The organism is Halomonas dongshanensis, assembly GCF_024790395.1.
GTDB classification, from domain to species: domain Bacteria; phylum Pseudomonadota; class Gammaproteobacteria; order Pseudomonadales; family Halomonadaceae; genus Vreelandella; species Vreelandella dongshanensis.
The window spans coordinates 169171-226841 of the sequence record NZ_JAJISC010000007.1; the positions used below are offsets into that span (position 1 = coordinate 169171).

The following is a 57671-nucleotide window of genomic DNA, read 5'->3' on the forward strand; positions in this document are numbered from 1 at the left end:
CAATGAATCCCAAGTAGATGCTAATGATATTCATGATATCGTCAACAAGAGTTCAGGTCATCCACGTTTCGATAAGCTGACATCCAACTTACTGACCATTGAGAAGGCACACCTACTCATGCTGCGATATCAGGGCGTGATTAATTCAGATCAATTCAGAGACCTTAAAGAAGCAGTTGTGGCATTGGAGTACAACCCTGACTTGTTAGAGGAGCATCATTCGGGGCGCGGAGATTATTTTGACTATGAGCATTACATGATCGATCATTGTGGTCGAAACACTGGTGGGCTTATCCAGGCAGCTCGTTCCCGAAACGACATCAATGCAACCCATTTGCTCTTGTCGGTTAAGGCTGTGATTAGCGCGATAGTGAAGCGCGCAATCACACTCGTAGGGACTTTGACCTGCCGAGCTGGTGAGACTCTGGAAGTTCCGTTGCCTATCTATAGCCAGTACCAAACAGCAATGCCTGGGACCGCTGGCCATTACATGACTGCACAGGGGGAGATCCTGCTAGATTCTCTAGATCCACTGATCGCTCTGCGTGACGAGCTCAAAATATCTCCTCTCGGGGCCTGTGCCGGCGCTGGGACAAGCTTCAATACTGACTCCCATTTAACTGCCAGTTTGCTCGGCTTCAAAGTCGGCCCAACCAACTCCCTCAGCGCAATTACTGATAAAAACCCAGCACTTAGGTGTTCCAGTCTGATGACTATCCTAAGCGGAGACATAAACCGAATCGCGAGCGACCTGCAACTGTGGTCAATGAGAGAAATCGCCTTTATAACACTTCCTAATGGTATGTATGGTGGATCATCGAACATGCCACAGAAGCGTAATCCCTATCTGCTGGAATGGCTCAGACTACACCACGATCTAAACGTAGGGTATTTAGCTGGAGCTTTCTCATCACTGACCCATATCCCGACTGGAAACTCCTACCAGGCAAGCCGCACAGCTATTGAGACCGTAACTGAGATAGCAGATAAGCTGCTCGATATGTTGGATGTTCTGACATACGCGATCAAAGGCCTCTCTATCGACATCAGCAAAACGGTAAGAGCCGTCAAACACGGAAATGCTTGCGCAACTCTCGTAGCAGAGAATTTAGTACAGCAAGGAAAATCTTCCTTCCGTGACGCTCACACAGCAGTTGGGAGTGCCCTATTCTCAGGTGGTGGCCACAAAGATTTTTTGGCGACGGGAGCAGCGAATTTGCTTTCCGAGTTTGAGAGTGATGCTAATGGCGCTCAAGCCTATAAGCGACTAACTGGTGGGGGAGGCCCCGCGACTGACAACACGCAAGTTGCAATCACTTCATTGAATGAGCGTTTGCGAGCTGTAACTCGACATCAACTCGTGTTAAGGGAGCGAGAGTTAAGCAACAAACTTGATCTCGACAATCGGTTTAGGAGAACAAACTGATGCCAAGGGTAACATTGCTTTGCTCCGACGGCCCTCACCACCTGTACCTTGCGGTGGAGTTGAAAAAAGCCTTCGGTGAGTTGCGAGTTATTGTTGAACCTGGTCGCGCTCAGGTTTTAAGGCTTCGAATGGTAGGCAACTATCGGGGCTACCTATGGGCTCGATATCACGATATACGTCGGTGTGTTCAGGGTTACTCTAAATATCGTCAAAGATATTTTGCACGTGGAGATGCCATTCAGGACTGGAAATTTTTCCGTGCACTTGAGGGCGTAAAGTATCTAGAAACCCCATGGATCAATGATTCCTGTGTCATCAGTACACTTCGAGAAGAAGTTTCAGATATCTATATAGTGATGGGCACCAAGATTATTAATTCTAAGGTGCTAGACGAGATACCATCTACCAGGATCATCAACGTGCATGGTGGCCATCTTCCTGAATACAAGGGAAACCATTGTTTCTTTTTTGCACTTAATAATGGGGACTACGAAAAACTCAGCACTACGATTCATCGTGTCTCTTCTAGTCTGGATGCTGGTGAGATAATCAGCCATCACTCCGTGAAATTCGAGTATGGCGATAACTCGGAAACGCTCTACTCGCGAGCAGAGAAACAAGCGATTGATTCGCTTGTCACACGCTTACGGCTGAACCCGGATATCTCCAATTGGGAGAACTCCCCTCAACCAGATAAGGGGTGCGTATACCGAATGCGCGACAGAGGCCCACTAGTAGAGCTCAGACATCATCTTTCAGTACGTCGCAATAATAGTGGTATCACTACATCGCATGATCAGAAAGGAAAGCGAACGAGATGAGCGATAGTTTGATTATTCAGTTGTTTCAAATCTCATTATTTGCCGCCCCGCTTGTCATTTCGCCTGGCCCCAACAATTTGTTAGTCACAACAAACTGCGCCCAATTTGGCTACCGGAGAACTTTACCATCATTAACCGGTATATCGCTGGGAGTTTTTGTACTATTTATGGCTGTCGCTCTAGGCCTGGGGGGAGTCTTAAGCCGTTACCCTGCCCTTCATACTATCCTGAAAGTCATAGGATCGGCATATATTTTGTACCTCGCTTTCAAACTTTACACCTCAAATTCATCAGGCACAACGGGGGACGAAAAGGCTCAACCTATAACGCTTAGTCAGGCTGCTTTATTACAAGTGTTAAATCCAAAGATCTGGCTGCTAGCTGCGACTGCAACATCCACTTTTCTCCCGCTTACAGGCAAGGTTTTCACAGACGCTATACTGCTTTCCATCACGCTAGCACTAATATTTTTTCCGTGTAACTCTGTATGGGCGATGGGAGGATTAATGATGCGGCAATTGCTGCATGGCCGGACATTCTTCCGTATTATGGGGTTTTTAACTGCATCCTCCGTGATTTTTCTACTTATATAACCGCTCCTACATATTAGATTTAAGGTCCGTGATGTTTTCATTTGATCATCTGGACCCTACAGCTAGAATTTATTTTTATCTATACGCTTACGAAGAGCTGCCGGGGGGTAGCCATAATACAGCTTGAAGGCGCTAGTAAACTGGCTATGCTGAGCATAACCAAGCTCTAGGGCAATCATCGCCACTTTTTCATCAGTCTTCTGAAGTAAACCATGTGCTTTACTCATCCGAAGTTGGGTCAAGTAGGCATGGGGTGATTGCCCGAAGGTGTTCTTGAACTTCCGTAGAAAGTGGAAGCGACTCAGATTAACGAGCCCAGCGAGATCATCTAGTAGGATACGTTCCCCAAGATTCTCATCCAAATAGTCACGAATGAGACCGGCTTGTCGAACTGACAGACGCCCCTGCTGATTTAGGCACTCGAGATCTTCTTCTGCGAAATGGTAGAATGTGTTTTGCAGTATCCAGCACATCAGGCTATCAATCCCGAGAGATATCGATTGATCAGTCCAATCTGCCTGGGCAAGGCTACGAGCAGCAGAGCTGATTACAGGAACCGATTCCTGGAAAACCTCTCGAAAATGACAACGTTCAGGTGCTTGGCGCATTGATTGAAGAAAATTGCTGTTAAAGCATCTAGGATCGAAGTAAATATGAAGAAAATTTAGTCGATTGGTAATCCTCCATACCGACTTTCCCTCACCTCTAGGAAACAGACAAATTGCATCTTTAAACCCCCTGCTCACAACTCTTTTGCCACGAATCTGACTACAGTTCTCTCCCTCTGACAGATAGATGCTCAACACATTTTCTGATGTGATGTTATATTCCGTCAGTGTGTTGTATCCGGTCCATTCCGAAAGCACAATGCCAGACGGCAACCGCAATGAACGGACAGCTTTAGCGCCAGCAGTTTCGAGTGACTTCTGGACTGTTATCGGATTTGAATATCTCATTTGTAACTGGACCTCATAAAGACTGCCGCTAAGTGCGGGGCATGATTTTTTTATGGGCTATAGTGACATCTCAGCATTATTAGCCTTTTGACGCCGTATTGTCGACCCTGAATTTAAGCGATAAGCGCAGCACCTGCGGTATCCAAAGCTCCTGAGTATTCTTCCAGGAACACCTGTGCTGGTGTCCGATAGCCGAGCCGTTTTCGAGGGCGGTCATTGAGTTTCTTGACCACCTGGCGAAGCTCGGCATCGGTGACCTGGCAGAAGTCCGTCCCCTTGGGGAAGTACTGCCGGATCAGGCCGTTGGTGTTCTCGTTGCTCCCTCGCTGGCCTGAGCAGTAGGGATCACAAAAGTAGATCGCGGCGGATACCGCCTTAGCCACGCCTTGGTGCTCGCGAACTCCGAGCCGTTGTCCAGCGTGATGGTCTGGACCGCACCCCGGCGAGGCTTCAGCAGACGGATCATGGCCGCTTTGGTCAGCTCCGCAGAGATCCTGGGCAGCCGGGCTGCCAGCAGGTAGCCGCTACGCCGATCGACCAGACCAGACTGCTTGTGCCCCTGGACCACGGTGCCCCTCCCAGTGCTCGATGAAGAGCCTGTCCTCGACCCCAGTCGAGCGATGCTTGATGCCCACAAGGTTGGGATTTTGCCGAGCCCTGCGCTCTTGGCCTGGGCATGGTGCTTGCTGCGCCGCTTGGGTTAGCGAAGATGCTGCCAGAGATCACCACCGCAGGTCTTGTCATCCCAGATCAAGGAGTAAGTCCACTGGTGACTGACACTGACACCGACCAGAGGCGCCATGAAGCCGCTGGTCATGCTGCTGTGGAACCCTAGCTCTCTGCCAATCTGGCGCTGGCTTAAGCCCAGGTCATGACGGGCATAAATCTGGTATCGTTGGGTCTAGGTCAACTGCCGGTATTCTATGCGCTGATAATTTGGCCGGTAAAGCAGTAAAGGTACCGGCACGGGCCCACCTGCCTCTATCGAGCAATCCAAAGCGCTGCATTATTCAATGAATTCAGGCTTCCCAGTGTTAAGCACAAATGCCTGTCATTTAATCTATGTTCGTAACCATTTGAGTCATGTGCCACTAAGACACAGTAAAAAATATACGGGCATGAAACTAGGTAGACCACATTTCTTAACGCTCTCTTAAATCAAGTCATTGAAGCGTCATCATAATAATTTCTTTAGTGGCCTTTTGGCATTCGTAATGCTCTATCTCATTACGAGCATTCATTCGCGTTTCTTGAATGGTCTAGGTAACGATTGAAAGTTCACTTAACGATTGATCACGGCACTAACGACCCGCATCACTTAAGGAGAACGGACATGAAGACGGATTCTTTGAAAAAACTCGGCATTCTCGGCGTCTCTTTTGGCCTAATGGCTAGCCCACTGGCATTCGCTGAAGTACAAAGCGACGAAACTCAAGAGCCAGTACCGCAGGAAGAGGCGATGGACGATGAACAAGGTACCTTCAACTCTGCCGACAGTGAAGAAGAGATCGGTACTGAGTATGAAGAGGAAGAGCAGGAAGATCAGGACTTCACCTTCGAAGAGGAGGAGGAAGAAGAGGAGTGGGATACCACCGAAGGCGGTGACGACGCCGCACCCACCCACTAACGATAGAGCATTACGCTAAGGGCAAGGATTGCCCAGTTTGCTCAAGGATGAGCAAAAAACGCCTCGCAGATAGCGAGGCGTTTTTGCGTATGGGGCAGCGCCCCCTACGAGTTAGCAGTATGAATAGGGCTGTGTCATCAAAGCAGCATTGCCGCGCCCCAGCCAAACGCAACCAGCGGTATGTTGTAGTGCAAAAAAGTGGGCACCACGCTATCCCAGATATGATCGTGCTGGCCATCGACGTTGAGACCCGATGTTGGTCCAAGGGTGGAGTCTGAGGCGGGCGAGCCTGCATCACCCAGCGCTGCTGCCGTGCCTACGAGTACCACCGTGGCCAAAGGCGAAAAGCCGAACTGGACAGCGAGGGGAACGAAGATCGCCGCAATGATGGGGATGGTCGAAAACGACGAGCCAATCCCAAGAGTGATGAACAACCCCACCAGCAGCATGGAGAGCGCTGCCAGGCCTTTGTTATCGCCAAAGAGATCAAAGGCGCCGGTCACCAGCGAATCGATGGCGCCGGTGGTTTTCATCACTTCGGCAAAACCGGAGGCTGAAATCATGATGAAGCCAATCAGCGCCATCATACGCATGCCGCTGGTGAAGAGGTCATCGGCTTCGCGCCATTTGAAGATCCCGCCCATGGAGAGCAGGCCGATACCCACAAGCCCGCCGAGAATCATCGAGCCGGTATAGAGCTGCAATCCAAGGGCTGCGACGATCGCCACACCGGACATTATCAATCCTAGACGGTGCGGCTCGACAGGCGTATGCGTGGGTTCGCTACCTTGTCCGGCAAGCTCCATGGGTGCGTAGTGACGCTTGCGGCGATAGCTAAATAGCAGCGCTACCAAAAGGCCAAGCGCCATCCCTCCCACGGGAATCGCCATGCCCAGCGGCAGCATGGCGCGGTCGATGGCCAGCCCCAAAGGCGCACCGGCGCTGTTGAGGTTGGCCAGAAGAATGTCGTTTAAGAAGATGGCGCCAAAGCCCACAGGCAGCAGCATGTAGGGAGCGGTCAAACCGAAGGTGAGCGCACAGGCGACGGCGCGGCGGTCGAGCGCTAGCTTGTTCATCACCACCAGCAGCGGTGGGATGAGCACGGGAATGAACGCAATGTGCACCGGAATGGCGTTTTGCGATGAGATCGCCACGGCCAGAATGGCCATTAGCAACAGCATTTTGACGCGCCCACGGTGCTTGTCGGTCGCCTCACGCCCGAGTAGCGCGATCAAACGGTTGGCAAGAATGTCCGGCAACCCCGAGCGGGAGATGGCCACGGCGAAAGCACCCAGCGTCGCGTAGGCCAAGGCCACCTGCGCGCCTCCTCCCACGCCGTCGTTGAAGGCCGACAGGGTATCACTAAGCGAAAGGCCGCCAGCGAGCCCTCCCACGATGGCACCCAGTACCAGCGCGAAGACCACCGACACCCGGGCAAGCGAAAGCGCCACCATCACCAGTACGGCAAGTATCACTGCGTTCATGCAACATCCTAGAGCGTATTAAAGGGCGGGAAACGAAGGGTCGAGATTCTACCAGATCGCTTAATACGCAGCAGGCGCATTTGGCCCTTTCGACACCTATCGCCCTTCTTCTGTCGCCTTATCACTCCAGCTAATTTACAGCTGCAACTTTAGTCGCCTCGATATTGCTGCTTTGCAACATCGCACCTAGGCTTGGTTCTCATTGTTCACCCCCTTTGCTCGCGCTGCCCTGGAGACGTCATGAGCACACTGGCTATCGTCGTATCCCTACTACTGCTGATGTACTTGGCCTATCGCGGCATCACGGTGCTACTGCTAGCGCCTCTGATGGCGGCGCTAGCAGTCATTTTGTCGGGCGATATCGCCTATCTCCTACCGATCTACACCGATACGTTCATGCAGGCGTTGGGCGGTTACGTCATCCAGTTCTTTCCGCTATTCCTATTTGGGGCGCTGTTTGGGCAATTAATGGCGGACTCGGGCGCAGCTCAGGCTATCGCGCAGGGGATCGTGACGCGCATCGGGCGGCGGCACGTGGTGCTTACGGTCGTCATGGCCTGCGCCTTGCTCACCTATGGCGGCGTGTCGCTGTTCGTCGTGGCCTTTGCCATCTACCCCATTGGGCGCGAACTCTTTCGTCAGGCCGACATTCCCAAGCGCTTGATTCCTGCCGCCATCGCTCTAGGTGCCTTTACCTTCACCATGACGGCGCTGCCAGGCACGCCCGCCATTCAAAACGCCATTCCCATCCCCTATTTCGAAACCAACAGCTTCGCCGCGCCTGGGCTTGGCATCATCGCCGGACTGATCATGCTGGGGCTGGGCAGCGTCTACTTGCAAACGCGGGTCAATAAAGCGGCAGCCAACGGTGAAGGCTACGGTCATCACACCGAGCGCGAAGCGCCCCTGGATGACAGCGAAGCGTCTTCTAACATGTCGTTAGCACTGGCGCTGATTCCCCTCGTGATGGTGATCGGACTCAATGCCCTGTTCACCTACGGCGTCTTTCCAGCGCTTGATCTTGGCTATATCGACGCCGCCTTCGATAACGTCTCTTCAAGCGGCCAGACTGGACTCTGGTCGATTCTGATCGCGTTACTCAGCGCTTCAGCCTGGCTCATGGTCACACGCTGGCGCCATTGGTTGGATCTCAAAGCAACCGTGAATAAAGGGATCTTCGGATCGCTGCTGCCGATCTTCAACACCGCCTCCGAGGTGGGCTATGGCGCGGTAATCGCAGGGCTTGCCGGTTTTGCCCTCATTCGCGATGCGGTACTCAACGTGTCGCCAGACAACCCGCTGATTTCCGAGGCATTGGCCATGAGCGTGCTGGCAGGTATTACCGGCTCCTCCTCCGGCGGGCTCTCCATTGCGCTGGATACGCTGGGCGCCGAGTACCTGGCCATGGCCGAAGCCGCTGGCATTTCGCCCGAACTGATGCATCGCGTGGCAACGCTTGCCGCCGGAGGCATGGACACCCTGCCCCACTCCGGCGCGGTCATTACCCTGCTGGCGATTTGCGGCCTAACGCACCGCCAGTCTTACGCCAACGTTGCCATGGTCACCATCGTGCTACCAATCGTTGCCTTGATCAGCGTCATTACGCTGGGAACGCTCTTTGGTAGCTTCTGATCGCGTATACTCTCGGATCACTGCCTACGAGCAGTATGCTACCTACGTAAGGAATCCCAGCCTTGCTGGAACAAACCCTAGTACAAACGCTGATTCTGCTCGGTGCAACGGTCTTCGTCGTGCTGCTGTTTCAGCGTTTTCGCATTCCCCCGAGCCTGGCCTATTTGCTGGTCGGCGTGATGCTGGGTTCGCATACGGCCGGGCCCGTGCTCGAACAGACCCACATCAGCATGATCGCCGAATTCGGCATCGTCTTTCTGCTTTTCACCATTGGTCTGAGCTTCTCGCTGCCGCAAATCTACGCGCTACGCCATACCATCTTGGGTCTGGGTAGCGCCCAGGTCGCTCTTACCACCCTCGTGCTTGCCCTCTTTGCTTGGTGGGTGGGGCTTTCAGGCGCGGCCGCTTTCGTAGTGGGCGCGGTGTTCACCCAATCGTCTACCACGGTGATTACCAAACAGCTGATGGAGCAGGGCGAAAACCAGACCCGTCATGGGCGCTTGGCGACCACGCTTTCGGTGTTTCAAGACATCACCGCCGTACCGTTCGTAGTGGTGATTCCCGTGCTCGGGGCCGCAGCTGCGGCACAGGTGGCCGGCGCGCTTGGCGTTGCCCTGCTCAAAGCGCTGGCAGCCCTTGCACTGGTACTCATTGCTGGGCGTTACGCCCTTAGGCCGCTCTTTCACCTCGTGGCCCAACGCCGCTCGGCGGAGCTTTTTACCCTAACGGTGCTGTTCGTATCGCTGGTGGCCGCCTGGGTCACCGACGCCCTGGGGCTATCGATGGCCTTTGGCGCCTTCCTGGCGGGCATGGTGCTAGGTGAAACCGAATTTCGTCATCAGATCGAGACGACCATTCGCCCTTTCCGCGATGTCCTGCTCGGGCTTTTTTTCGTCAGCATCGGCATGCTGGTGGAGCCAGACGCACTCCTGCTGATTTGGCCTCAAGCGCTCATGGGCGCGGCGCTGTTACTGGGCGTCAAAACGCTGATCGTGATGATCGTGGTGCGCCTTTCTGGGATCGATGCGCCTACCGCTTTTCGCACCGGACTGCTCTTGGCCGTCGGCGGCGAGTTCGGTTTTGCCCTGCTGGCCATCGGTCTCGAGCACACCATTATCGCCTCCGAACCCGCCCAGGTCGTTCTGGCATCGGTGTTGGTCTCCATCGTGGTCGCGCCTTTCTTGATTCGCTACAACCAACCTTTGGCCGCTTGGCTATTTAAACCCGGAAGTCGTCAGGAGATCGACGACGCACCACCGCCTGCCTCCGAACGCTATGCCCAGCACGTGATCATTTGCGGCTATGGGCGAACCGGACAGGTCATCAGCCATTTTCTGGAGAGCGAGTCGCTTAAGTACGTGGCGCTCGATCTCGACGCAACCATCGTCAAGGAGGCGCGGCTGGCCGGGCATCCGGTGTTCTATGGCGACGCTTCTGACCCCGTGGTGTTGGAGAGTGTGGGCCTGGCCAAGGCGCGACTGTTGATCATCGGCCACGATGATCGCACCGCCGCACTACGTACCCTCGTCCACGTGCGCCAGCTAGGGCTTTCGCTGCCCATCGTCGTGCGTACCCACGATGAGGCAGGCACCGATGAGCTGCGAGCGGCAGGTGCGACCGAGGTGATCCCCGAAACGCTGGAGAGCGGCATGGTCATGGCCATGCACTCGTTATTGGCACTCGAGGTCCCCATGTGGCGCGTCACCCGACGGTTGCAAGAGCAGCGCGTTCGTCGCTACCCGCTGCTCAAGGAGCTGTTCAAGGGTAGCCTCGAACGTTTCGATGGCGAAGGCGACGAGCAGAGCGAACGGCTGCACTCGTTGCGCATTGACGCTGGCCACGCAAGCGTTGGCAAGCCGCTTGGGGAGCTTAAGCTACTCGCCGAGGAGGTTACTATCACCGCGCTGGTGCGCGAAGGCGAGCGCTACCGCGACCCTGACCCATCGATGCGGCTTCACCCCGGCGACGTCTTGGTGCTTCTAGGCACTAACGAGCACCTGGAACGCGCCGAGCGGCGCTTACTCGATTAGCGCTAAGCGCTCTGGCTCGATTAACCCCAAACGCGCTGGCTAACGATATGGGTGCAAAATGCGCTACCATCGACGATTGCATTTTGCACTGTGTGATTTTCTTCTTACTTTCGCGAACCGGTGATGGCTGCCAATGAGTGAATACGACCCACGGCTCGACGCCGATCAATCCCGTTTATGCGGCGATGCGCTGCCACCCGTCGAGCAGCACGTACGCCAATACGAGACGGTTCGTAACGCCCATGAAACGGAGCTGATCGAAGACTACGTCGAGCTGATCGGTGATCTTATCGAACATCGCGGCGAAGCGCGTGCCGCCGACCTTGCCAATCGCATGGGGGTGAGCCAAGCGACGGTTTCCAAGATGATTCGTCGTCTCAACGAACTGGGCTTGGTCAATAGCCGTCCTTACCGCTCCCTGTTTCTGACCCAAGCGGGCCAGGATATGGCGCAAACTTCCCGCGCGCGTCACGATGTCGTGCTGCACTTCCTACGCGCCCTTGGCGTGCCCGACACCACTGCCCGTATCGATGCCGAAGGCATGGAGCATCACGTCAGCGACGAGACGCTCACTATCATGCAGCGCTTTACAGAACGCCAGAGCGCCAACAACTAACCCCCTACAGCGCACGATAAGCCGATAACCGATTCACCTGTGTCACGTCACCGTTCCAGATCATTTCGAGATGGGCCGTCTGTACCGCCTCAGTGACGTGGCGTGGCGTCATCAGCGCCCAGCAGTGGGCCTCTTGCCTGCGCACCGAGTGATAGCGAAGCCCAGGCAGCTGACGGTACGCCGCTTCGCCCCACTGGCGCGACATGCGATAGTCATCCGGCGCATAAATCGGATGCGTGAGCGGCAGCACAGTAGCATCGCCACAGCCCCCTTCATCGAAGTCGAACTTTAGCGCGCGAAACACGAAGCGATCGTAGTGCAGCCCTTCTACGCGGCGCCAGTAGTGCTGTTGGTGATGTTTGACCTCGGCTATCGCGGTTTCCAGCGTATCGGCAAGATAGAGCACACCGAACTCGCCACGGCTAAACCGCGATCCGCTGGGATTGACGTGAGTGAAGGGCCCCGCCGCGTAGGAGCAGCCGCGAATACCGAACGGGATCTCCTTGGGCGGCAAGAGCGCAAGATTGCCCGCCTCGTTTTGCAACCTTGGGTTGGTCAAGGCCTGAAGCGCATGGAGTGCCGCGAACTCTTCGGCATCGGCAACATCGTCAAAAAGCGCAATGGGGGGGAACTTGCTGTTGATCAAACGATGACCCACTTGACGGGCAGCGGGAAGACGCGGCAAGGCGGCAACGTCGTCAGCGCTTGCGGCTACCACTGCCCACCTCGCAGGCTATCGATGCGCTTGAAGGTTTCATATAGCGCGGCGAACTCACCGCTACCCATGATGGCCAGTGGCGTACGACCGTTGAAGAACGGCGTGTGGTTGGGCATGTTGACGAAGCCATAGAGGTTCTCGGGGTTTTCGAACAGCAGCCGCAGCGTCGCATGGATATTGAGCACGTAGCTGATGCGCGCAAGCTGGTCGGCATCGAGCTTGATCGCGCTAAGATCATTACGCCGCGCCCGCGCGTAGGTACTGTGCGATACGCGCAGGATCGCCTCGCCCTGCTCTCCCGTTGCCTGCCATTTATCAAGAATGCGCACGGCCGCTTTTAGACCTGTCGCGGCCGCCGCCTTGTTATCGGCGCTATGCTTATCGACACCGTGCTTATCGATACCATGCGCTACATCAAGCATCGCTGCCTCCACTGAGTGATGAATCTACAAACACAAAATAAATAAATATGTATTTACAGACACACTAGCACAGTAAGCGTTCCGCGTCGTGGCGTTTTTCTATGCGCTCTTCTCCTGCGCTTTCATACCGATGTGTCTTTTGCCGCCCTAGCTCACTCCGCAGAGGCTTGCCCTTCTTCCGCTAAGCGCTCCAGGGCATCGAGTGCTTCAATGCTGGCATCGAGTTCGCGAGTCGCCTCATCAAGCTTGGCTTCACGCTCGCGAATCTCTTCGTCATCTTGCTCGGCAAGCGCTTCATCGAGATCGGCCTGGCGCTCTTCTACCTCTGCCCGATGCTCATCGACCTCCTCTTGGGCTTCGCGCAGAAGCCCTTCATCGGTGCAGTTTTCCTCGATTGCCGCTAAGGCCCGTTCCAACCCGCGCACGCGATGGGTATTGTGATGCTCGCGGGCGTACTCGAGCTGTGACTGTACATCGTCGCGCTTGATCGCGCAGAGCCTACCTCCAGCCTCCTCCTCGCCAATAGCGAGCGAGGAAAACGTCAAAGCGCCCATTACGCTGAGCGCACTCACAGCAACGATACGTTGCTTCTTCATAAACCACCTCCTGGAATCGTCACGCGCCTACGGCGTGCTTTCAAGATCGCACTGAGTATCGACCGCCTAGCATCATGACAAAATAGCAGCGTGACGAAAGCGTGATATGCATATCTAAAAACATAATTTAGGAATAAAAAAATATCTTTTATCATAAAAAAGAATAAGGAATATATTCCATATATGCCAGGGAGAGCCGTCTCAATGAATTTACAACAGCTGCGCATCGTACGTGAGACCGTACGCCGCCACTTCAATCTGACCGAGGCCTCTAACGCCCTGTTCACCTCACAGTCAGGCGCCAGCAAACACATTCGCGATCTTGAGGACGAATTAGGAGTCGAGCTTTTCGAGCGTCGGGGCAAGCGCATTCTGGGGCTCACCGTGGCTGGCCAAGGGCTGATCGACTTCATCGAACGTATTCTCTTGGACGTCGAAAACCTCAAACGCTCGGCGCATCAGTTGACCCATGAGGATCAAGGGAGCCTCGGTATTGCCACAACGCATACCCAGGCGCGCTATGCACTGCCGCCGATCATCGCTCGGTTCAAGCAGGCCTTTCCCAAGGTGCACCTGGAGCTACACCAGTGCGGCCCGGACGAGATCGTCTCGCTATTGAAAGCAGGCAAGGTGGATATCGGCATCGCCACCGAAGCGCTGCACGAAGAGAATCAGCTATTTGCCTGCTTTCCGTTCTACCACTGGTATCACGGCGTCATCGTTCCCGACCATCACCCTTTGAACGACGCTGCCCCGTTGACGCTCGAGCGTATCGCCGAATATCCCATCGTCACCTATCACGATGGTTTTACCGGACGAACGCGTATCGACCAGGCCTTCGCCGCCGCCGAGCTCTATCCGGACATCGTGCTGACGGCGCTGGATGCCGACGTGATCAAGACTTATGTCGAGCTCGAGATGGGCGTAGGCGTCATCGCCTCGATGGCCTACCACGAGCAGCGCGACCGTGGCCTCACCCTGCTAGATGCAAGCGCACTGTTCCCGCGTAACACCACCTACCTCGCGCTGCGCCGCGGCCACTTCTTACGCGGTTATGCCTATCAGTTCTTGAAGCTCTGCCGCGAGAACCTGGACGAAGAGACCGTGCAGCGGGTACTGGCAGGGCGCCAAGGCGATTTCGCTGGGCTATAGAGACGGCGCGCTTAAGCTAAAAAAGTAATAAGCAATCCATTTTATATTCGTTATTGATTCTAAAGGCATTGCGTAGGCTATCCCTCATAACGTCATTGACTTACTCGCGACACAAGGGAACCGCCATGAATCTCACCGCACCGCCCACGCTCTGGTCACTTTCCAAACTCACCGCGTCGATTCTGATCGGCGGCGCGCTTCTAGGCGCCACCCTCGGCGTCAGCTCGCACGCTCAAGCACAGCCTGAGCGCGTCGAGCTGCTCAACGTCTCCTACGACCCAACCCGCGAGTTCTACCGCGCCTACAACCAGCTCTTCGCCGAGCACTGGCGCGAAGGGCACGACCAGGAAGTGACCGTACGCCAGTCGCATGGCGGCTCGGGCTCCCAGGGACGCTCGGTGATCGACGGCATCGATGCCGACGTGGTCACCCTGGCGCTGGCCTACGATATCGATGCGCTTCACGACCGGGGCAATCTGATTCCCGACGATTGGCAGACGCGGCTGCCGCACAATAGCTCCCCTTATACATCGACCATCGTGCTGCTAGTGCGCAACGGTAACCCTAAGAACATTCAGGGCTGGGACGACTTGATTCGCGACGACGTCGAGGTAATCACGCCCAACCCCAAGACCTCCGGCGGCGCGCGCTGGAACTTCCTAGCGCTCTGGGGCTATGGCTTGGAGCAGTTCGACGGCGACGAGGAGCAGACCTTCGATTTCGTCCGCCAGGTCTTCGAGAACGTCCCGGTGCTCGACTCCGGCGCGCGCGGAGCCACCAACACCTTCGTTCAGCGCCGCCTGGGCGACGTCTTGCTTGCCTGGGAGAACGAAGCGATCCTCTCGGTGGAGCAGCTGGGTCAGGGCGATTTCGAGATCGTAGTGCCCGAGCAGAGCATTCTGGCCGAGCCGCCCGTGGCCGTGGTCGATGCCAACGTCGAGCGTAAGGGCACCCGCGATGTCGCCGAAGGCTATCTCGAGTATCTCTACTCCGATGAGGCCCAAGCATTGGCCGCGCAGCACTACTATCGCCCCATCGACGAGGCGGTGCTGGCCGAGTATGCCGATACCTTCCCGTCGCTTGAGCTGTTCACTATCGACGAGGTCTTTGGCGGCTGGCGTGAGGCGCAGGCGCGCTTCTTCAACGACGGCGGCGTTTTCGATGAAATTCTGGAAGCGATCAACGCCCCCTGATTTGCCCTGATAGTCGCCTCGTTCCATCTCTCGCCGGGGCGCGCTCCTCGGCGAGAGATAACGCCAGTCGAAGGAATATCGTCATGTCGATCACGCTTGCCCGTCGTCGCGTCATACCGGGCTTCGGTCTGACCATGGGGTTCACCCTGCTCTACATGGGGCTGATCTTTCTGGTGCCGGTCGGCGCCTTTTTGCTCTACACCACGACCATGAGCTGGGACACCTTCTGGCACGCCGTGACCCAGCGCCAGGTCGTGGCCTCCTACAAGCTCTCCTTTGGGGGCTCGCTCATCGCCGCCACGATCAACCTGTTCTTCGGTGCGCTGCTGGCCTGGGTATTGGTGCGCTACCGTTTTCCCGGCAAGCGCTTGATCGATGCGCTGGTCGATCTGCCCTTCGCTCTGCCCACGGCGGTGGCGGGGATCGCGCTGGTCACCCTTTACGCCAGCACCGGTTGGGTCGGGCAGTACCTCGAACTCTTTGGCGTGCGCGTCGCCTACACCCAGCTCGGCGTGGTCGTGGCGCTGACCTATATCGGTCTGCCTTTCGTCGTGCGCACCGTACAGCCGGTGCTAGAGGATCTGGAAGCCGAGTGGGAGGAGGCCTCGGCAAGCCTCGGAGCCGACCGTTTCACGACCATTCGTCGGGTCATCTTTCCCGCGCTTTTTCCGGCGCTGCTGACCGGCTACGCCCTGGCGTTCGCGCGCGCGCTGGGCGAGTACGGTTCGGTGGTCTTCATCTCGGGCAATCTGCCCTTTCGCACCGAAATCACGCCGCTATTGATCGTCGCCAAAGCCGAGCAGTACGACTACCACGGCGCCGCCGCCATCGGCACGGTGATGCTCGTCGTCGCCTTCGCGATGCTGCTGGTCATCAACGGCCTGCAGTGGTGGACCAGCCGTCGTCACGGTTAATTAGCAAGGGAGCTTAGAGTGAACACATCCAATCAAGCGGCGAGCGAGGTGGATCGAGCCGATACGCCTACGGCCAGTGATAACGACGCGCTGGCCAAACGCTGGCGTCGCGCCACCGAGGAGCCCGCCTGGCTCAAGGTAACGCTGATCACCGTTGCCCTCGCCTTCGTTGCGCTGTTTCTGGTGCTACCGCTCTCCGTCGTGCTCTTTGGGGCCTTCGAGCGCGGCATCGCGACCTGGCTCGAGGCCATTCGCGACCCCGATGCGCTATCGGCCATTCGTCTGACGCTTTTGATCGTCGCCATCGTGGTACCGCTCAATACCCTGTTCGGCATCGCCGCGGCCTGGGCCATCGCCAAGTTCGAGTTTCGCGGCAAGCCGATTCTGATCTCGCTGATCGACATGCCGTTTGCCATTTCGCCGGTGGTGGTGGGGCTGATCTTCGTCATCCTGTTCGGCTCCCAGGGTTGGCTCGGGCCTTGGCTCGCCGCCCATGATCTGCGCATCATCTTCGCCGTTCCCGGCATCGTCATCGTCATCGCTTTTGGCACCCTACCGTTCATTGCCCGCGAGCTGATTCCCTTGATGCAGCAGCAGGGCAAAGAGGAAGAGGAAGCCTCTCTTACCCTTGGCGCCAGCGGCTTCAAGACCTTCTGGCACGTCACCCTGCCCAACATCAAGTGGGGGCTGATCTACGGCATCATTTTGTGTAACGCCCGGGCGATGGGGGAGTTCGGCGCCGTTGCCGTGGTGTCCGGGCGCATTCGGGGCGAAACCAACACCGTGCCGCTGCATATCGAGGTGCTCTACAACGAGTACATGTTCACCGCCGCCTTCGCCGTTTCGTCACTGCTAACTGGGCTTGCGCTGGTCACCATCGCAATCAAAAGCGTCGTCGAGTGGCAAGACGAGCGTCGCCAGCGCCGCGCCGCCGCCTGAGCCTAACGTTTAACGCTTTATCACAGGGATTTTCGCATGAGCATCGAAATCGACCGCGTCAATAAACGCTTTCGCGACTTCGTCGCGGTGGACGACGTCAGCCTGACCTTTCGCGAAGGTGAGCTGACCGCCCTGCTCGGCCCTTCGGGGTCGGGCAAGACCACGCTACTGCGCATCATCGCCGGGCTCGAGCAGCCCGATACCGGGCGCATTCGCTTTCACGGTGAAGATACCACCGACCTACACGTGAGTAAGCGTGGCGTCGGCTTCGTCTTTCAGCACTACGCGCTGTTCAAGCACATGACGGTGTTTCAAAACGTCGCCTATGGATTGACCGTACGCCCGCGCGCTACGCGCCCTACTAAAGATGAGATCAAGCAGAAGGTCATGCGCCTTCTGGAGCTCGTTCAGCTCGACTGGACCGCCCACCGCTACCCGCATCAACTCTCCGGCGGCCAGCGCCAGCGAATCGCGCTGGCCCGAGCGCTGGCGGTCGAGCCCAAGGTGCTGCTGCTCGACGAGCCCTTCGGCGCGCTGGATGCCAAGGTGCGCGCCGAGCTCAGGCGCTGGCTGCGCCGCCTGCACGACGATATCCACGTCACCAGCGTGTTCGTCACCCACGATCAGGAGGAAGCGCTCGAAGTCTCCGACCGGGTCGTGGTGATGAACAAGGGTCGCGTCGAGCAAGATGGCTCACCCGAGGAGGTCTACGACCACCCGGCTAACCCATTCGTCTACCGCTTCTTGGGTAACGTCAATCTCTTCGAGGCACGAGTGCATCAGGGTAGCGCCCATATCGGCGGCATCGCCCTGCCCGCACCGGAGTACGCCGACCAGCGCAACGAGCACGGGCACGCCTACGTGCGCCCTCACGAGATCGAGGTGTTCGCGCGCCAAGAGCACGCCGACGCATTGCCCGCCAAGGTGGAGCTGGTATCGGTGGTCGGTCCCGCCGTGCGTTTGGAACTGCACACCGATGCCAGCGACGCATTGGTTCACGCCGAGCTCCCCAAGCATCGCTACCGCGCCCTGGGTCTTTCTCAGGGCAGCGACGCCTGGATTCGCCCGCTACATAGCCGGGTGTTTCTACCCGATGAGCGCGTGCTCAATGGCTAAGCGCCTGCTTGGCAGTTGGCAGCGCCTCATCGCTCGGGCGTGTAGCGCATCGCACGCGCCAAACGGTGCCTCTGCCTTTGGCCCCCGCGATATCGTCGATTGGCTGGATGCGCCTTGAGCCTTGTGGGCTGCTACACTGCTCGGCGTCTTCGCCCGAGGAGTCACCATGACGCGCACCCACCACCCCGCCCCCACTTTCCAGCTGCGCCTGGCCCTTGCCCGCGACGTGGTCATCGGGCCTGGAAAAGCAGCACTGCTCGATGCAGTCGAGCGTACGGGGTCGATCTCCGCTGCCGGGCGCACGCTCAATATGAGCTACAAAAAAGCCTGGCAGCTCATCGACACCATGAACCGCCACTTTTCCGCGCCGCTGGTTGTGACGCAGGCGGGTGGCCATGAGCGTGGCGGCGCGCAGTTGACCGAACTAGGTCGGCAGGTATTGGCTCACTATCGCGCGCTCGAACGCAAACTTTCACCGAGCGTGTCGGCCGAGGCCCAGGCGCTGATCGACCTATTGGGCAGACCCGCTGATGCTTCCCCGCTTGATTCTACTTAAGCGACTAGATATGCTCCGCTATATCCAAACGGACACAACGGAAGCTGCGCTATGAACCTACGCTCTACTGCTCTGCCTTTCTTCACTGCTCTGGTCACAGGGCTGAGCTTGCCCCTTTCGTCCTTGGCACTCGCTAGCGAACAGATCCACGTGGCCGCTGCGGCCTCGCTTACCGATGCCTTCAACGCCGCCATCGACGCCTATGAGCGTGATCACGACGTCGAGATCGTGCCGGTCTACGCCTCTTCCTCCACGCTGGCGCGCCAGATCGTTAACGGAAGCCCAGCGGCACTGTTCATTTCCGCCAACGTCGAGTGGATGGATTGGCTCGAGCAGCAAGGCGTGGACGTGGAGGAGCGCAGCGATCTACTGCAAAACCGTCTGGCGCTGGTATCGGCAAGCGATGCTTTACCCGACACCTTCACGCCCGGCGAGGGCGAACCGATCGTCTCGCTTTTAGGCGACGACGAACGTCTTTCGGTAGGCGACCCTGACCACGTGCCGGCAGGCATTTACACTCAGCAAGCACTGGAAGCACTTGGCGAGTGGAACGAACTGGCGCCACGGCTTGCCCGCGGCAACGACGTACGCGCCGCCCTCACGCTGGTCGAGCGCGGCGAAACGCCCGCCGGCGTGGTCTATCAAACCGACGCTTTCGCAAGCGACGCGGTGCGCGTGCTGGGTCTCTTCCCAACCGATAGCCATGAACCTATCACCTATCCCGCCGCCCTGATCGGTCACGACAACGAAGCCGCCGACGCGCTGCGCCAGTGGCTGGGTAGCGATGAAGCGCTGGCAATTTTTGCCGAGTACGGCTTCGATACCGACGTTGAAACCCCGTGACGCTCTCGCCCGCCGAGTGGGAAGCCATTCGGCTGAGTCTTTTGATCGGCTTTGCGGCGGTGGCGTGGATTCTGCCGCCGGGCATCGCGGTGGCGTGGTGGCTCGCGCGGTACGACTTCAAAGGCAAGGCCATCGTCGATGGGTTGATTCACTTACCGCTAGTGCTACCGCCGGTGGTGGTCGGCTATCTGCTGCTGATCGCGCTAGGCCGACAAGGCGTGATCGGCAGCTGGCTCTATAGCGTCTTTGGCGTCTCGCTGCCGTTCACCTGGCAAGGGGCGGCGGTGGCCAGCGGCGTAATGGCGTTTCCACTTTTAGTGCGCGCGCTGCGGCTTTCGCTCGAAGCGGTCGACCCCAAGCTCGAGGCGGCAGCCAGCACCCTGGGGGCCGGGCGACTGCGCGTATTCGCTACCATCACCCTACCGCTTGCCATTCCAGGGCTTTTGACCGGTACGGTATTGGCCTTTGCCCGCGCGCTCTCCGAATTCGGTGCCACCATCACCTTTGCCTCCAACATTCCGGGCGAGACGCGAACGCTACCGCTGGCGCTCTATACCCTGATTCAGTCTGCGGGCCAGGAAGGCGCTGCGGCACGGCTGTGCCTAATTTCCATCGTGATCGCGCTGATGTCACTCATCGCCTCCGAGTGGCTAGCCCGGCGCACACGATTACGTTTGCAGGAACGCGATGGCTGATACCCCTTCTAGCAGACTGTGCCTGGACGTCGACCAGCGCCTAGGCCAGTTTCATCTTCAAGCAGCGCTCGATCTCCCTGGTCATGGCGTGACCGGCATCTTTGGCACCTCGGGCAGCGGCAAGACGAGCGTCTTACGCGTTATCGCCGGGCTCGAACGCCCCTCGCGCGGGCGCTTTACGCTGGGTGACAAGACCCTACTCGATACCCAACGCCGCCGCTTCGTACCGCCTCATCGGCGCCGCATTGGCGTGGTGTTCCAGGAAGCAAGACTCTTCCCGCATTACAGCGTGCGCCGTAACCTCACCTATGGCATACCCCATGGAGTAAAAGCTCAAGCGATATCGCATTTCGATGATACCGTCGAACTCTTGGGAATTAGCGCGCTGCTCGACAGAATGCCGGGCACTCTTTCCGGCGGTGAAGCGCGACGCGTGGCCATCGGCCGAGCGCTGTTAAGCGACCCTCAGCTCCTGCTGATGGACGAACCCCTCACTGGGCTCGATGGCGCGCGCAAGGCCGAGCTTTTGCAGTACATTTTGCGCCTGACCCAGCAAGTCGAGATCCCGGTCATCTACGTAAGCCACGACCCGGACGAGATCACGACCATTGCCGACCATCTGGTACTCATGCGCGCGGGCCGGGTGGAGGCCAGCGACCGCTTACCGGCGCTACTGCAGCGCTTCGATCTTACCCAAGCGCTTTCCGGCTTCGATGCCACCTCGATTCTCGAAGGTTGCGTCAGCGCCTGTGATCCTGACTATCACCTGATCCGCGTGGCGCTCGATCAAGATCATCATCTCACCCTACCCGGCGTTCTCCACGAAGGTAGCCGCGTACGCCTGCGTATCCGCGCACGCGACATCGCCATTGCGCTCACGCCGCTTAAGGGCACCAGCTACCGCAACCAGCTACCGGCTACGATCGATGCCATCACGACCCTGCCAGAGAGCCCCCATACCGTCGAGCTTCGTCTACGCCTTGGAGCGCATCGCCTACGCTCGCGGCTAACCAAACAAGCCTTCGATGAGCTGGCACTCGCCGAGGGCCAGGAGATCGTCGCGCTAATTCGCAGCGTCGCGGTGAATGCGTTGTGAGATTACGAACACCATGAAAAAGCCATGGCGTTTAAGCTGCTTTACACCTTTCGTATGTCGAATAAGCTTTACGACTTTAACCATTAAGCGCGTCAACCCGATGTTGTTAGCCTTGAGGCCCACCCGCCTTAGTCACCATCAGGAGACGCACCATGACGCTAACCGCTGCCCCTTCGGGAAAATTTCTCTGGTTTTTACCTACCCACGGCGATGGCCGCTACCTGGGCACCGCGAAAGGGGGTCGAAAGGTCGACTTCGGCTACCTGCGCCAAGTCGCCCAGGCGGCCGATCAACTAGGCTTTTATGGCGTCCTTTTGCCCACGGGGCGCAGTTGTGAAGACTCCTGGGTCATCGCCTCGGCGCTAGCGCCTGCTACCGAGAAGCTGCGCTTTCTCGTCGCGGTGCGACCAGGGCTACAGACGCCGACGGTTGCAGCGCGGATGACGGCAACGCTTGATCGCATATCCAATGGACGGCTTTTGATCAATGTGGTCACTGGGGGCGACCCGGTAGAAAACAGGGGCGATGGTGTTTTTCTGCCACACGATCAGCGCTACGAAGTCACACGCGAATTTCTCACCATTTACCGCGATCTGCTGGCGGGGAAAAACGTCAGCTATGCGGGCAAGCACCTGCGCGTAGAGGATAGTGAATTGATCTATCGCGCCGCTCAAACTCCGCACCCGCCGCTCTACTTTGGCGGCTCTTCGGTCGCGGGCATTCAGGTGGCTGCCGAGACGGTAGATAAATACCTCACCTGGGGCGAACCGCCCGCTCAAGTGGCAGATAAACTCGCCACCGTAAAGGAAGCGGCCAAGCGCGAAGGACGGACGCTGAGCTTTGGCATTCGCCTGCATGTCATCGTACGCGACACCGATGCCGAAGCCTGGGCAGCGGCAGATAAACTCATCGAACACTTGGACGACGACACCATTGCCGCTGCCCAGTCAACGCTTGCCCGTATGGATTCAGAGGGCCAGCGGCGCATGGCGGCGCTCCACGGTGGGCGTCGCGACCGCCTCGAAATCAGTCCTAATCTGTGGGCGGGCGTGGGGTTGGTGCGCGGCGGGGCCGGTACGGCATTGGTAGGGAGCCCAGAAACGGTGGCGGCGCGTATCCGCGAGTACATGGCGATCGGCATCGACACTTTCATTTTCTCAGGCTACCCCCACCTTGAAGAGGCCTACCATTTCGGCGAGAAGGTACTGCCGCTTTTGCCCAAAGACCACACCGCAGCTCATATCGATACGGCCAGCACACCTCAGTATGGTGAAATCATCGCCAATAATGCCATACCACGCTAATAAAACAGCCCGAGCCCGCCTTGTAGGGTAAACAACCCTCGTTAAGGAGTCGCACATAATATCTTGCCCTATCAACGGCGAAATAACATAACAGCTTGTACCTGCAAGGCGTGGCCTATTTAAAAGTCGGCGAGTGGAGACAAAACAAGGGGTGCAACTAGCGAAAAACAATATTTAAGCACTTTAATTGAGCATCCCTTTCGGACACGCGCGTAAAAAATGTTTCTTAAAGTTATATAGCATTCTAAAAAAATAGCAGGAATAACAATTATAAAAACTCATGTATTGCTCTGAGACGTGATAACACGCATCATTCATGAAACCGTGGTTTCAGGAAATCGTCATGTCGTTCGCCTCGAAAGAGCGCTCCTTTCTTGCCCGTGTTCGCCACGCACTGCCCTCCTTGCACCCTGCCGAGCGGCGGCTGGGGGAGTTCGTCTGCGATTTTCCCGGTGAGCTTGCAAGCTACAATGCTCAAGAGTTGGCGCGCTTTGCCAAGGTATCCAAGGCGACGGTGTCGCGCTTCGTTCGGCGCCTAGGGTATGACAACTATGAAGCCGCGCGTAGGCATGCCCGTGAAGAACAAACCACCGGGTCGCGCCTGTTCCTTCCCGCTCACCCTCAGGCTCCCTCCGAATCGTGGCTTGCCCAGGGGTTGGCCTTTAGCAAAGACAACCTGGATAGAAGCTTTGCAGCCATCACGCAAACCGATATCGATGCCGTCGCCAACGCTTGGCTTGCGGCGCGAAGAATCTGGGTGATGGGCTATCGCGCCAGCCGCCCGCTGGCCGATTATTTGCGCTGGCAGTTGCTTCAGGTTTCGAATGAGATCGCCGTGATTCCCGGTGCGGGCGAAACCCTGGGCGAGCACCTGATCAACATTCGGCCTGAAGACAGTGTGATCGTTCTGGGACTACGCCGCCGAGTCGCAACCACAGAACAGCTGCTGAGCAGCGTCAAGGAGTGCGGCGCCTCGCTGGTGTATATCACCGACGAGGGCACGGCTGCCCATCCTCACGCAACGTGGCACTTTCGCTGCCATACCCATTCGTCCGGGCCGCTGTTCAACCACACCGCCGTCATGACGCTCTGTCATCTTCTCATCATGCGCACCATCGAACTGGCCGGCGACAACTCGAAACACCGGCTGAGCCAGATCGAAACCCTGAACGATCACTTCGAAGAGCTCTAGCCGATTCATTGCGACCCGCGCTCGCCTCTATAGTCTTCGCAGAGCCCCGCCTATGTACCGGGCGCACACTTCCAGTTCACGTCCTTCATAAAACGCACCTTCAGGGTGCGCTTTTTCTTTTATCCTGCCACCGCCCTCCTCGTCATTTTCTGATCAGCCTACTGTTTTTCATATGAAATTTAAATTTCATATGACTTGCGGCATGAAATATGAATCTGCTTTTTAAACACTGCATAGGGATGCGCGGTGAAACAGACGCCCAAGTGGCATCCCCCATCACCCCATCGATAACAGGAAGCTCTCATGATCAAGCGCACTCTTCTCGTATCCGCTCTTTCCGCCGCCGTTGTCGGCAGTTTCGCCCAGGCCGATACGCTCTCGCTCAAAGTGCTCGGCCAACCCTCGGGCTCGGGTTTGATCGCCCAAAACAAGGAGCGGCCCTTCTTTGAAAACCTTGCCGAGCAAAGTGGCCTGAATGCCACCGTTCAGTACACACCGGTCGACGTGGCGGGGATCCCCGACACGGATGGGCTACGCGTTTTGAACTCGGGACTCTTCGATATCGTGTCGCTGCGCGGCCCACAGGTCAGCCGCGACGAGCCCTCGATACTCGGCATGGATCTGATCGGCCTGAACACCAGTTTCGAGACGGGTCGCGACAACGTCATGGCCTTTTATGATTATGTCGATTCGCGCCTGCAGGAGCGCTTCAACGCCAAGCTGCTGGGCGTGTGGCCCGCCGGACCGCAAGTCATCTTCTGCAACGAGGAGATCACCGGCCTGGACGACCTGCGAGGCCTTCGGGTACGCGTCGGTGATCAGAGTGCGGCCAACTTCATTGACCAACTGGGCGCCACCGGCATTTCGATGCCCTTCGGCGACGTTCAGCAAGCGCTTTCTCGCGGCGTCGTGGACTGCGGCATCACCGGGCCTGCGTCGGCCAACTCGGGCGGCTGGCCAGAAGCCACGACCACCGTGCTGCCCATCGCCCTGCAACTGGCGATCAATGGCTACGCCATCAACCTGAACACCTGGAACCGGTTGGACGCCACCCAGCAGTCTCAGCTGGAAACCGCGATTGCCGATCTGAGCGACGAGATATGGAGCTACTCGGAAGCCCTTTACGAAGATGCCATGCGCTGTAACGCCGGTGAATCCCCCTGCGAGTTCGGTAATCGCTATGCGCTGACGGAAGTGGCCGTCTCCGATGAAGACCTGGCCGAGGTCACCGCCGCCGTCGAGGAAGTGTCACTGCCGCTGTGGGCGACACAATGCAATAACGTGGCCGCCGACTGCGAAACCACCTGGCGTGAAACGGTCGGTGTGCAGCTGGGCCTGTAACCCCCTCCGGGAGACTCGTATGACTTTTTGTGCTCGCGTGATGGGCATCGTTTTCGGCACGCTCATGCTCCTGCTGGCCGTGCTGATCACCATCGAGACCCTGATTCGCAAATTCTTTTCGCTGTCGTTTGGTGGCATCGACGAGTTGGGCGGGTACGCCATCGCCGTGGCGGCGCCTCTGGCGTTCGGCGTCGCCATGATCGAACAGTCGCATATTCGTATCAATTTGCTGCACATGCGCCTGCCCACCGCCGTCAAGGCGGTCCTCAATGCACTGGCGGCCCTCTCGCTGGGGCTGCTGGCTGCGTTTTTGCTCTATTTCACCGCGCATACCGTGCTTGAGACACACGATTACCGCTCCATCGCGCAAACGCCGTGGGCCACACCGCTGATCTACCCTCAGGCCGTCTGGTTGGTGGCCATGAGCATCTTTGCCGTAAGCGCGGCCGTTCTCTCCTTGAAAGCGCTGTTATTGCTGATAAAGCGGGACTGGCCAGCGCTGAACCAGCGCTTTGGCCCCGCTTCAGCCAGCGAAGAGCTCGAGGCGGAGCTTTTCGATCTCAAACAGCGTGAAGAGGGAGCACAGCCATGAGCATTCCCGTTATCGTCGGCGCGTTCATGGTCATGCTCGCCCTGATGCTGCTGAGCCTGCCGGTTGCCGTTTCGATTTTGCTCGTGGGCGTGGCGGGCGGGTACCTGATGTACGGCGCCCCGTTGGTGAACATGATGGGCGGCGTCGTCTGGAGCAGTTTGAACAGCCCCTCGATGCTCGCCATTCCGCTGTTCATGCTGCTGGGGGAGCTGCTTTTGAGAGGCGGCATCGCGGATCGCATGTACGCCGCGCTGGCGGTGTGGTTCAACCGCCTGCCGGGCGGTTTGCTGCACACCAACATCGCCACGTGCACGCTCTTTTCCGCCACGTCCGGCTCTTCCGTGGCCACCGCGGCGACCGTGGGCACCATCGCTCTCCCCGCTCTCCAGCAGTATCGCTATCCCATTCGCCCCTCGCTTGGCTCGCTGGCCGCAGGCGGTACGCTGGGGATTCTCATTCCGCCCAGCATCAACCTGCTGGTCTACGGCCAGTTGGCCAATACCTCGGTCAGCCAACTCTTCGCGGCGGGGTTGATCCCCGGCATCGCTTTGGCGCTGCTGTTTTCGCTTTACCTGTGGCTCGCCCACGGCAAGGCAGGCAACGCTTCGCTGGTCGAGGTCAGTGTTTCACTCCAAGAGAAGCTGTCGCTTTCGAAGCACCTGATTCCCCCCCTGGTGATCTTTGGGGTGGTGATGGGCAGCATCTATGGCGGCCTGGCCACGCCGACCGAATCCGCCGCTATCGGCGTGGTCATCGCCCTTGGGTTCATCGCGTTCGGCGGCAAGCTGACGCTGGATCTACTGATCCACTGCTCGCTCCAGGCGGCCAAAACATCGGGCATGGTGATCATCGTCTTGATGTGCGCCCTGCTGCTGAACGTCACTATCTCGATGCTGGGCGTGACCCAGGCACTCACCCAGTGGGTCGCCTCGTTCGGCCTGACGGCCGTGACGCTGCTGCTGGTGCTCTTCGTCTTCTACGTGATTCTGGGGACTTTCATGGATGCCATGTCCATGCTGGTGCTGACCGTGCCCATTACCGCACCCATGGTCATGGCGGTGGGCATCGCCCCGATCTGGTTCGGGATATTCATCGTATTGATGTGTGAAATCGCGCTCATTACGCCGCCGGTGGGCATGAATCTGTTCGTGGTACAGGGCGTACGCAAGGATGGCGGCAGCTTCAACGATGTCATCGTGGGCTCGATTCCCTTCGTGGGCATCATGGTGCTCTTCACCCTTGCCACCATGATGTGGCCGGGCATCGTCATGTGGCTCCCCGACCTGCTGGCGGGGCGTTGAAACCATGACCACCGATCATTTGGGGGGGGCATCACCAGGCGCGACTCAGCGTATTCTGGTCATCAACCCCAATACCAATACGCAGGTCACCCGGGAAATTGGCCGCCTCGTGGAACAGCACGCCCTGAACGGCTTACACATTGACGTGACCAACCCCCGGACGGGCCCGCTCGCCATCGAGAACGCGACCGACAAAGCCGCCGCGACCCGGGAGGTAATGGCGCTGATCAAAGCGCGGCAGAGCGTTGACTACGCCGGCTGCATCATGGCCTGCTTCGATGACCTGGCCGTTCGAGAGGCACGCGAGCTGACACGGCGCCCGGTGGTGAGTTTGGCCGAAGCGGGCATGCGCGCAGCGGGGGGGCATGGCCTGCCTTTCACCGTCATTACCACCTTCGACGGCGCCGTGGAGACCATACATTCACTGAGCCGTGACTATGGTATCGATGCGCACTGCCGTATCGTGGCCACGGGTATCGGGGTATCGGAAACTGCCGCCCGAACGCCTCGCGCCGAAAAGCGCTTGCACGACGCCATCGTCGCTTCACTCGAACAGGGCGCCAGAGCCATCGTGCTGGGCTCAGGCGCTTTCGTAGGGCAAGCGGCTCCACTGAGTAAACGCTATGGGGTCGAGATAACCGATGGAATCAGTGACGCCATCCATTATGTGTGTAGCCCGCTCCTCGCCAAGTTTTCCAAGTAATCGACTAGTTCTGCTTATAATGGACGCCCGCCCGCCAAGCTAACCCGTCGCATATCACGAACTTGGTTTTCATCGAACGCCGAACGGTAGTGGGCGGTAGCGCGGTTATCCCACAGCACCACATCACCGACTTCCCAGCGGTGCTCATAGCGGTGTTGGGGGGTGAAAAGGTGCGCACGCAGCTCCTCGATCAGCGCCCTGCCCGAGGCGTAATCAAGCTCGGGAATTTCCACTTCGGTTGCCTCGCCAAGGAACAGCAGACGTTTCCCCGATTCGGGATGGGTCGTCACCAGCGGATGGGGATGCGCTTCGCCCTTGGGCGGGTTGTTGGGCTCGCGATAGAGCGGACGCGAGGCATCGCGATTGACGAAGGGGTTATAGGTAATCAGGGATAGCGATTCGATTGCCCGCTGGGTATCCGGAGAAAGATTTTCCCAGCCGAGATTGAGGTTGTACCAGTGCGTATCGCCACCGCTGGTGGGAATTTGGCGTGCATAGAGCGCTGATGCTTTGGATGGCCGGGGCGTCCAGTGATGATCGACGTGCGCGGATAGCTCGCCGTTACCCGTATAGCCTCCTTTGACGTTGGATACCTTGACGATATCGGGGGTAAAGCCCTGATCGTTGGTCGCCAGCACGGGGATATGGCCAGGTGGCCGGAACACATCACCGAAGTAGGTTATGGCATCGAAGAGCTGCGCATCGCTCAGGCGCTGCCCTTTGAAGATGAGTACATGATGCGCTTGCCACGCCTGAGTGAGCTTGTGAAAGTGCGCAGCCGAGAGCGGGCGGGAAAGATCGATTCCTTCGACGACCGCGCCCAACGCGCTTCCGGTTGGAGTAATCGTCAGCGGCTTGGGCAACGTCGAGGAAGGCGTAAGCGGTGGCGTGATGGCTGCAGTGGCTGTCGTGGTCATGGGTCGTGCTCCTATGGTGTATGGACTGTGGTGTATGGACTGTGGTGTATGGACTGTGGTGTATGGACTGTGGTGTATGGACTGTGGTGTGTGGACTATGGGGCTTAACGATCGTCGGTGGACGTCGAATCATTGAGATGGAAGGTATCGAGCAAGGCTTGGCGATAGGCCACGAACCGGCTATCGCTTCGCTGGCGCGGTCGTGGCAGATCGATATCGACGATTTGGACGGGAGACACCTCCTCGCCGCCCAGGATCACGATGCGATCAGCCAGATAAACCGCCTCCTCGATGTCGTGCGTCACCATCACCATGGTGATGGCCTGTTCGCGCCAGATACGTTCGAGCTCTTGCTGCATGCGAATTTTCTTCATCGCATCGAGCGCACCCAGCGGTTCGTCGAGCAGTAGGATGTCAGGGGAGATGGCAAGCCCACGGGCAATGCCTACCCGCTGCGCCATACCCCCCGAGAGTTGGCGAGGGTAAGCGTCGTAAAACGCCGTTAGCCCTACGATGTCGAGATAGTGGCGGGCTTTTTTGAGCGCCTGCGACTTACTTTCCCCGTTGAGTTCGAGCCCCATGGCGACGTTGGCCTCGACGCTAAGCCAGGGCAGCAGGCGAGGCTCTTGAAAGACCATGGCGCGCTCTGGGCCTACGCCGTGAATCGCCCGACCATTCAGCGTTATCGATCCGCTATCTGCCTGTTCAAGGCCCGCTAGAATCCGCAGGAGCGTGGTCTTACCCGAACCACTAGCGCCAATGATGGCAACGAACTCCCCCGGGGCGATCCCGAGATCGATGCCCTTCAGCACATCGAGTCGGCTATGTTGCAAAGCAAACGACTTACTCACCTGCTCAAGGTGTAAACCACGGGCGATGGCCGTCATCACTCACCTCCTAAACGATCTTGGCTCGAAGCGCCGTCGTTGAAGGCGTTCGTGGCAATGTCGCTCACCGTTAACGAGGCTGAGAGCGCGCCTTCACGGCTCAGTACGTCGAGCCAGTACTGAATATCGTGCTCGCTGAGCAGGGCATGTTCGCGCGTGCCATATCCGGCCCAATACGTGGCCAACTGCGGGTTTTCGTTACGCTGGGTTAAAAGCTCGGCAATGAGTTCACGCGCCTCGTTAGGATGTTCACGCGCCCAGTCGGCTGCACGACCCGACTGCGTAACCAGCGTGCGCACCGCGTCGGGGTGTCGTTCGACGAAGTCGCGCTCCATGGAGTAGGGGCTCAAGGTGATGTCGCCTAGCAGCGTGTAGTCATCGAACAGCGAGCGTACGCCGCCCTCCTCCTCCAACTGACCGGCAAACACGGTTTGCCAAGCCCCTACGGCGGCAACGTCGACCTGACCAGAGCGCAAGGTTTGTGCAAGCTGTGGTCCAGGAACGGCGACAAGGCGCACCGCATTGGCCGGAATGTCGTGCTGACGCAGATACTCGCGCACCACGTAGTCCAGATGACCGCCCAGGGTATTGACGGCAATCGTCTTGCCGACCAAATCCGCAGGCTCGCGCAGAGCGCTTTCATCGACGACGTAGAAGTGGCTTCTCACTGCGTCGTTGATGCCGCTCGCCGCCATGACGCTGACGATGTCGGCGCCGTTGGCAATGGCATTGATAGTGGCCGAGGTCGCCGCCCCTGCGATATCGATCGAGCCAGACGCCATGGCGAAGAGACTTTCCGGACCACCCTGGCTAAAGCCTTGCGAAGCTAGCGTGACGCCCTGCTCTTCGAGCCAGCCTTTGGCGGCGGCTATTTCGGTCGAGGAAATTTGTCCTCGGCTGCTCAAATAGCGCACGGTGACAGACTCCGATACGGCCTCATCAGCCAAGAGATAACTGGTAAAAAGGGTTGGGCTTGCCAGTAACCAGGCACTGGCCAATAGCACGGATGGTTTCATTCGTGGCTCTCGTCGTTGGGTATAAAAGGGGGAGTTTATGAATCGAGCGGTCAAGCGCCGCGCTTGCCTTCCCAGCGGCATAGCCTGCGCTGCAGCGCGACAAGCAGGTAGTTGGCGAGTAAGCCAAGCGCTGCCAGCAGGAATATGGCGGCGAACATTAGCGGCGTTTGAAAGTTGTACTGTGCATTCATCACCTGAAAGCCAATGCCTTGATTGGCACCGATCATTTCGGCGGCGACGAGCAGTAACAGCGTCGAGGTGGCACTCAGGCGAAGGCCAACGAAGATGGAGGGGATGGCGCTAGGCACCACGACACGGCGAAACACCTCCAGCCGTGAGGCTCCGAACACCCGCGCCATTTCGATCAGCTTGGCATCGGCTTGTCGAACCCCGGCAATGGTGTTCATCAAAAGCGGAAAGACCGACGCCCAGAAGATGACGAAGACCTTGGAAGCCTCGCCCAGCCCCAATAGCAAAATGAATACCGGATAGACCGCTAGCGCAGAGGTCTGGCGAAAGAGCTGCAAGATAGGATCGAGCGCCTGTTCGATGGCGCGAAAACTGCCCATGGCAAGTCCCAGCGGAATGGCGATCACGATCGATGCACCAAAGGCGATACCCGCACGCTGTAGGCTAATGCTGATATCACCGGCCAGGGCACCATGCCAAAGCGCGTGGTAAAGCGCCAAGGCAATACGGTCGAGCGGCGGAATCACCGCGGGGTTGAGCCAACCCAGTGAGCTTGCCAACTGCCACAGGCCGAAGAAGGCGATCAAAGCCACATACCGGCTGGAGTAGAGATTGATGCCCCGGCGCAGAGCCAATCTAGAGGGCGAAAAGACAAGGCTACCTGCGCTTGGCGCGTGGGTAGCCACGGAGGAAGATGCTTTTTTCATCGTCGCGGCCTCGGTGCAAGCAACAGCGTTGCGTTTATGAGACCTACACCCTAACCAACGACGATGTGCAGACTAACCATCGATTAATGCTAACGATATCGAGAAGGATATATTCGAAATACTGTATTCGAAGCATTGTTTTCGAAGTACTGGATACGACGTACTAGATACGAAGCACTGCTTGGCGGCAGCATACCGCCAAGCAGGAAAGGACAGCGCTCGACAGCCGCTTAGAACGCTTTGGGGAACATCATCTGCGGCAGGAAGAGGAACACGCTAGGCAGCAGAATCAGCGCGATGATCACGGCCAAAATCAAACCGATCAGCGGCAGCACCGCCATGAAGGCACGCGGCATCGACACCTCGCCAATTTGCGTGGCGATGAGCAGACAAATACCGTAAGGCGGCGTGATCAGCCCAAGCGTCAGCGAGAGGATGACTACCAGCCCCATGTGAATCTGGTTGATATCGGCCGCTAAGCACAGCCCCTGGATGATCGGCAGGAAGATGATCACCGCGGTAACCGGGCTCAAAACCGTTCCAATGACCAGCATGAAGCCCATCACCATCAGCATGATGCCGATCCGCGACTCGGTGACCGAGAGAATGAAGTTGGCGACCTCCTGAGCGATGCCCAAATAAGAGATCAACCAGCCCATGATACCGGCCGAGGCCACGGCAAACATCGGCAGCGAAAACGCCACGACCGAATCACTCAAAATGTTGGGGATACGGCGAAAGCGAATGGCGCGATAGAAGACGAAGGCAAGTAGCGCCCCGATCAGCACCGCCACGGCGGCGGCTTCTGTGGCGGTAAAGACGCCAAGGGTAATGCCACCGAGAATGATGATGGGAAGCAGCATCGGCGGCGCGGCCACCACGGCCGTTCGGCCCATCTGACCAAAGGAGAACTTCCCCGTGGCCTTGATGCCGTGGCGCTTGGCGACGTAGTAGACGTAGCCCATCTGCATGAGCCCGACGAGCACACCCGGCAGCACGCCGCCCATGAAGAGCGCGCCAACGGAGACGTTACCGAAAGCGCCATAGATGACCATCAAAATCGACGGTGGAATGATACCGCCAAGCACCGAGGAAGCCGCCGTAAGCGCTACGGCGAAAGGGGCTGGGTAGCCCGACTTCTTCATCGCCGGAATCAGCACCGCCCCGACGCTTGCGGTATCCGCCGCCGCCGAGCCTGAAAGGCTTGCGAACATCATCGAGACCATAACGTTGATATGGCCAAGCCCGCCGCGAATGTGCCCCACCGTGCTATCGGCAAAGCGCAAGAGCCGGTCGGTGATGCCCCCATCGTTCATCAACCGTCCGAGCAGCAGGAAAAAAGGCACCGCCAATAGCGGAAAGGAGTTGATGCTGGCGAACATCTGATTGACTACCGAAGTCAGCGGCAGTCCCAGCTGCATGATGGTAATGATCGACGCCAGCCCGATGGCGAAGGCGATCGGTACGCTCATGGCGATGAGCAACAAGAAGCTTCCGATCAGAGTAATCAAGGGGTTCATGAATCGCTGGCCTCGTTCGTGCTCGCCGTGCGTTGACCACGCAGCAGTGACTTGATGTCGTCGCGGATGACTTCGATGGAGAATAGGAGCATCGCAACGCCTGCAACCGGCATGGCCGCAAAAACGTACGCCATGGGCGTGCCAAGCGCTACCGACCGCCGGTGCCAGCCCATGTCGACCAGCACGTTGCCATGTACGATCAAAACGTAAATCACCGGCAAGCAGGCAATGCCACCAAACAGGCGCAGCGCCCGCTGAGTGACGGCGAAGCGCGAGGGGAAGACGTCGACGACGTAGTGCCGCCGCCGTCTTACCGCCACGGCAGCACCCAGGAACACCGCCCAAATGAAGCAGGCCATGGCAATCTCGTCGGTCCAGGAGACCGAGATCTTGAGGAAACTACGGGCCACCACCTGATAGAGCACCGTCAAAATGAAGACGGCGAAGAGGCTACCGGCGATGATCGTCAGTAGCCTTTCGAGCACATCGTTGAGCAATCGCATGCGTTCGTCCTTTTACCCCACGCCGCCCTGAGGGGCGGCGCGTAGCATCATCGGCTTAAAGGTCGCGAATCAGCTGGAGCAGATCGGTCAAACCGCGCTCCTCGGCGAACTCGTCGTGTAGCGGCAGAGCACGGTCGATGAAGGCCTGCTTATCGACCTCGCTTACGGTAACGCCCAGGTCTTCAAACTGCTGGATGAACTCGGCATCGTACTCTTCGCCCTTCTCGGTGCCGTACTCACCAGCGTGCTGCGCGGCCTGTAAGATGATTGCCTGATCCTCTTCCGAGAAGCGGTTGAAGCGATTCTCGCTGATAGAGATATGGCTCATCATGATCTGGTGTTCGGTTTTGGCGTGATACGGCGCCACTTCGTAGAGACGGCTGGAGAAGTAGCCGCTGATGGTGCTTTCGAAAGCGCCGACGACACCGGTCTGCATGCCGGTGTAGATTTCGGTCCAGGGCAGCGAGGTCGTCAGTGCGCCATAGGCCTGCCACATATCCGCATCCAAACGCGAGCCGGTGACGCGCATCTTGACGCCCTCAAGATCGGAAGGCTCGGTGACCGGGCCTTCGTTGCTGCTCAGGTTGCGGGTACCGCCGCCGGTCAGGCTCAGAAGCTTGAGGCCCACACCGGCGTCGGTAACGGCATTGTCGAAGTAGTCGAATACCGGTGAATCAGACGCTGTCGCCGCGCGAAACGCATCCATGTCTTCGAACAGGTAGTTCAAGCTGAATATCTCGAACGCCGGTACATAGGGAGAGGCGTTCATCACCCCACCAATGATCATGTCGGTGGTACCGATGCGGATCTCATCGATCATGGTTTGGTCATTGCCGAGTTGGCCGCCCGGAAAGATCTGCACGGTAATGCGGTTATCGGTAGCCTCTTCGACCTCGGCCTTGAAGGCCTCGGCGGCATCGACCCAGGGGTGCGGCGCACTGACCACGGTACCCAGGCGGAGGGTTTCGGCAAGCGCAGGTGTTGCACTAGTAAGCGCTGCTGCGCCAAGAAGAGCCAATCCAGTGAGGGAGCGTTTCGTCATGGGGGAGTTCCTTTTTTTAGATCGTTTATAGGGACACAGCGTTAAGGAGCAAGGGTAAACGTACGTTTCGCTCAGACGTTGGCAACCGGTTCGCCCAAGGTGTGCATTAGGCGATTGGCCCAGCCGAACAGGGTCGTTGAGAGGGTGAGATCGAGAATCTCCTGCTCATCGAGTCCCACGTCGCGTAGGCGCTGAATATCGTCCTGGCTGACGTTGGGTGGCGTTTCCGAGAGGCGCATGGCAAAACGCAAAATGGCCCGGGTACGCTCGTCGAGCTCGGCGTCCTTGCCGCGCAGGAAAATATCCTTCATGACGGCATCGTCGCCGACGATGTTGTTGTAACGGTGGGCATGCACCGCCGCGCAGTAGATGCAGCGGTTGACCACCGAGGCCGCCACGGCGCCGAGCTCGCGCTCCTCGCGCGAAAGCCCGCCCTTGTCGTACATGATGCCGTTGAACAGTGAGGTGCGAATGCGCAGCGACTCGGGGTCGTGGGCCAGCACCAGCACGTAATCGGAAATTTTGGTGTTCGACGGCGTCTCTTTGAGCGCCTCGCGCTGAGCATCCGTGGCGTTGTCGAAATCGATCGGCGTGACGTAGGGGCGCCAAGTAGGAATACGCGTGGTGAACTTGTGAATGACCCGGCTCATTTTGCTTCTCCCATGACGCTCAACACGGCAGTCACGCGCAGCTGATAGTTGGTGAAAGCCACAAGTCCCGCCAAACGCACGATATCCGCCTCTTCGACCTCAGCTTGACGCAGAGCACCGATGTCGGCCTTGGTGGCCTCTTTTGGCGAGCGCGTGACGAGATCGACGTAGGCCACTATGGCGGCCAAGCGCGGCTCGCTGGTTTCCGGTATTACCTCAGGATCGGCGAGTAGCGCGATGTGCTCATCGCCATAGCTCGAAAGCAACGTGGCGTAGTGTTTCTCTAGCCCCGCTTGATGGCAGATGCGCGCCATGCGGCAGGCCAGCGCCGCGCGCAGCGCCAGCGGTACGCCACCCGGATCACTCGGCGTTAGCGCCGCGTCGTGGGAATCCTGGGTCAACGCCATCAGTTTGCCGCGCATGGCCAGCGCATCCGCCAGCGGTCCGCTCTGGGGCACATGGGCTGCGGTTTCGATCACGTGGGTCATCGGGGTGCCTTTTGTTGAAGTGTCTGATCGGGGCAGCTTGGCAACGGCGAGGCGGTCCACTCATCACCCTGAAGCTCAGGGGCGTCATAATCCTGAAGTGTCTGCCAGTGCGCGGCGATATCCTGCTGATAGAACTGGGCCGCAATCGCACCAGCCAGCCAGCTTGCGCCTTCGCTGATGCCGGGAATGTCACCGCTCACCTTACCCAGGCTGACCGATGCGCCGTAGTTGAAGCAGTGGATGTTGCCAAGCCAAGGGGCGGTGCCGGGCTCGCGCTCTTGAAAGGCGAAGTCGCGCCCCACGTAGGGAAACTTACCCAGCTCTTCGTGAGCGAGCTCCTCCGGTGGCTGATAGCAGTCGCGCCATAGAAGGATACGGTCGGCGTAACCGGCAAGCTCGGTGCGCGCCAGCGGGTCGATCTGAAAGCCGGTACCGAGGATCAGGAAATCGCCGCGCACCTCGCCCTGACGCGTGGTAACGACCACCTCACTCCCCTCCATGCGCACAGCCTCGATACCGCATTCGAAGTGGAAGTAGGCGTTTTCATGCTGGCTTACGCGCAGGGTGGAGCCCCGCGGTGGCGGCGTCTGGGTGATGAAGGAGTAGTGCATCAGCCGCCACCGCCAGGCGTCCGGCAGGCTAGCGTAACCATGGGTGAAACCAAACGAGCCGATGCCCATCATCTTGTTGATGGTGGGCATTTGGGCACGGCGAATCAAAAAGCGCACGTTGCTCGCGCCGTGCTCCAGCGCCTCGGCGGCGTTGTCGATGGCGGAGGCACCCACGCCCACCACGAGGACGCGCTTGCCTTCGAGGGCGTTGAAGTCGATGTCATCGGCAGTATGCGCCCAGGCCGTACGCGGCAGCGCATCGACGAAGTCGGGGATTTTGGGCGCGCCGGTGCCCTCGCGCCCGGTGGCCATGACCAGTTTACGGGTCAGCACGCTCTGGCGCTCTGCCCCGGGGCCTGAAAGCTCGAGTTTGAGCAGCTCGCCCTCGGGCGTCACATGCTCGACGTTGACCTCGTTCTCCACCGGCAGCGCCAACACCTCACGGTACCAGCGCAGGTAGTCCATCCACATCGGACGTGGAATCTTATCCAGTGCCTCCCAGGCATCGACCCCGAACTGGGCCTCGTACCAGGCGCGAAAGGTGAGCGAAGCATGACCGTAGCTCGGCCCCGGCAGGGTCTTGGGCGAGCGCAGGGTTTCCATGCGCGCGTAGTTCACCCAGGGGCCTTCACGACCCGCCGGATTGCGATCGAAGATACGGATATTGCGAATACCGCCTGAGAGCAGCGCAAAGGCAGCCACCAACCCACACTGGCCGCCACCCACGATCACCACGTCGTGCACGTGCTGGCCGTCGTCGGCAGTGTGCGTCGGCACCCAGTTGTTGGGCGGCAGATTCAGGCAGGCAAGATCGAAGCGCACGCGCTCGTTAAGGGCCTCAAGCCCGGCTCCCGAAAGCGTGGGAGAAGATATCGTCATGGCGTCATCTCACGCTGGCTCTGCATGGCCTGCTCAGCTTCACTGGGCCACCAGAACCAACGAATCGGTGCATCGGAGCAAGTAATATCACCCGGCAGGTCGGCTCGTGTGGCCAACTCGACGAGTTCCCGCGCTTGGCTGAACGGGTCTTCGCTGCCAGGGGAAGCCATAGCGGCTGATGAAGGTGCCATCAAAAGCTCATCGAGCGTGGTGGCGTTAGCGCGCGCAGAAACGGCCTTAACTAAGGCATCATCGACCGACCAAACGCCCGAGGCCTCGTCCACCTTGTAGAGCTTCATCAATACCGCCGCATGGCGTGCAATGAATTCTACTGCCGATATTACATAGTTAGCCGTCTCATTGCTAAAAAAGTAATGAAATCCAAGTCTTACCCAGCCAGGACGATATAAGCTTCTGCCTTTTTGGACTAAAGACTCATGCTCCAAGGCAGTATTGTCGTCTATATCGAGCAAGGTGTGACCATAGGGGCCGGCACAAGAGCAGCCGCCACGAGCCTGAATGCCGAACATATCGTTAAGCATGGCAACGATAAGGTTATGGTGCACTTCGCGCTCGCCCGCGCGCACGTTGAAAGAGAAAATCGACAACCGTGGAGCGTCGCGCGGCCCAAGCAGGGTTAGATTATCCAGGCGCGACCAGCGCTCGAGCGCCGTGGCGGCAAGCTCGATCTCGCGCGCTTCGATATTCGCCTCACCGATGAGCGCTTTTACCTTGAAGGCCAGCCCCGCCCGGATATTGCCCAGAATATCCGGCGTACCGCCCTCCTCGCGGCGCTGCACATCACTGACGTAGCGATGTCCATTCGCGGTCACATAGGAAACCGTGCCGCCTCCGGCAACGCCGGGTACGGTGTTTTGACACAGCGCGCGCCGTATCACCAAAACGCCCGAGCTCCCCGGCCCACCCACGAACTTGTGCGGCGACACGAAAATGGCATCCAGATGATCCCCCTGCCCCGTGCCCGCCATATCGATGGCAACGTACGGGCCGCTCGCCGCGTAATCGAACAGCGCGATACCGCCAAACTCGTGAACGAGACGCGCAATGGCGGCCACATCACTCTTGACGCCGGTGACGTTGGAGGCCGCCGAAAATGCCGCGATCACGCGTCGGTCACGGTGGCGTGCAAGAGCTTCTTCGAGCGCGCCGAGGTCGATCATACCGCGTTCATCGAGGGAAATACGCACGACATCGGCATGGCACTCGCGCCAAACCAGCTCGTTGGAGTGGTGCTCGTAGGGGCCAATTAGAATGATGGGCTTGTCGTCGTCCTGCACCGCCTCGTCACGGCGGCGCAGCCCGAGCATTTTCCAACAGCGGTCGATGGCGGCGGTGGCGCCCGCACCGGCGAAGATCACGGCGTAGTCGTCATTGGCGCCTACGGCCTTGGCGATCTGGCGGCGAGCATCTTCGCGCAGGCGCGTGGTGATACGCCCGGTGTAAGAGGTTTCGGTGTGTGTATTGGCATAAAAGGGCAAGACATCGCGGCGGATGGCGTCTTCGATCAAGCCAAGCGCGCGGCCCGAAGCGGTGTAGTCGGCATAGATAAGCGGCCGCGGGCCGAAAGGACCTTCGATGGGCTGGCCCTCGCCCATCACGTCGTCGGCGAGTCGCGCCATCCAGTCAGCGCTGGTCGAGGGGCAGTTCTGTGGTTTTCTTGACTTGTTCCATGGAGAAGCAGGATGTGACATTGCTGAGCTCTATTCTCGCGATGAGTCTTTTATAGAAAGCGTCGTAGGCAGCGTTGTCGCGGGTGATGACCTTGAGCAAGTAATCGAACTCACCGGCCAAGCGGTTCACTTCCATGATCTCGGGGAAGGACTGGACTACGTCCTGAAACGCGTCCAACCAGGCCTGACTATGCTTGTCGGTTTTGATCATCACGAAGACGGTCAGGCCAAGATCGAGCTTGCCAGGGTTCAACACGGCAATGCGTTTCTCGATCACGCCCTCTTTCTCCAAGCGCTGAATACGGCGCCAGCAGGGGGTAACGGAAAGCCCGACCTTCTCGGCTAGCTGCGCAATAGATACGCTATCATCGCGCTGGAGCTGTTCAAGAATTTTTAAATCAAAGCGATCAACTAGCAAAATTTTTTCTCACATAGAAAAAATGGGGATTTTTATTCTTAATACGATACCTTTTTTATCAGCATTCGGAATAATTTTTCAGCGTCTTTGAGCACTCTTCTGATTTCATCCTGCCACTAAACGCCAGAAGGGCCAGCAATGCTGACCCTTTATACTTGGTTACTCATTCATCTAACGTTGGCTTAGTCGCCTGAGCCATTCCCTAGAACAGCGGGCGCCATACCCAGGCGCCCGATGCCCGGTAGTTTGAGCGCCAGGCGTTTGAGGTCTACGCCAAGGCTCATGCCAAGCAGGTTGATTTCGATGCCCTCCTCCCAAGCCACCAGGATACCTAGCACCCCTTCAATGGAGAGCTGATAGCCACTGCCACTTGGCGTGGGCGCAATGACGCTACCGAAGAGATAGTCCTTCCCCACTGCGGTCACCGGCAGCGCCACGTCGAAGCCTTCGACCTCGCGCGCGACCCAGGCAACGAACGTATTGCTGTTGGGCCCCGGCCATACGCGGTAACGCTCGGCACTGGGGTAGCGCGCAACGGCCTCTTCGATCTGGGGAATCAGCGCCGCTGCGCGTTCGCCGCGATAATCGGCAAGCAGAATTGGCGCGCTGCCGAACCAGGCGCGGTCGGGCGTATCGTTGGCCAGCACCACGGTGGGCTGGCGCCAGCCCATGACTTGATAGAGCCGGTAGCTCGTATCGCCTTCCGCCTTTATCGCAATCCACGGATGCACGCCAAACGCACCGCGCCAGTTATAGGCGGGCGCTGCGTAGACTTGAATGACGGCTTCTTGGGTATCCGTGGCCAGTGGCGCAAGCCCTGCTGAGGTGCGATCCAGCGACGACCAGTGGGCATCGGTCACCACCGCGCCGCTCGTCAACAGCCACACCGGCCCAGCGAGCAGCAGGGCCAGCAGCAGAATAAGAAAGAGAAAACCGCGCAGGAGTGTCTTGATCATTCGGCGGCGTGGCCATCCATCAAGCATGGCGATGAGGCGAGTTCCTGGTCGCTGCGGTCCTCTTCATCGAGCATCTGAAGTAGACGCTCGCGCAGCAGCGGCAGGTGAGAGTGTTCGAGCTGGCGCGTGGCGGTCAGTAGCGTCAGCGTGCCTTGGCGTGCGTGACGCAGTAGCGGCACTAGAAGCTCGGGCGCCTCTTTCAGCTCAAGCCGATAGCGCGTGTTGAAGGAGGCTTCGCTAATCGCCTCGCTGTGATACGCTCGGCGCAATGCCGACGAGGGCGCCGCCTGACGATACCAATCGGTCAGCGCCAGCGCATCGCGCGGCTTGCCGCGTGGCCAAAGCCTATCCACCAGCACCCGAGCCCCATCACTCGACTCCGCTGCCGCGTACACGCGCTTGAGTTTGATCTCGTAACCCATACCACTTCCCTGCTTACAAACGGCTATATCCAGCGAGTGCAACGCTGCATTCGTCCAACGTTCAAGCGCTAGTGTGAAGCAAAAAAGGGGAGCAAGGCAAAGGAAAGTCAGTAGCGGGAGAAAGGCTTTTTCGCCCCAGGCAGAACCAACTGAGAACATCAAAGGGGGTAAAGGAGGATAAAAATGCTAGAGCAGAAATGGAGGCGGCCTCAAAAGCCACATCCCGGCACACGCGACCACCACTACCGTTGCTCCCTTCCGGGCCTGGCGGGGTTCGCAGTTTTGCGTTGCGGGAGGACCTAAGAGGCCACCATAGCAGCATTCAAAAGACGTACTCGAATGCTTAGCTGTCGGTGATGTGGTGGCTACGCCCTGATTTGAACAGGGGACCCCATCATTATGAGTGATGTGCTCTAACCAGCTGAGCTACGTAGCCTTTCCGACATCAGCGGGGGCAGATTATGCCTATGCCGTGAGCAAAAGGCAAGGCCGAAACGCGCCTGTTTCTACTCACGGCCAGTGGGCTAACCTGCTCTTTCCAGGTGCTTATTCGTCGAGCGCTTCACGAACCGCAGCCAGGCCCTCTTCGCCGTCGCGGGTGGTCACACCCTCGAGCCAGCGAACCACGACGTCGTCGTGGGCGGCTAAGTAGGCGCGGGCGGCGTCTTCGGGTGCTTCGCCGTCATCCATGATAGTACCCATCAGCTCGTTTTCCATTTCGAGCGTGAAGGTCATGTTTTCGAGCAGCCGCCCTACGTTGGGGCACTCGTCGACGAAGCCTTGGCGCGTGTTGGTGTAGACGGTGGCGCCTCCCAAATCAGGCCCGAAGTAGTCGTCGGCCCCAGAAAGATAGGCCATATCGAAGCGCGTGTTCATGGGGTGCGGCTCCCAGCCGAGAAAGACCATCCACTCCTCGTTGGGCGCGCGCGTGCTCAGCTCGGCGAGCATACCGGCTTCGCTGGAATCGACAACCTGCCAGTCGCCCAGACCAAAGGCGTCATCGTCGATCATCTGCTGGATCAGCTCGTTGCCGTCGTTGCCCGCCTCGATGCCATGAATGTTATGGCCAAAGCGCTCGGCGTTGGCGGCCAGGTCCTCCACCGACGTCACGCCTGCATCATAGACGTACTGCGGCACCGCCAGGGTGTACTTGGCCCCTTCCAGGTTAGCGACCAGGCGCTCTACTTCGCCGCGCTCGACGTAGGGGTCGCTGATCGATGCCATAGAGGGCACCCAATTACCCAGGAAGACATCGAAATCGTCGTTGCGCATACCCGCGTAGGCGATGGGTACCGAAACGGTGTTGATACTGGTGCGATACCCCAGCGCATCCATGACCTGGCTTGCCAGCGCCGTTGTTGCCGTGATGTCGGTCCAGCCTACTTCGGCAAAGCGGATAGTGCCGCACTCATCGGCTTGGGCGGTCGCGGCCGAAGCGGCCAACAGCAGTACGCTCATACGTGATAAAGGACGAAGACTCATGTTCACTCCCTGGCGGTTGAATCAAGTAGTGCATGGGCGGCTAAACGGCCCAATGCTTTTATTGATTGAACGTTCAATAAAAAAATGACACCATTTCAGGAAAACATGCCCCTTAAAGCTTTTCAAGGCAGGGCATCAACGCAGCGGAGGTGACTGTGCCAAAGGTAGGAATGGAGCCGATACGGCGTCAGCAGCTCATCGAGGCCACCATGACGGCCATCGATGAAGTCGGCCTACACGATGCCACCGTGATTCGTATCGCTCGGCGCGCTGGCGTTTCTGCCGGCATCATTAGCCACTATTTCGGCGGCAAGGATGGTCTTTTAGAAGCGACCATGCGCCAGATACTGCGCGACCTGAACGATGCCATCGCTGCCCGGCGCCGTGCACTAGCTAACGATTCGCCCAAGGCTCGTCTGCAGGCCATCATCGATGGCAACTTCGACCGCAGCCAGGTGACCGGGCCCGCCGCCAAGACGTGGCTGGCATTTTGGGCCAGCAGCATGCACAAACCCGCGCTGGCGCGACTGCAGTACATCAACGACCGTCGCCTTTACTCCAATTTGCGCCACCACTTTCGCCGCGCCATGCCCGCGCCGGAGGCCGAACAGGCTGCCCGGGGCATGGCAGCGATGATCGATGGGCTCTGGCTGCGCGGCGCCCTCACCCGTGAAGGGCTGGATGCGACCGAAGCGCGTCAAGTCGCCAATGCGCACCTAGATCAGCTCTTCGCCCAAATAGAGGAAGCATTTTTATGACGACCAACGCACCCCTACCGCTCTACATTCACGGCCGCCACCAGGCTGCGACCTCTAGCGAGACCTTTAGTGTGACCAATCCTTTCGACGGCAGCACGTTGGCCGAGGTCGGCGTTGCCAGCGCTGCCGACGTCGATGCGGCGGTCAAAAGCGCCCAGAAAGGTCAAAAGGTGTGGGCGGCGATGACCGGAATGGAGCGCGCGCGCATCTTGCAGCGTAGCGTGGCGCTGCTGCGCGAGCGTAACGACGAGCTGGCTGAGCTTGAAACACGCAATACGGGTAAACCGCTAAGCGAAACGGCTAGCGTCGATATCGTCACAGGCGCCGACGCGCTGGAGTATTACGCCGGACTTGCTCCCGCCATCGAAGGCACTCAGGTTCCGCTTCGCGAGAGCGCTTTCGTCTATACCCGGCGCGAACCCTTGGGAGTAATCGGTGCCATTGGTGCCTGGAACTATCCGATCCAGATCGCCTGCTGGAAAGCCGCGCCTGCCTTGGCAGCAGGCAACGCCGTGGTATTCAAGCCCAGTGAAGTCACCCCGCTCACGGCACTCAAGCTGGCTGAAATCTTTACCGAGGCGGGCCTGCCGGATGGTGTTTTCAACGTCATCCAGGGCGCGGGGAACGTGGGTGCGCGCTTGAGCGAGCATCCCGATATCGCCAAGGTCTCTTTCACCGGCGAAGTCGGCACCGGCAAGAAGGTGATGGCAGCGGCCGCGAGCTCGTCGCTCAAGGAGGTCACCATGGAGCTTGGCGGTAAATCGCCGCTGATCGTCTTCGACGATGCCGATCTCGACCGCGCCGCCGATGCCGCCATGATGGCCAACTTCTACTCCAGCGGCCAAGTCTGCACCAACGGCACCCGGGTGTTCGTCGCTAAGAGCGTCAAGACCGCCTTCGAAGCGAAGATCGTCGAGCGCGTCGAGCGCATTCGCGCGGGCGACCCGCTCGACGCGGCCACCAACTTTGGTCCCTTGGTGAGCTTCACCCATCAACACAAGGTGCTCTCCTATATCGCGCTAGGCAAAGAAGAAGGCGCGCGCGTTTTGATCGGCGGCGAGCCTTGGGATACAGGTGACTACGCCAAGGGCGCCTGGGCCGCGCCTACGGTCTTCACTGACTGCGATGATGAGATGCGCATCGTCAAAGAGGAGATTTTTGGCCCCGTAATGTCGATTCTCGCTTTCGACAGCGAAGACGAGGTCATCCAACGCGCCAACGCCACCCACTACGGCTTGGCCGCAGGGCTATTCAGCGAGAGTCTGAACCGGGCGCACCGCGTCATTCATCGCCTAGAGGCCGGTATTTGCTGGGTCAATACCTGGGGCGAATCCCCCTCCGAAATGCCAGTAGGCGGCTACAAGCAGTCGGGGATCGGGCGTGAAAACGGCATCGAGACGCTTAACCACTACACCCAAACCAAATCGATCCAGATCGAGATGGGCGCGTTTGAATCGGTCTTTTAAGGTAGGCGGTATATGACGGCAACGCGTGAATTCGATTACATCATCGTCGGCGCAGGCTCGGCGGGTAACGTGCTGGCCGCGCGCCTCACCGAGGACGCCGATGTCAGCGTTCTATTACTCGAAGCGGGTGGGCCGGACCACCGGCTCGATTTTCGCACCCAGATGCCAGCGGCTCTGGCCTACCCGCTACAGGGCAAGCGCTACAACTGGGCGTTCGAAACCGACCCCGAACCGCACATGAACGGCCGCCGCATGGAGTGTGGTCGCGGTAAGGGACTAGGGGGCTCCTCGCTGATCAACGGTATGTGCTACATCCGCGGCAATGCCCTGGACTACGACAACTGGGCTGAACAGCCCGGCCTCGAAGGCTGGGACTATCTGAGCTGCCTACCCTATTTCAAGAAGGCCGAGCGGCGCGACATCGGCGCCAACGCCTACCACGGCGGCGACGGCCCGGTCAGCGTGACCACCCCCAAAGCGGGCAACAACCCGCTTTATCGCGCTTTCATCGATGCTGGGGTGGAGGCAGGCTACGCCGAAACCGACGACGTCAACGGCTATCGCCAGGAAGGCTTTGGCCCTATGGATCGCTTCGTCACGCCCGAGGGGCGTCGCTCCTCGTCGGCGCGCGGCTACCTGGACAGCGCCAAAGCGCGTGCCAACTTGACCATCGAGACCCACGCGCTCACCGATGTCATCGAGTTCGAGGGCAAGCGCGCGGCAGGCATACGCTATCGGCGTAAAGGCCAAGTGCTGCGCGTGCGAGCGCGTCGCGAGGTGCTGCTCTGCGCGGGTGCTATTGCCTCACCGCAGATTTTGCAGCGCTCGGGCGTGGGCAGCGCCAAGCTTCTCGCATCGCTCGGCATTCCCCTGGTGCACGACCTGCCGGGCGTAGGGGAAAACCTCCAGGATCACCTGGAGATGTACATTCAGTACCGCTGCAAGGAGCCAATTTCGCTCTACCCGGCGCTCAAGTGGTACAACCAGCCGTGGATCGGTGCTCAATGGCTGTTCCGGGGTAAAGGCGTAGGCGCCAGCAACCAGTTCGAATCCTGCGCCTTCATCCGCTCGCGCGACGACGAAGCCTGGCCGAACCTGCAGTACCACTTTCTACCCATCGCCATCAGCTATAACGGTAAGAGCGCGGTGCAGGCCCACGGTTTTCAGGCCCACGTAGGCTCGATGCGCTCGGAAAGCCGAGGCCGCATTCGGCTGACCTCGCGTGATCCCGAGGCGGCGCCAAGCATCTTGTTCAACTACATGGCCTGCGAAAAGGATTGGCAGGAGTTTCGCGACGCCATTCGCATCACTCGCGAGATCATTGCGCAACCCGCCTTCGATCGCTATCGCGGCGAGGAGATTTCCCCCGGCAACGCGGTACAAAGCGACGCGGAACTCGATGCCTTCGTCAAAGAGCACGCCGAAACGGCCTACCATCCTTGCGGTAGCTGCCGCATGGGGAGTGACGCCATGGCGGTGACCGATGGCGAAGGCCGCGTGCACGGCGTTGAGGGGTTACGCGTCATCGATGCCTCGCTGTTTCCGCTGATTCCGACCGGCAATCTCAACGCGCCCACGCTCATGTTGGCCGAAAAGATCGCCGACCGGGTACGCAACCGCCCGTCTCTGCCGCGCGCTGAAGTGGACTACTACGTCGCCGGTGAAGCGCCTGCGCGCGCACGCTAGCGGCGCGCTTGGAAACTCGTGAAGGTCGTTTTCTTTTACTCCCTCTCTTAATTGCTCCATTACGACAATCCTTCACGCCATGGCGACACCGCCATGGCGTTTTTTTGGCTACGCTTTGATGGATAGGCAAGTCGGCACCTTAGGCCTTAGACGTTCGCCGCACCACCCATTCGAACACTTGTTTGAAACGACGACTTCCACTATAACTGGTCAATAATCAGCACCAACTAATAACCAGCCTTAATAACGACTCATAACGCGCGCCCGGGAAGTGCCCGGTTCATACCACATGGAGAGGTACTATGCTCACCCTATTACTCATCGTGCTGGCCATCGTCGGGCTTCTCGCGGTCATGCGCCGCGAAGCGGGCGCGGTGCCTGCCATCGCCGTACTTGGCGTACTTGGCCTTGTCGGCGTGCTGTTTGAAGCCTACGTCATCGGTGTCATTTTGCTGATTCTGGCAGCGGGCGTCGCCGTTACCGGACTACCGGCGCTACGCCGCTCATGGCTCACCCCGCGCCTCTTCACCACCTTCAAGAAGATCGCGCCCAAGGTATCGGCCACCGAGCGTACCGCCCTTGAAGCGGGTAGCGTTGCCTGGGACGGCGAGCTCTTCTCAGGGCGCCCCAACTGGCAGGCGCTCAATCGCTACACCGACGACGGTTTGAGCGAAGAGGAGCAGGCCTTTCTGGACAACCAGTGCGCCGTAGCCGCTGGTATGTGCAACGCCTGGGACATCACTCAGGTACGCGCCGATCTTCCTCAAGCGCTGTGGGACTATATCAAGCAGGAGCGCTTCTTCGGCATGATCATCCCGAAGGAGTATGGCGGTCTTGGTTTCTCCGCCAAGGCGCAGTCGATGGTGCTGCAAAAGCTCTCGGCCAACGAGACACTGATGGTCACCGTGGGCGTACCCAACTCCCTCGGCCCAGGCGAGCTACTGCTCAAGTACGGCACCCAAGAGCAAAAGGATCACTACCTGCCGCGCCTGGCCGACGGACGTGAAATTCCCTGCTTTGGCCTTACTGGCCCGCGCGCGGGCTCCGATGCAACCTCGCTGCCTGACATCGGTACGGTATGCAAAGAGGTCATCGATGGCGAAGAAGTGCTGGGCCTGCGCCTGACCTTCGAGAAACGCTGGATCACTCTGGCGCCCATCGCCACCGTTGTTGGCCTCGCCTTCCGTCTCTTCGACCCCGATAAACTGCTGGGCGAGGAAGAGGATCGCGGTATCACCCTGGCGCTGATTCCCCGCGATACCCAGGGCATGGAGATTGGCCGGCGCCACCACCCCATCGGTAGCCCGTTCATGAACGGCCCGATCAAGGGTAAGGACGTTTTCGTCCCGCTGGATACCATCATCGGCGGTGAGAAGATGATCGGCCAAGGCTGGCGCATGCTAGTCGAGTGTCTCTCGATTGGCCGCTGTATCACCCTGCCCTCCGGTGCCACCGGCACCGCGCGCTATGCGCTTGGCTGGAGCGGCGGCTTTACTCGTGTACGCCGCCAGTTCAATGTCCCGGTCGCCGAGATGGAGGGCGTTCAGGAGCCGCTGGCGCGCATGGCGGCCATGGCCTACATCGCCCAAGCCACGGTTTACCAGACCGCCAACCTGATCGACCACGGTGAAAAACCGGCAGTGCCGTCGGCCATCCTCAAAAGCCAGCTGACCGAATTCCAACGCACCCTGCTGGGCGACGCCATGGACGTTCACGGCGGCAAGGCGGTGACGCTGGGGCCACGTAACTACTTGGGCATCGGCTACAGCGCCAACCCGGTGGCGATCACCGTCGAAGGCGCCAACATCATGACCCGCAACCTGATGATCTTCGGTCAGGGGGCGATCCGCTGTCACCGCTTCGTGCTCGACGAGCTCGCGGCCAAGGATGCCAACGACATCAATGCCTTCGACAAGGCCTTCTTTGGCCATACCGGCATGATCTTCGGCAACGCCGCACGCGCCTTTACCATGGGCTTGGGCATCGGCAAGCCGAGTGTGCCCTTCGAGGGCCCGGCGCTGGCCTACGCACAGGACATTTCCCGCCTCTCCGCTGGTTTTGGCCTCTGCGCCGACGCCGCCATGGCGAGCCTGGGGGCAGCACTCAAGAAGCGCGAGATGCTTTCGGCGCGACTGGGTGACGTGCTCTCCAACCTTTATATGACGTCCATGGTGCTCAAACAGTGGCAGCACGGTAGCAAGGTCGAGGGCGAAGAAGCACTGCTTCACTACAGCTGCCGTTTCCTCCTGCACCGCGCCGAGCAAGCGTTGGTCGAAACCTTCGATAACCTGCCCAATCGCGCCGTCGGCAAGGTACTCAACGCCATCGTGATGCCAACGGGGCGTCGCTGGGACAAGCCCCACGACGATCTCGCGCGCGACATCGCCAAGCGTGTCTCGACGCATTCGCCGCTGCGCACCAAGCTGCTTGCCAACACCTGGGACAGCGACGATGGCGACTTCCCCAACCCGCTGGCGCAGTACAACGCCCTGCTGGTCGATTACGAGCGTGCCGAGGCGATCTACCGCACGGTCAACAAGGCCTACGCCAAGGGCGAGCTGCCGCAAACCGCGCTGCATCCCGAAGCGCGGGTGGAAGCGGGCCTAGAGGCTGGCATCGTCAGCGACGAAGACGCCGTCTTCATGCGTGAGTTCGAAACCAAGGTACTGGAGATGCTCACCGTTGACGATTTCGCCTACGACGCTTTCGTGCGCGATCGCGATACGCTGATCGATCACAATGCGGCCAAGAGCCCAGCGGAAAACATCGAAAGCGCTCCCACCCCAAACACCACGCCGCCAGCAGCGCCGAGCGCGGTCGATAAGACTCCCGAACCGGAAACACCGGAAACACCGCGGACACGCTAGCTTAGGCGCGCTACTCAAACGCCTAGCGATATCACTTACGTTCTGCTAACCGGCTCTCTCAAGGAGCCGGTTTTTTTGGCTCACAAATGTTCGAATGTAAACTTGAAAGCGCGATTTCGATCACTTATTCTTTCGATAACGAAAATACGCAACTCGCCACGAGGACACCATGACCCTGCGCGAACGCCACCTTGAACAATTATCCCGCTCGACCCATGACGTTTTGATTATTGGCGGCGGCATCAATGGCGCTGCCAGCGCTGCGGCACTGGCGGGTAAAGGCGTAAGCGTCGCGCTGATCGATCGTGGCGATTTCGCCGGGGGCACTAGCATGCACTCTTCCAATCTAGTGTGGGGTGGCATCAAGTACATGGAGAGCAATGACTTCAAGCTGGTGCGCAAGCTGTGTAAGAGCCGCAACCATTTGATGAAGAGCTACCCCTCCACGGTGAAAGAGATTCGCTTTTTCACCTCGATCGCCAAAGGGTTTCGCCACTCGCCCTACTATCTCTGGGCGGGTACTTGGCTCTACTGGCTAATGGGTAACGGCTTCACTCGCACGCCGCGCTTGCTCTCACCCAAGGCGATCAAAAGCGAAGAACCGATCGTCGATACCCAGCAGGTCGTGGGCGGGTTCGAATATTCCGACGCCTACCTCTTCGATAACGACGCGCGCTTCGTTTTCAACTTCATTCGCCGCGCCTTGGATGCGGGTGCCACGGCGGCCAACTACGTCGAATCCACCGGTGCTAAGCGCGATGATGACGGCAACTGGGTAGTGCAGGCGCGCAACGTGATGAGCGGCGAGACCTTCGAGATTCGAGCCAAAACCCTGATCAATGCCGCAGGCCCTTGGGTCGATGCGCTCAACGCCGCCAACGGCCAAAAGACTTCGCACCACCACCTCTACTCCAAGGGCATTCACCTGATTGTCCCGCAGATCACCCAATCCAAGCGGGTGCTGGCGTTCTTTGCCGACGACGGACGGCTGTTCTTCGTCATTCCCATGGGTAATCGCACCTGCATCGGCACCACGGATACCCCCATGGAGTCGCCGGAGGTCACGGTGACCAAAGAGGACGTACGCTTCGTGCTGGACAACATCAATGCGCGTCTCGATCTCGCCAAGCCGCTCACCGAAGAGGACATCATCTCGAGCCGCTGCGGCGTGCGCCCCTTGGCGATCAAGTCGCAGCAGGGTAGCGAGCGTGACTTTCTGCAGCTATCGCGCAAGCACGTCATCGACACCGAGCGCGAAAGCGCCCATCTGAGCATTTTCGGCGGCAAGTTGACCGACTGCCTGAACGTGGGTGATGAAGTAACCGATGAGATCGCCAAGCTCGGCATCAAGGTGCCCAATCCAGATGTACGCTGGTACGGCGAGCCGAGCGATGCCGAGAAGGCGCGCTTTCTCGACCGCGCCCGGGCAATCAAACTCGATGAGCAAACGCCTGCGGGCTCGTCAGAGGCGCTCTCTTCACGCCTATGGCGGCGCTACGGCGAGCGCGCCTTCGATCTGCTGACGCTGATCGAGCAAGATGCGCGCAATGCCGAAATCATCATCGAAGGCACCGAGTACATCCGGGCCGAAATCCTCCACGCCCGCGAGCACGAGATGGTCACCGAACTCGACGATTTCCTGCGCCGCCGTTCCAAAGTCGCCATGGTCGTTTCCAAGCAAACCCTGGCGCACTCGCGTGGCCTTGAAGAGACATGCGAGCTGCTATTTGGCGATGACGCCAAAGAGCGCCTGGACCACTACTTCGCTCACGCCGAAGACGCCTGAAAAAAACGCCCCGCCTACTCACGTAGGTGGGGCGATATAGGGTACGCGTGTGCGGTCTCAGTAAAAGCGCTCTGCCCGGCAACTCGCTTCTGCTTCACTCTTCCTCCTCTCTGGCGGCGACGGGCTCGGCGAGTACGTCGTCCCAGGCTTCCTCTAAGGTGTAGCCCTGGCGCGTATCGAGAGCGTCGATCACCTCGACCGCGTGCTGTAGAGATTCGCGCTGACTTTTGAGAGCCACCACCAGCTTGGCCAGGTCCTGCTTGCTGAACGTGCTGGCGATGTGATCGGCTTGCTGACTCAGTTCGATGCAGTTCATGGTCGCTTCCTCGTGCTAGGAAAGGTCTCGCTTACCGCTTGTCGGATGACACCTTGATGCATGCACCTTGACTATGGTGCAGGTGCGAAGAAGCGACAATGCACACTTGGCCGCAGCGCTGGTTGTAGCTCGACTACACCCGCCCCTAGCAGCGCCTTGCGCTGTCATGAACTTTCAAGCAAGAACCCCACTCCAGCGCCTTGGGTATTAACTCAGGCAATGTGCAGTGCTACGCCATGATGCGCCAAGAGCTGCTGGATCGCGTCGGGCGGCTCGCGGTCGGTAAAGAGCCCATCCAGCTGTGCCAGATTGCCCTGGCGCACCACCGGATTGCGGTGGAACTTGGAGGCATCTGCCGCCAGATAGACGCGCCGCGAGTTGGCGATGATCGCCTGAGCCACGCGCACCTCCTGGTAGTCGAACTCGAGCAGCGAACCATCCTCATCGATGCCGCTAATACCGATGATGCCAAAATCGACCTTGAACTGGTTGATGAAGTCGATGGTCGCTTCACCAATGATACCGCCATCCCGCGCGCGCACCTGGCCGCCGGCGATGATGACGTTGAAGTCCTCCTTGTGCTGGACGATCGCCGCTACGTTGAGGTTGTTGGTGATGATTTCGAGGCCTTTATGTTCGAGCAGCGCCTGGGCTACCATCTCGTTGCTAGTTCCGATATTGATGAACAGCGAAGCGTGATCGGGAATCTGGCGAGCAAGACAGCGCGCAATGCGCTCCTTGGCATCAAGGTTCAGCGTCTTACGCGTGCTATAGGCCGTATTGACCGTACTCGATTCGAGCCCCGCACCGCCGTGAACACGGCGCACACGGCCTTCGTCGGCCAGCGTATTGAGATCGCGGCGAATGGTCTGCGGAGTGACGGCGAAGTGATCGGTCAGCTGTTCGATGCTCATGTAGCCCTGCTGGCGCACCAGCTCGACGATGGCATCCTGGCGAAGTTGTTGATTCATGAGCCCGGTCTTGACGAAGGTAGGTGAGCGCGGGGCGTCATAGTAAAGACCCCGCGCCTGCAAGAATACCCCTTGAAGCATAACAGGTTAACGCGACTTTCGGTGAGCGCCAGAGGGCCAACCACCCGCCTGGCGTGTCCATCAAAGCGGCCAGACCAGCAAGATGACCGGAATCGCCACCGCCATCACGACCAGCGAAAGCGGCAGCCCCAGTTTCCAGTAGTCACCGAAGCGGTATCCGCCTGGCCCCAGCACCAGAGTATTGGACTGGTGCCCAATCGGGGTGAGAAACGCACAGGATGCGCTAATCGCGACCACCATCAAAAACGGATCCAGCGAGACGCCAAAGCCGCTGGAAAGGCTTCCGGCAATCGGCGCCATTAACAGCGCGGCAGCGGCATTGTTGACCACGTTGGAGAGCAGCATGGTGAGCACGAAAAGCCCAATCAATGTCACCACCACAGGCCATTCACTGCCATAGGCCAAGAGCGCTCCGGCGATGAGCTCGGCGCCGCCGCTGGTTTCCAGCGCCTGGCCCACGGGTATCATCGCAGCCAAGAGTACGATGACCGGGCCGTCGAGGGCCTGATACCCCTCACGTAGCGGCAGCACGCCGATCAACAGCGACACCAGCGCCGCCGTCGATAGCGCCACCGAGGCGGGCAGCCAGTTCATCAGCATGGCGACGATGGCGGCGGCAAAGATCGCCACCGACAGCGCCAGCTTGCGCGGCTGACCTAGCTGAAGCTCGCGCTTGGCGAGCGGCAAGCAGCCAAGCGAGGCGAGGTTATCGGCAATTTCGCTCTCGTTGCCCTGTAGCAGCAAAACGTCGCCCACCTTGAAGCGAATATCGCGCAGGCGCTGCTTGAGCCGCGCCCCATCGCGGGCCACCGCTACCAAATGCAGGCCGTACTGATGGTGCAGCCGCAGCTGTTTGACGCTGCGATTGAGCATGCGCGAGTCGTTGCGAATCACCGCCTCGACGAGCTGCAGCCCTTCGGTATCCTTATAGGAGCTGCGCGATGTCTCGCTATCGCCGTCCGCCTTTTCGCGCTCGTTCTCCTCACTCTCCTCGCGCGGCACTACCACGCTAAGATCGACCTTGCTTTCGAGCAGTTTGAGCTCCTCCGGCCCCGCTTCGAGCAGCAGAATATCGCCTTCGTGCAAGGTGCCATGAAAGGCATAGCCGGGGCGGCGCTTGTCGTCACGCACCACCGCCAGCACCGGAATGGTCTCCTCGAGCTCGTCGGCGAGCTGCTGCAGCGTCATGCCCGCCGCCTTGGAGGACTCACTGACTTCGAGTTCGACGAGATAGTTGGCGGTATCGAACATCTCCTCGGTCGAGGCCTGCCCGCTGCGTTTAGGGGTTAGGCGCCAGCCCATCAGCACGATGAAGGCAAGCCCCGCCGCCGCCACGGCAACGCCCACTGGGGCGAAGCTAAACATGCTGAAGTTATCGCCCGCGACGCTGCCGCGGTAGCTCGAAATGATGATATTGGGCGGCGTGCCGATCAGTGTCATCAAACCGCCCAGCAGCGATCCAAACGCCAACGGCATTAGCAGCAGCGACGGAGAGGTGTTGTGTTCGCGCGCCATGCGCATGGCCACGGGGAGCAGCAGCGCCAGGGCGCCAACGTTGTTCATGATTCCCGATAGCACCACCACCGTGCCTACCAGCACCAGTAGCTGTAGCGTCAAACGCTTACCTACCTTGAGCACCTGATTGGCGATGAGTTCGACCACCCCGGCGCGCTCGAAGCCTCGACTAAGCACCAGCACCGCCGCCACGGTGATCACGGCCGGATGGCCAAACCCGGCAAAGGCGTTATCGGCGGGCACCAGGCCCAGCATGACCGAGCCCAAAAGGGCCGCTAGCGCCACCAAATCGTAGCGAAAGCGGCCCCAAATAAACGCCAGAAGCGTCAAGCCCAACACGACAAACACCAGCGTACTCGGCGTTATGTCCACGTCATCGATCTCCATGGCCTGCCGCCGCTAGGGCGGCCAGGTCGTCCTTGAGTAAAGTGGTGAGTCAGGTAGCGTAGGGCTTCGGCGCTTTCGTTCAGGGGATCAAAATGGTCGAGCCCGTCGTCTTGCGGCTTTGCACCGCGTCTTGCGCCTTGCCTGCCTCGGCGAGCGGATAGCGCTGACCAATATCGACCTTGATGCTGCCCTTCTCGATCATGGAGAAGAAATCGTTGCTCATTAGCTCCAGGCGCTCACGCGCATCGGCGTAGCCATTTAGGCTCGGACGCGTCACGAAGAGTGATCCTTTTTGATTGAGAATCCCCAGGTTCACCCCATCCACCGGACCCGAGGCGTTGCCGAAGCTAACCATCAGGGCGCGAGGCTTCAAGCAGTCGAGCGAGGTTTCCCACGTATCTTTACCGACCGAGTCGTAAACCACGTCGCACATGGCGCCTTTGGTCAGCTCGCGCACGCGCTCGACAACGTTCTCTTCGCTGTAGTTGATCGTCGCCCAGGCGCCGTTGGCCTTGGCAATGTCGGCCTTCTCCGCGGTGCTCACGGTACCAATTAGCTTCACGCCCAGCGCCTTGGCCCACTGGCACGCGATGGATCCAACGCCCCCGGCGGCGGCGTGAAACAGGATCGTCTCGCCGCCTCTTAGGGCAAAGGTCTGGCGCAGCAAATACTGCACGGTCAACCCCTTGAGCATACTGGCCGCCGCCGTTTCGAAATCGATGCCGTCGGGTAGCACGACGACCTTATCGGCTGGTAGCACGTGGTGCTCGGCGTACGCGCCTAGCGGCCCTTGGGCATAGGCGACGCGATCGCCCTCTTTGAGATGGCTGACCCCAGCGCCCACGGCCTCGACCACACCCGCGCCTTCGGTACCGAGCCCGGCCGGAAGCGACGGCGCGGGGTACAAGCCAGTGCGGAAATAGATATCAATGAAATTGAGGCCAATGGCCTTGTTACGAATACGCACCTCGCCCTCGCCGGGGGCTTGGGGGGTCACATCGACCAGCTCCAGAACGCTGGAATCGCCGGTCTTGGCAAACTGAATTCGCTGACTCATGCCGTCTCCTTGTAGGGTGCTCCATCGGGTGCGCACGTGTTAGTACGCCCACATATCCGTGCGCTCATGCGTAGCGCCGTATCGCCATCCAACGCTTTCATCCCGCATAAATCAAGCACAGACCGCACCTTATCGCCATTTTCGTCTGCCCAGCGACATCCAGACGTCATCTTGATCGGCTAGCCTAGGTGAAACGGTTATGATGGCCCCCAGGCCCTAATGGAGACGTTGCCCATGCCTACTCATCCCGCTATTGCCCTACCCCGGCTGATTGCTCACCGCGGTTTCAGCGCCGCCGCTCCGGAAAACACGCTGACGGCCGTCACCGCCGCCAAGGAGGCCGGTGTCGATTGGGTGGAGCTAGACGTCCAGCTTCTTGGCGACGGCACTCCGGTCATTTGGCACGACGCCGACGTTGCTCGCTGCTCCGATGGGCACGGCCTTTTGAGCGGGCTGAACTGGGAAAAAGCACAAGGGCTCGATGTCGGCCGCTGGTTTGGCGATGCCTTTTCTGGCGAGCGCATGGCCTCGCTCGATGACATGCTGGCTCTACTCGATCGTCTCGATATGGGCGTCAATATGGAGATCAAGGTCAACAAAGGCCGCGACCCTATCGCCTTGGTAGATGCCGTGATGCCTGCTCTGCTCGATGGGCTAGCACCCGAGCGCTTGATCGTCTCGTCGTTCGATACCGCAGCACTTCGCCGCTGTCGCGAATTTGCCCCCGCCGAGCGTTTGGCGCTGGGTGCGCTGTATGGTGCCGTACCCGCTACCTGGCGCAGCGACTGCGAAGCGCTCGACGTTTTCAGCGTGCACCCCCACTGGCCGCGCTTAAAACGTACTCAGGCCGATGCCATACGGCGCGATGGCTATGCTTTACTTTGCTATACCGCCAACGACCCCAGCGCCTTTCACTCCCGCTGGGCCTGGGGCATCGACAGCGCCATCACCGATGAGGTTGCCGTGTTCGCGCGTTATCTGGACAATCAGCCAACCTTATCTCCGCAGAGCTTTTCTCAGCAGACCTTTTCTCAGCCTACTCGGTCAGCAACCACCCTGTCAGCAACCAAGGAAGACGATGTCGAATTACCTGGGAGCGCACGTTAGCGCCGCCGGAGGCCCGGACAAAGCCGTAGAGCGCGCCGTAGAGATCGGTGCCGATGCCTTTGCGCTGTTCACCAAGAACCAGCGTCAGTGGAAAGCCAAGCCGCTTACCGACGAGACCATCGAAGCTTTCAAAAACGCGTGTAAAACGCATGGCTTCGGTCCCGAGCAGATGCTGCCCCACGATAGCTACCTGATCAACCTTGGCCATCCCGAGGCCGAGGGGCTAGCTAAATCACGTGCGGCCTTTCTCGATGAGATGCAGCGCTGCGAACAGCTGGGCCTTACCCTGCTCAATTTCCATCCCGGCAGCCACTTGAACAAGATCAGCGAGCAAGACTGCCTTGCGCGCATAGGTGAGTCGATCAACGAAGCGCTCGCCCAGACCAAAGGCGTGACCGCGGTGATCGAAAACACCGCCGGGCAAGGCACCAACCTCGGGTGGCGCTTCGAGCATCTAGCCGAAATCATCGCCCACGTCGATGACAAAACCCGCGTTGGTGTGTGCATCGATACCTGCCACGCCTTCGCGGCGGGGTACGATCTACGCACCCGCGATGCAACCCGCGCTACTCTGGACGAGTTCGGCCGCGTGGTCGGCTTCGACTACCTGCGTGGCATGCACCTAAACGATGCCAAAAGCGCCTTTGCCAGCCGCGTCGATCGCCATCATAGTCTCGGCCAGGGCAACATCGGCTTGGATGCCTTTACCACGCTGATGCAGGACAGCCGCATTAACGGTATTCCGATGATTCTGGAGACCGTCGAACCGGCGATCTGGGCCGACGAGATCGCCTGGCTGCGTGCTCAAGCGCTAGATGCCGCGCCCGGCAAATAGTGAATCACATCGTGAAAGCGCAAGCGCGTCTTGCCGGGGTTGCGCATGGCGTGGGGGCGGTCGGCAAAAAAACGGATGCCCTCACCCGCTGCCAGCGTCGTCCAGTGCTCATCGAGGCGCAGCGCCAATTCGCCCTCCACCACCACGATATGCTCAACGACACCGCTGGCATGCGGGGCGGACTCACTGATCGCCCCAGGTGCCAGCTCGACCAGTAGCATTTCAAACCCCAGTAGCGGGTCGAAGGGAAACAGCAATCGCGCCTGCATACCCGCGCTATCCTCCCCCCACGCCTCGCCCCACGTTGGCGCAGCGCCCTCAGACTGACGCCCTAGCGATGCCTGGCGTGAGGCGTGGCATGAGCTATCGAAGAGCGTCGAGAACGCAACGCGAAAGCCGCTGGCGAGCTTCCACAGCGTAGCAATAGTTGGGCTCGACTCGCCGCGCTCGATCTGCCCGAGCATGGCCTTGCTCACCCCGGTCGCCTCGGCGGTGCGCGTCAAACTCCAGCCCCGTTCACGCCGTAACCCTTTGAGTGTCGCGGCCATATGCGCCGCAATGGCATCGTCCGTCCGTGTCATTCAGGCCTCTTATTTCACTTTG

55 protein-coding genes, 1 tRNA gene, 1 other RNA gene and 1 pseudogene (1 of these 58 running past the window's edge) are annotated in these 57671 nt (G+C 59.1%); 30 read left to right on the top strand and 28 right to left on the bottom strand.

Features of this window, described 5'->3' with window-relative positions; all coding sequences use genetic code 11:
* The 3 genes in view from LLY24_RS15290 to LLY24_RS15300 are tightly spaced (each overlapping or abutting the next) and all read left to right on the top strand, a layout consistent with a single transcriptional unit that may run on beyond the window.
* A protein-coding gene (locus LLY24_RS15290) for a lyase family protein (protein WP_259037160.1) crosses the window boundary here: on the top strand, positions 1-1426 show its 3' portion. Its footprint begins 1142 nt before the window's first position; the window shows 1426 of its 2568 coding nt (coding positions 1143-2568); its start codon lies beyond the left edge, outside the window; it ends in the stop codon at positions 1424-1426.
* Positions 1426-2247, top strand: coding sequence for a formyl transferase (locus LLY24_RS15295; RefSeq protein ID WP_259037161.1), 822 nt, complete (start codon positions 1426-1428; stop codon positions 2245-2247). The genes LLY24_RS15290 and LLY24_RS15295 overlap by 1 nt, the downstream gene beginning before the upstream one ends.
* Positions 2244-2840, top strand: coding sequence for a LysE family translocator (locus LLY24_RS15300; RefSeq protein ID WP_259037162.1), 597 nt, complete (start codon positions 2244-2246; stop codon positions 2838-2840). The genes LLY24_RS15295 and LLY24_RS15300 overlap by 4 nt, the downstream gene beginning before the upstream one ends.
* 62 nt (positions 2841-2902) lie before the next feature.
* Here LLY24_RS15300 and LLY24_RS15305 read toward each other — a convergent pair whose 3' ends face one another.
* On the bottom strand, positions 2903-3796 hold the full coding sequence (locus LLY24_RS15305; RefSeq protein ID WP_259037163.1) for a helix-turn-helix transcriptional regulator: 894 nt from the start codon (positions 3794-3796) through the stop codon (positions 2903-2905).
* Between the two features lie 113 nt (positions 3797-3909).
* A pseudogene (locus LLY24_RS18400) lies at positions 3910-4682 on the bottom strand (IS30 family transposase).
* A 447-nt stretch (positions 4683-5129) separates the two neighbouring features.
* Between LLY24_RS18400 and LLY24_RS15315 the strand changes: the two are divergent.
* Complete coding sequence (locus LLY24_RS15315) at positions 5130-5423, top strand: hypothetical protein (protein WP_259037165.1); 294 nt, start codon at positions 5130-5132, stop codon at positions 5421-5423.
* 137 nt (positions 5424-5560) lie between these two features.
* Here LLY24_RS15315 and LLY24_RS15320 read toward each other — a convergent pair whose 3' ends face one another.
* Positions 5561-6907 (bottom strand): Na+/H+ antiporter family protein, encoded by a 1347-nt coding sequence (locus LLY24_RS15320; RefSeq protein WP_259037166.1) that lies wholly within the window; start codon positions 6905-6907, stop codon positions 5561-5563.
* Positions 6908-7147: 240 nt separating this feature from the next.
* Here LLY24_RS15320 and LLY24_RS15325 point away from each other — a divergent pair, with 240 nt between their 5' ends.
* The 3 genes from LLY24_RS15325 (at position 7148) to mntR (ending at position 11185) form a co-directional block, all read left to right on the top strand.
* Positions 7148-8539, top strand: coding sequence for a GntP family permease (locus LLY24_RS15325; protein ID WP_259037167.1), 1392 nt, complete (start codon positions 7148-7150; stop codon positions 8537-8539).
* 62 nt (positions 8540-8601) lie between these two features.
* Entirely contained in the window at positions 8602-10569 is a 1968-nt protein-coding gene (locus LLY24_RS15330; RefSeq protein ID WP_259037168.1) for a monovalent cation:proton antiporter family protein, read from the top strand.
* 133 nt (positions 10570-10702) lie between these two features.
* Positions 10703-11185, top strand: coding sequence for a manganese-binding transcriptional regulator MntR (mntR, locus tag LLY24_RS15335; RefSeq protein WP_259037169.1), 483 nt, complete (start codon positions 10703-10705; stop codon positions 11183-11185).
* Between the two features lie 4 nt (positions 11186-11189).
* On the opposite strand, the gene LLY24_RS15340 is transcribed toward mntR, so the two are convergent.
* From LLY24_RS15340 to LLY24_RS15350, 3 genes are all read right to left on the bottom strand, one after another.
* The gene (locus LLY24_RS15340; RefSeq protein ID WP_259037170.1) at positions 11190-11903 is read right to left on the bottom strand and encodes an RES family NAD+ phosphorylase; all 714 of its coding nucleotides are present in this window, start codon (positions 11901-11903) and stop codon (positions 11190-11192) included.
* Positions 11897-12325, bottom strand: coding sequence for an MbcA/ParS/Xre antitoxin family protein (locus tag LLY24_RS15345; RefSeq protein WP_259037171.1), 429 nt, complete (start codon positions 12323-12325; stop codon positions 11897-11899). The genes LLY24_RS15340 and LLY24_RS15345 overlap by 7 nt, the downstream gene beginning before the upstream one ends.
* A 152-nt stretch (positions 12326-12477) precedes the next feature.
* Complete coding sequence (locus LLY24_RS15350; protein WP_259037172.1) at positions 12478-12921, bottom strand: DUF1090 domain-containing protein; 444 nt, start codon at positions 12919-12921, stop codon at positions 12478-12480.
* Positions 12922-13125: 204 nt separating this feature from the next.
* Here LLY24_RS15350 and LLY24_RS15355 point away from each other — a divergent pair, with 204 nt between their 5' ends.
* From LLY24_RS15355 to LLY24_RS15430, 16 genes are all read left to right on the top strand, one after another.
* Entirely contained in the window at positions 13126-14073 is a 948-nt protein-coding gene (locus tag LLY24_RS15355; RefSeq protein WP_259037173.1) for a CysB family HTH-type transcriptional regulator, read from the top strand.
* A gap of 125 nt (positions 14074-14198) precedes the next feature.
* Positions 14199-15266: a sulfate ABC transporter substrate-binding protein gene (locus LLY24_RS15360; RefSeq protein ID WP_259037174.1), complete on the top strand. Its 1068-nt coding sequence runs from the start codon at positions 14199-14201 to the stop codon at positions 15264-15266.
* 83 nt (positions 15267-15349) lie between these two features.
* Positions 15350-16180 (top strand): sulfate ABC transporter permease subunit CysT, encoded by an 831-nt coding sequence (cysT, locus tag LLY24_RS15365; RefSeq protein WP_259037175.1) that lies wholly within the window; start codon positions 15350-15352, stop codon positions 16178-16180.
* A gap of 90 nt (positions 16181-16270) precedes the next feature.
* Positions 16271-17119 carry a sulfate ABC transporter permease subunit CysW gene (gene cysW, locus LLY24_RS15370; protein WP_259037228.1) on the top strand — a complete coding sequence of 283 codons (849 nt, stop codon included), beginning with the start codon at positions 16271-16273 and terminating at the stop codon, positions 17117-17119.
* 36 nt (positions 17120-17155) lie between these two features.
* Complete coding sequence (locus LLY24_RS15375; protein ID WP_259037176.1) at positions 17156-18235, top strand: sulfate/molybdate ABC transporter ATP-binding protein; 1080 nt, start codon at positions 17156-17158, stop codon at positions 18233-18235.
* The gene (locus LLY24_RS15380) at positions 18228-18353 is read left to right on the top strand and encodes a hypothetical protein (RefSeq protein ID WP_259037177.1); all 126 of its coding nucleotides are present in this window, start codon (positions 18228-18230) and stop codon (positions 18351-18353) included. Before LLY24_RS15375 ends, LLY24_RS15380 begins: the two co-directional genes overlap by 8 nt.
* 48 nt (positions 18354-18401) lie before the next feature.
* On the top strand, positions 18402-18791 hold the full coding sequence (locus LLY24_RS15385; protein ID WP_259037178.1) for a winged helix-turn-helix domain-containing protein: 390 nt from the start codon (positions 18402-18404) through the stop codon (positions 18789-18791).
* Positions 18792-18842: 51 nt separating this feature from the next.
* A complete protein-coding gene (gene modA / locus LLY24_RS15390) occupies positions 18843-19634 on the top strand; it encodes a molybdate ABC transporter substrate-binding protein (RefSeq protein ID WP_259037179.1) in 792 nt (263 codons plus the stop codon).
* The gene (gene modB, locus LLY24_RS15395) at positions 19631-20329 is read left to right on the top strand and encodes a molybdate ABC transporter permease subunit (protein WP_259037180.1); all 699 of its coding nucleotides are present in this window, start codon (positions 19631-19633) and stop codon (positions 20327-20329) included. The genes modA and modB overlap by 4 nt, the downstream gene beginning before the upstream one ends.
* Positions 20322-21425: a molybdenum ABC transporter ATP-binding protein gene (gene modC / locus LLY24_RS15400; protein ID WP_259037181.1), complete on the top strand. Its 1104-nt coding sequence runs from the start codon at positions 20322-20324 to the stop codon at positions 21423-21425. Before modB ends, modC begins: the two co-directional genes overlap by 8 nt.
* Positions 21426-21577: 152 nt before the next feature.
* Positions 21578-22729, top strand: a complete 1152-nt coding sequence (ssuD, locus tag LLY24_RS15405) for an FMNH2-dependent alkanesulfonate monooxygenase (protein WP_259037182.1) — start codon at positions 21578-21580, stop codon at positions 22727-22729.
* Between the two features lie 343 nt (positions 22730-23072).
* Complete coding sequence (locus tag LLY24_RS15410; RefSeq protein WP_259037183.1) at positions 23073-23921, top strand: MurR/RpiR family transcriptional regulator; 849 nt, start codon at positions 23073-23075, stop codon at positions 23919-23921.
* Between the two features lie 303 nt (positions 23922-24224).
* The gene (locus LLY24_RS15415) at positions 24225-25262 is read left to right on the top strand and encodes a TRAP transporter substrate-binding protein (RefSeq protein ID WP_259037184.1); all 1038 of its coding nucleotides are present in this window, start codon (positions 24225-24227) and stop codon (positions 25260-25262) included.
* Between the two features lie 19 nt (positions 25263-25281).
* Complete coding sequence (locus LLY24_RS15420; RefSeq protein WP_259037185.1) at positions 25282-25854, top strand: TRAP transporter small permease subunit; 573 nt, start codon at positions 25282-25284, stop codon at positions 25852-25854.
* Positions 25851-27155, top strand: coding sequence for a TRAP transporter large permease (locus tag LLY24_RS15425; protein WP_259037186.1), 1305 nt, complete (start codon positions 25851-25853; stop codon positions 27153-27155). Before LLY24_RS15420 ends, LLY24_RS15425 begins: the two co-directional genes overlap by 4 nt.
* A gap of 4 nt (positions 27156-27159) precedes the next feature.
* Positions 27160-27858 carry an aspartate/glutamate racemase family protein gene (locus tag LLY24_RS15430; RefSeq protein WP_259037187.1) on the top strand — a complete coding sequence of 233 codons (699 nt, stop codon included), beginning with the start codon at positions 27160-27162 and terminating at the stop codon, positions 27856-27858.
* Positions 27859-27872: 14 nt separating this feature from the next.
* Here the strand turns inward: LLY24_RS15430 and LLY24_RS15435 are convergent, their stop codons facing one another.
* The 17 genes from LLY24_RS15435 to LLY24_RS15515 all read right to left on the bottom strand — a co-directional run bounded on the left by LLY24_RS15435 (position 27873) and on the right by LLY24_RS15515 (position 42236).
* Entirely contained in the window at positions 27873-28775 is a 903-nt protein-coding gene (locus LLY24_RS15435; protein ID WP_259037188.1) for a TauD/TfdA dioxygenase family protein, read from the bottom strand.
* Positions 28776-28879: 104 nt separating this feature from the next.
* The gene (locus LLY24_RS15440) at positions 28880-29662 is read right to left on the bottom strand and encodes an ABC transporter ATP-binding protein (RefSeq protein WP_259037189.1); all 783 of its coding nucleotides are present in this window, start codon (positions 29660-29662) and stop codon (positions 28880-28882) included.
* The gene (locus tag LLY24_RS15445; RefSeq protein ID WP_259037190.1) at positions 29662-30678 is read right to left on the bottom strand and encodes an ABC transporter substrate-binding protein; all 1017 of its coding nucleotides are present in this window, start codon (positions 30676-30678) and stop codon (positions 29662-29664) included. The genes LLY24_RS15440 and LLY24_RS15445 overlap by 1 nt, the downstream gene beginning before the upstream one ends.
* A 50-nt stretch (positions 30679-30728) precedes the next feature.
* Entirely contained in the window at positions 30729-31574 is an 846-nt protein-coding gene (locus tag LLY24_RS15450; RefSeq protein WP_259037191.1) for an ABC transporter permease, read from the bottom strand.
* 230 nt (positions 31575-31804) lie between these two features.
* Entirely contained in the window at positions 31805-33094 is a 1290-nt protein-coding gene (locus LLY24_RS15455) for a TRAP transporter large permease (protein WP_259037192.1), read from the bottom strand.
* Positions 33091-33597 carry a TRAP transporter small permease gene (locus tag LLY24_RS15460; protein WP_259037193.1) on the bottom strand — a complete coding sequence of 169 codons (507 nt, stop codon included), beginning with the start codon at positions 33595-33597 and terminating at the stop codon, positions 33091-33093. The genes LLY24_RS15455 and LLY24_RS15460 overlap by 4 nt, the downstream gene beginning before the upstream one ends.
* 55 nt (positions 33598-33652) lie before the next feature.
* Positions 33653-34639 carry a TRAP transporter substrate-binding protein gene (locus tag LLY24_RS15465; RefSeq protein ID WP_259037194.1) on the bottom strand — a complete coding sequence of 329 codons (987 nt, stop codon included), beginning with the start codon at positions 34637-34639 and terminating at the stop codon, positions 33653-33655.
* A gap of 71 nt (positions 34640-34710) precedes the next feature.
* On the bottom strand, positions 34711-35289 hold the full coding sequence (locus LLY24_RS15470; RefSeq protein ID WP_259037195.1) for a peroxidase-related enzyme: 579 nt from the start codon (positions 35287-35289) through the stop codon (positions 34711-34713).
* Positions 35286-35777 (bottom strand): CMD domain-containing protein, encoded by a 492-nt coding sequence (locus tag LLY24_RS15475; RefSeq protein ID WP_259037196.1) that lies wholly within the window; start codon positions 35775-35777, stop codon positions 35286-35288. The genes LLY24_RS15470 and LLY24_RS15475 overlap by 4 nt, the downstream gene beginning before the upstream one ends.
* Positions 35774-37267, bottom strand: a complete 1494-nt coding sequence (locus LLY24_RS15480; protein WP_259037197.1) for an NAD(P)-binding domain-containing protein — start codon at positions 37265-37267, stop codon at positions 35774-35776. Before LLY24_RS15480 ends, LLY24_RS15475 begins: the two co-directional genes overlap by 4 nt.
* The gene (locus tag LLY24_RS15485) at positions 37264-38907 is read right to left on the bottom strand and encodes an aminotransferase class V-fold PLP-dependent enzyme (RefSeq protein WP_259037198.1); all 1644 of its coding nucleotides are present in this window, start codon (positions 38905-38907) and stop codon (positions 37264-37266) included. The genes LLY24_RS15480 and LLY24_RS15485 overlap by 4 nt, the downstream gene beginning before the upstream one ends.
* Before the next feature lie 4 nt (positions 38908-38911).
* Complete coding sequence (locus LLY24_RS15490) at positions 38912-39376, bottom strand: Lrp/AsnC family transcriptional regulator (protein ID WP_259037199.1); 465 nt, start codon at positions 39374-39376, stop codon at positions 38912-38914.
* Between the two features lie 182 nt (positions 39377-39558).
* Positions 39559-40332 carry a DUF3750 domain-containing protein gene (locus LLY24_RS15495; protein WP_259037200.1) on the bottom strand — a complete coding sequence of 258 codons (774 nt, stop codon included), beginning with the start codon at positions 40330-40332 and terminating at the stop codon, positions 39559-39561.
* Positions 40329-40754 carry a DUF488 domain-containing protein gene (locus tag LLY24_RS15500; RefSeq protein ID WP_259037201.1) on the bottom strand — a complete coding sequence of 142 codons (426 nt, stop codon included), beginning with the start codon at positions 40752-40754 and terminating at the stop codon, positions 40329-40331. The genes LLY24_RS15495 and LLY24_RS15500 overlap by 4 nt, the downstream gene beginning before the upstream one ends.
* A gap of 207 nt (positions 40755-40961) precedes the next feature.
* Positions 40962-41058, bottom strand: an RNA gene (gene ffs / locus LLY24_RS15505) — signal recognition particle sRNA small type.
* A gap of 55 nt (positions 41059-41113) precedes the next feature.
* A tRNA-Met gene (locus LLY24_RS15510) sits at positions 41114-41190 on the bottom strand.
* Between the two features lie 110 nt (positions 41191-41300).
* Positions 41301-42236, bottom strand: a complete 936-nt coding sequence (locus LLY24_RS15515; protein ID WP_427854569.1) for a choline ABC transporter substrate-binding protein — start codon at positions 42234-42236, stop codon at positions 41301-41303.
* Between the two features lie 155 nt (positions 42237-42391).
* On the opposite strand from LLY24_RS15515, the gene betI reads away from it, so the two are divergent.
* From betI to LLY24_RS15540, 5 genes are all read left to right on the top strand, one after another.
* Entirely contained in the window at positions 42392-42994 is a 603-nt protein-coding gene (gene betI / locus LLY24_RS15520; RefSeq protein ID WP_259037202.1) for a transcriptional regulator BetI, read from the top strand.
* Entirely contained in the window at positions 42991-44460 is a 1470-nt protein-coding gene (gene betB, locus LLY24_RS15525; RefSeq protein ID WP_259037203.1) for a betaine-aldehyde dehydrogenase, read from the top strand. The genes betI and betB overlap by 4 nt, the downstream gene beginning before the upstream one ends.
* Positions 44461-44472: 12 nt before the next feature.
* Complete coding sequence (betA, locus tag LLY24_RS15530; RefSeq protein WP_259037204.1) at positions 44473-46146, top strand: choline dehydrogenase; 1674 nt, start codon at positions 44473-44475, stop codon at positions 46144-46146.
* Positions 46147-46448: 302 nt separating this feature from the next.
* Positions 46449-49013, top strand: coding sequence for an acyl-CoA dehydrogenase (locus LLY24_RS15535; protein WP_259037205.1), 2565 nt, complete (start codon positions 46449-46451; stop codon positions 49011-49013).
* A 169-nt stretch (positions 49014-49182) separates the two neighbouring features.
* The gene (locus tag LLY24_RS15540) at positions 49183-50799 is read left to right on the top strand and encodes a glycerol-3-phosphate dehydrogenase/oxidase (RefSeq protein ID WP_259037206.1); all 1617 of its coding nucleotides are present in this window, start codon (positions 49183-49185) and stop codon (positions 50797-50799) included.
* A gap of 94 nt (positions 50800-50893) precedes the next feature.
* Here LLY24_RS15540 and LLY24_RS15545 read toward each other — a convergent pair whose 3' ends face one another.
* The 4 genes from LLY24_RS15545 to LLY24_RS15560 form a co-directional block, all read right to left on the bottom strand.
* Positions 50894-51115 (bottom strand): hypothetical protein, encoded by a 222-nt coding sequence (locus LLY24_RS15545; RefSeq protein ID WP_259037207.1) that lies wholly within the window; start codon positions 51113-51115, stop codon positions 50894-50896.
* Between the two features lie 212 nt (positions 51116-51327).
* Positions 51328-52086, bottom strand: a complete 759-nt coding sequence (locus tag LLY24_RS15550) for a DeoR/GlpR family transcriptional regulator (protein ID WP_259037208.1) — start codon at positions 52084-52086, stop codon at positions 51328-51330.
* Between the two features lie 141 nt (positions 52087-52227).
* Positions 52228-54069, bottom strand: a complete 1842-nt coding sequence (locus LLY24_RS15555; RefSeq protein WP_259037209.1) for an SLC13 family permease — start codon at positions 54067-54069, stop codon at positions 52228-52230.
* A 79-nt stretch (positions 54070-54148) separates the two neighbouring features.
* Positions 54149-55126, bottom strand: a complete 978-nt coding sequence (locus tag LLY24_RS15560; RefSeq protein WP_259037210.1) for an NADPH:quinone reductase — start codon at positions 55124-55126, stop codon at positions 54149-54151.
* Positions 55127-55360: 234 nt separating this feature from the next.
* On the opposite strand from LLY24_RS15560, the gene LLY24_RS15565 reads away from it, so the two are divergent.
* Positions 55361-56233 carry a glycerophosphodiester phosphodiesterase family protein gene (locus LLY24_RS15565; protein WP_259037211.1) on the top strand — a complete coding sequence of 291 codons (873 nt, stop codon included), beginning with the start codon at positions 55361-55363 and terminating at the stop codon, positions 56231-56233.
* The gene (nfo, locus tag LLY24_RS15570; protein ID WP_259037212.1) at positions 56205-57068 is read left to right on the top strand and encodes a deoxyribonuclease IV; all 864 of its coding nucleotides are present in this window, start codon (positions 56205-56207) and stop codon (positions 57066-57068) included. Before LLY24_RS15565 ends, nfo begins: the two co-directional genes overlap by 29 nt.
* Here the strand turns inward: nfo and LLY24_RS15575 are convergent.
* Complete coding sequence (locus LLY24_RS15575; protein WP_259037213.1) at positions 57038-57649, bottom strand: helix-turn-helix domain-containing protein; 612 nt, start codon at positions 57647-57649, stop codon at positions 57038-57040. The two genes, nfo and LLY24_RS15575, sit on opposite strands and share 31 nt — an antisense overlap.
* Positions 57650-57671: the final 22 nt, after the last annotated feature.

Coding starts and splice junctions, on each gene's coding strand:
- LLY24_RS15295 (WP_259037161.1), top strand. CDS start 1,426: ATGCCAAGGGTAACATTGCTTTGCTCCGACGGCCCTCACCACCTGTAC.
- LLY24_RS15300 (WP_259037162.1), top strand. CDS start 2,244: ATGAGCGATAGTTTGATTATTCAGTTGTTTCAAATCTCATTATTTGCC.
- LLY24_RS15305 (WP_259037163.1), bottom strand. CDS start 3,796: ATGAGATATTCAAATCCGATAACAGTCCAGAAGTCACTCGAAACTGCT.
- LLY24_RS15315 (WP_259037165.1), top strand. CDS start 5,130: ATGAAGACGGATTCTTTGAAAAAACTCGGCATTCTCGGCGTCTCTTTT.
- LLY24_RS15320 (WP_259037166.1), bottom strand. CDS start 6,907: ATGAACGCAGTGATACTTGCCGTACTGGTGATGGTGGCGCTTTCGCTT.
- LLY24_RS15325 (WP_259037167.1), top strand. CDS start 7,148: ATGAGCACACTGGCTATCGTCGTATCCCTACTACTGCTGATGTACTTG.
- mntR (WP_259037169.1), top strand. CDS start 10,703: ATGAGTGAATACGACCCACGGCTCGACGCCGATCAATCCCGTTTATGC.
- LLY24_RS15345 (WP_259037171.1), bottom strand. CDS start 12,325: ATGCTTGATGTAGCGCATGGTATCGATAAGCACGGTGTCGATAAGCAT.
- LLY24_RS15350 (WP_259037172.1), bottom strand. CDS start 12,921: ATGAAGAAGCAACGTATCGTTGCTGTGAGTGCGCTCAGCGTAATGGGC.
- LLY24_RS15355 (WP_259037173.1), top strand. CDS start 13,126: ATGAATTTACAACAGCTGCGCATCGTACGTGAGACCGTACGCCGCCAC.
- LLY24_RS15360 (WP_259037174.1), top strand. CDS start 14,199: ATGAATCTCACCGCACCGCCCACGCTCTGGTCACTTTCCAAACTCACC.
- cysT (WP_259037175.1), top strand. CDS start 15,350: ATGTCGATCACGCTTGCCCGTCGTCGCGTCATACCGGGCTTCGGTCTG.
- LLY24_RS15375 (WP_259037176.1), top strand. CDS start 17,156: ATGAGCATCGAAATCGACCGCGTCAATAAACGCTTTCGCGACTTCGTC.
- LLY24_RS15380 (WP_259037177.1), top strand. CDS start 18,228: ATGGCTAAGCGCCTGCTTGGCAGTTGGCAGCGCCTCATCGCTCGGGCG.
- LLY24_RS15385 (WP_259037178.1), top strand. CDS start 18,402: ATGACGCGCACCCACCACCCCGCCCCCACTTTCCAGCTGCGCCTGGCC.
- modA (WP_259037179.1), top strand. CDS start 18,843: ATGAACCTACGCTCTACTGCTCTGCCTTTCTTCACTGCTCTGGTCACA.
- modC (WP_259037181.1), top strand. CDS start 20,322: ATGGCTGATACCCCTTCTAGCAGACTGTGCCTGGACGTCGACCAGCGC.
- ssuD (WP_259037182.1), top strand. CDS start 21,578: ATGACGCTAACCGCTGCCCCTTCGGGAAAATTTCTCTGGTTTTTACCT.
- LLY24_RS15410 (WP_259037183.1), top strand. CDS start 23,073: ATGTCGTTCGCCTCGAAAGAGCGCTCCTTTCTTGCCCGTGTTCGCCAC.
- LLY24_RS15415 (WP_259037184.1), top strand. CDS start 24,225: ATGATCAAGCGCACTCTTCTCGTATCCGCTCTTTCCGCCGCCGTTGTC.
- LLY24_RS15420 (WP_259037185.1), top strand. CDS start 25,282: ATGACTTTTTGTGCTCGCGTGATGGGCATCGTTTTCGGCACGCTCATG.
- LLY24_RS15425 (WP_259037186.1), top strand. CDS start 25,851: ATGAGCATTCCCGTTATCGTCGGCGCGTTCATGGTCATGCTCGCCCTG.
- LLY24_RS15430 (WP_259037187.1), top strand. CDS start 27,160: ATGACCACCGATCATTTGGGGGGGGCATCACCAGGCGCGACTCAGCGT.
- LLY24_RS15435 (WP_259037188.1), bottom strand. CDS start 28,775: ATGACCACGACAGCCACTGCAGCCATCACGCCACCGCTTACGCCTTCC.
- LLY24_RS15440 (WP_259037189.1), bottom strand. CDS start 29,662: ATGACGGCCATCGCCCGTGGTTTACACCTTGAGCAGGTGAGTAAGTCG.
- LLY24_RS15445 (WP_259037190.1), bottom strand. CDS start 30,678: ATGAAACCATCCGTGCTATTGGCCAGTGCCTGGTTACTGGCAAGCCCA.
- LLY24_RS15450 (WP_259037191.1), bottom strand. CDS start 31,574: ATGAAAAAAGCATCTTCCTCCGTGGCTACCCACGCGCCAAGCGCAGGT.
- LLY24_RS15455 (WP_259037192.1), bottom strand. CDS start 33,094: ATGAACCCCTTGATTACTCTGATCGGAAGCTTCTTGTTGCTCATCGCC.
- LLY24_RS15460 (WP_259037193.1), bottom strand. CDS start 33,597: ATGCGATTGCTCAACGATGTGCTCGAAAGGCTACTGACGATCATCGCC.
- LLY24_RS15465 (WP_259037194.1), bottom strand. CDS start 34,639: ATGACGAAACGCTCCCTCACTGGATTGGCTCTTCTTGGCGCAGCAGCG.
- LLY24_RS15470 (WP_259037195.1), bottom strand. CDS start 35,289: ATGAGCCGGGTCATTCACAAGTTCACCACGCGTATTCCTACTTGGCGC.
- LLY24_RS15475 (WP_259037196.1), bottom strand. CDS start 35,777: ATGACCCACGTGATCGAAACCGCAGCCCATGTGCCCCAGAGCGGACCG.
- LLY24_RS15480 (WP_259037197.1), bottom strand. CDS start 37,267: ATGACGATATCTTCTCCCACGCTTTCGGGAGCCGGGCTTGAGGCCCTT.
- LLY24_RS15485 (WP_259037198.1), bottom strand. CDS start 38,907: ATGGCGCGACTCGCCGACGACGTGATGGGCGAGGGCCAGCCCATCGAA.
- LLY24_RS15495 (WP_259037200.1), bottom strand. CDS start 40,332: ATGATCAAGACACTCCTGCGCGGTTTTCTCTTTCTTATTCTGCTGCTG.
- LLY24_RS15500 (WP_259037201.1), bottom strand. CDS start 40,754: ATGGGTTACGAGATCAAACTCAAGCGCGTGTACGCGGCAGCGGAGTCG.
- LLY24_RS15515 (WP_427854569.1), bottom strand. CDS start 42,236: ATGAGTCTTCGTCCTTTATCACGTATGAGCGTACTGCTGTTGGCCGCT.
- betB (WP_259037203.1), top strand. CDS start 42,991: ATGACGACCAACGCACCCCTACCGCTCTACATTCACGGCCGCCACCAG.
- betA (WP_259037204.1), top strand. CDS start 44,473: ATGACGGCAACGCGTGAATTCGATTACATCATCGTCGGCGCAGGCTCG.
- LLY24_RS15535 (WP_259037205.1), top strand. CDS start 46,449: ATGCTCACCCTATTACTCATCGTGCTGGCCATCGTCGGGCTTCTCGCG.
- LLY24_RS15540 (WP_259037206.1), top strand. CDS start 49,183: ATGACCCTGCGCGAACGCCACCTTGAACAATTATCCCGCTCGACCCAT.
- LLY24_RS15545 (WP_259037207.1), bottom strand. CDS start 51,115: ATGAACTGCATCGAACTGAGTCAGCAAGCCGATCACATCGCCAGCACG.
- LLY24_RS15550 (WP_259037208.1), bottom strand. CDS start 52,086: ATGAATCAACAACTTCGCCAGGATGCCATCGTCGAGCTGGTGCGCCAG.
- LLY24_RS15555 (WP_259037209.1), bottom strand. CDS start 54,069: ATGGAGATCGATGACGTGGACATAACGCCGAGTACGCTGGTGTTTGTC.
- LLY24_RS15560 (WP_259037210.1), bottom strand. CDS start 55,126: ATGAGTCAGCGAATTCAGTTTGCCAAGACCGGCGATTCCAGCGTTCTG.
- LLY24_RS15565 (WP_259037211.1), top strand. CDS start 55,361: ATGCCTACTCATCCCGCTATTGCCCTACCCCGGCTGATTGCTCACCGC.
- nfo (WP_259037212.1), top strand. CDS start 56,205: ATGTCGAATTACCTGGGAGCGCACGTTAGCGCCGCCGGAGGCCCGGAC.
- LLY24_RS15575 (WP_259037213.1), bottom strand. CDS start 57,649: ATGACACGGACGGACGATGCCATTGCGGCGCATATGGCCGCGACACTC.